This window comes from Methanosarcina baltica (assembly GCF_055394095.1).
In genome coordinates, this window is sequence record NZ_AP042463.1 from 1,902,864 (window position 1) to 1,960,534 (window position 57,671).

Annotated in this window: 44 protein-coding genes and 2 tRNA genes (1 of these 46 only partly in view); 16 read left to right on the forward strand and 30 right to left on the reverse strand. The window is 47.9% G+C overall.

Going from position 1 to position 57,671, the window contains the following annotated elements:
- Positions 1–115: 115 nt before the first annotated feature.
- From ACZ5QV_RS08255 to mtaC, 6 genes are all read right to left on the reverse strand, one after another.
- A complete protein-coding gene (locus tag ACZ5QV_RS08255; RefSeq protein WP_464599371.1) occupies positions 116–2,056 on the reverse strand; it encodes a hydantoinase/oxoprolinase N-terminal domain-containing protein in 1,941 nt (646 codons plus the stop codon).
- 487 nt (positions 2,057–2,543) lie between these two features.
- Positions 2,544–4,568: a hydantoinase/oxoprolinase N-terminal domain-containing protein gene (locus ACZ5QV_RS08260; protein ID WP_464599372.1), complete on the reverse strand. Its 2,025-nt coding sequence runs from the start codon at positions 4,566–4,568 to the stop codon at positions 2,544–2,546.
- A 127-nt stretch (positions 4,569–4,695) separates the two neighbouring features.
- Positions 4,696–5,799: a cation diffusion facilitator family transporter gene (locus ACZ5QV_RS08265; protein ID WP_464599373.1), complete on the reverse strand. Its 1,104-nt coding sequence runs from the start codon at positions 5,797–5,799 to the stop codon at positions 4,696–4,698.
- 447 nt (positions 5,800–6,246) lie between these two features.
- Complete coding sequence (locus tag ACZ5QV_RS08270; RefSeq protein WP_464599374.1) at positions 6,247–6,831, reverse strand: acetate uptake transporter; 585 nt, start codon at positions 6,829–6,831, stop codon at positions 6,247–6,249.
- Positions 6,832–6,884: 53 nt separating this feature from the next.
- Entirely contained in the window at positions 6,885–8,270 is a 1,386-nt protein-coding gene (gene mtaB, locus ACZ5QV_RS08275) for a methanol--corrinoid protein co-methyltransferase MtaB (RefSeq protein WP_464599375.1), read from the reverse strand.
- 13 nt (positions 8,271–8,283) lie between these two features.
- Positions 8,284–9,060, reverse strand: a complete 777-nt coding sequence (gene mtaC, locus ACZ5QV_RS08280) for a methanol--corrinoid protein MtaC (RefSeq protein ID WP_464599376.1) — start codon at positions 9,058–9,060, stop codon at positions 8,284–8,286.
- Positions 9,061–10,156: 1,096 nt separating this feature from the next.
- Here mtaC and ACZ5QV_RS08285 point away from each other — a divergent pair.
- A complete protein-coding gene (locus ACZ5QV_RS08285) occupies positions 10,157–10,318 on the forward strand; it encodes a hypothetical protein (RefSeq protein ID WP_464599377.1) in 162 nt (53 codons plus the stop codon).
- Positions 10,319–10,481: 163 nt separating this feature from the next.
- Here the strand turns inward: ACZ5QV_RS08285 and ACZ5QV_RS08290 are convergent, their stop codons facing one another.
- The 4 genes from ACZ5QV_RS08290 to mtaA all read right to left on the reverse strand — a co-directional run bounded on the left by ACZ5QV_RS08290 (position 10,482) and on the right by mtaA (position 15,347).
- Positions 10,482–10,736, reverse strand: coding sequence for a hypothetical protein (locus ACZ5QV_RS08290; RefSeq protein WP_464599378.1), 255 nt, complete (start codon positions 10,734–10,736; stop codon positions 10,482–10,484).
- A 263-nt stretch (positions 10,737–10,999) separates the two neighbouring features.
- Positions 11,000–12,166, reverse strand: coding sequence for a GTP-binding protein (locus ACZ5QV_RS08295; protein WP_464599379.1), 1,167 nt, complete (start codon positions 12,164–12,166; stop codon positions 11,000–11,002).
- A gap of 179 nt (positions 12,167–12,345) precedes the next feature.
- Entirely contained in the window at positions 12,346–13,965 is a 1,620-nt protein-coding gene (locus tag ACZ5QV_RS08300; protein ID WP_464599380.1) for a methylamine methyltransferase corrinoid protein reductive activase, read from the reverse strand.
- Between the two features lie 362 nt (positions 13,966–14,327).
- Positions 14,328–15,347 (reverse strand): methylcobamide:CoM methyltransferase MtaA, encoded by a 1,020-nt coding sequence (gene mtaA / locus ACZ5QV_RS08305; protein WP_464599381.1) that lies wholly within the window; start codon positions 15,345–15,347, stop codon positions 14,328–14,330.
- 1,558 nt (positions 15,348–16,905) lie between these two features.
- Here mtaA and ACZ5QV_RS08310 point away from each other — a divergent pair.
- Positions 16,906–17,271, forward strand: a complete 366-nt coding sequence (locus tag ACZ5QV_RS08310) for a response regulator (RefSeq protein WP_464602069.1) — start codon at positions 16,906–16,908, stop codon at positions 17,269–17,271.
- Positions 17,272–17,490: 219 nt separating this feature from the next.
- On the opposite strand, the gene ACZ5QV_RS08315 is transcribed toward ACZ5QV_RS08310, so the two are convergent.
- Positions 17,491–18,273: a helix-turn-helix transcriptional regulator gene (locus ACZ5QV_RS08315; RefSeq protein ID WP_464599382.1), complete on the reverse strand. Its 783-nt coding sequence runs from the start codon at positions 18,271–18,273 to the stop codon at positions 17,491–17,493.
- Positions 18,274–18,636: 363 nt separating this feature from the next.
- Here ACZ5QV_RS08315 and ACZ5QV_RS08320 point away from each other — a divergent pair, with 363 nt between their 5' ends.
- Positions 18,637–20,568: a formylglycine-generating enzyme family protein gene (locus ACZ5QV_RS08320; RefSeq protein WP_464599383.1), complete on the forward strand. Its 1,932-nt coding sequence runs from the start codon at positions 18,637–18,639 to the stop codon at positions 20,566–20,568.
- A 127-nt stretch (positions 20,569–20,695) separates the two neighbouring features.
- Here ACZ5QV_RS08320 and ACZ5QV_RS08325 read toward each other — a convergent pair whose 3' ends face one another.
- From ACZ5QV_RS08325 to ACZ5QV_RS08335, 3 genes are all read right to left on the reverse strand, one after another.
- Entirely contained in the window at positions 20,696–21,301 is a 606-nt protein-coding gene (locus tag ACZ5QV_RS08325) for a hypothetical protein (protein ID WP_464599384.1), read from the reverse strand.
- Positions 21,302–21,440: 139 nt separating this feature from the next.
- On the reverse strand, positions 21,441–21,641 hold the full coding sequence (locus ACZ5QV_RS08330; protein ID WP_464599385.1) for a hypothetical protein: 201 nt from the start codon (positions 21,639–21,641) through the stop codon (positions 21,441–21,443).
- 420 nt (positions 21,642–22,061) lie between these two features.
- Positions 22,062–22,613 (reverse strand): pyruvoyl-dependent arginine decarboxylase, encoded by a 552-nt coding sequence (locus ACZ5QV_RS08335; RefSeq protein WP_464599386.1) that lies wholly within the window; start codon positions 22,611–22,613, stop codon positions 22,062–22,064.
- Between the two features lie 77 nt (positions 22,614–22,690).
- Between ACZ5QV_RS08335 and ACZ5QV_RS08340 the strand changes: the two genes are divergently transcribed.
- Both ACZ5QV_RS08340 and ACZ5QV_RS08345 read left to right on the forward strand, forming a co-directional pair.
- Positions 22,691–23,263, forward strand: a complete 573-nt coding sequence (locus ACZ5QV_RS08340) for a hypothetical protein (protein ID WP_464599387.1) — start codon at positions 22,691–22,693, stop codon at positions 23,261–23,263.
- A gap of 36 nt (positions 23,264–23,299) precedes the next feature.
- Entirely contained in the window at positions 23,300–25,747 is a 2,448-nt protein-coding gene (locus ACZ5QV_RS08345; RefSeq protein WP_464599388.1) for a plasma-membrane proton-efflux P-type ATPase, read from the forward strand.
- 276 nt (positions 25,748–26,023) lie between these two features.
- On the opposite strand, the gene ACZ5QV_RS08350 is transcribed toward ACZ5QV_RS08345, so the two are convergent.
- Positions 26,024–26,836 carry an SAM hydrolase/SAM-dependent halogenase family protein gene (locus ACZ5QV_RS08350; protein WP_464599389.1) on the reverse strand — a complete coding sequence of 271 codons (813 nt, stop codon included), beginning with the start codon at positions 26,834–26,836 and terminating at the stop codon, positions 26,024–26,026.
- Positions 26,837–26,838: 2 nt separating this feature from the next.
- Entirely contained in the window at positions 26,839–27,306 is a 468-nt protein-coding gene (locus ACZ5QV_RS08355) for a methylated-DNA--[protein]-cysteine S-methyltransferase (RefSeq protein ID WP_464602070.1), read from the reverse strand.
- A gap of 174 nt (positions 27,307–27,480) precedes the next feature.
- Between ACZ5QV_RS08355 and ACZ5QV_RS08360 the strand changes: the two genes are divergently transcribed.
- Complete coding sequence (locus ACZ5QV_RS08360) at positions 27,481–28,260, forward strand: LolA family protein (protein ID WP_464599390.1); 780 nt, start codon at positions 27,481–27,483, stop codon at positions 28,258–28,260.
- 198 nt (positions 28,261–28,458) lie between these two features.
- Here the strand turns inward: ACZ5QV_RS08360 and thiC are convergent, their stop codons facing one another.
- The 12 genes from thiC to ACZ5QV_RS08420 all read right to left on the reverse strand — a co-directional run bounded on the left by thiC (position 28,459) and on the right by ACZ5QV_RS08420 (position 44,057).
- Complete coding sequence (gene thiC / locus ACZ5QV_RS08365) at positions 28,459–29,745, reverse strand: phosphomethylpyrimidine synthase ThiC (protein WP_464599391.1); 1,287 nt, start codon at positions 29,743–29,745, stop codon at positions 28,459–28,461.
- Between the two features lie 435 nt (positions 29,746–30,180).
- Positions 30,181–31,095: an S-layer glycoprotein N-glycosyltransferase AglJ gene (gene aglJ, locus ACZ5QV_RS08370; protein WP_464599392.1), complete on the reverse strand. Its 915-nt coding sequence runs from the start codon at positions 31,093–31,095 to the stop codon at positions 30,181–30,183.
- Positions 31,096–31,338: 243 nt separating this feature from the next.
- Positions 31,339–31,890 carry a TATA-box-binding protein gene (locus ACZ5QV_RS08375; protein ID WP_464602071.1) on the reverse strand — a complete coding sequence of 184 codons (552 nt, stop codon included), beginning with the start codon at positions 31,888–31,890 and terminating at the stop codon, positions 31,339–31,341.
- A gap of 280 nt (positions 31,891–32,170) precedes the next feature.
- The gene (gene scpB, locus ACZ5QV_RS08380) at positions 32,171–33,292 is read right to left on the reverse strand and encodes an SMC-Scp complex subunit ScpB (RefSeq protein WP_464599393.1); all 1,122 of its coding nucleotides are present in this window, start codon (positions 33,290–33,292) and stop codon (positions 32,171–32,173) included.
- Positions 33,293–33,700: 408 nt separating this feature from the next.
- Positions 33,701–34,735 carry a segregation/condensation protein A gene (locus tag ACZ5QV_RS08385; protein WP_464599394.1) on the reverse strand — a complete coding sequence of 345 codons (1,035 nt, stop codon included), beginning with the start codon at positions 34,733–34,735 and terminating at the stop codon, positions 33,701–33,703.
- Positions 34,732–38,256 (reverse strand): chromosome segregation protein SMC, encoded by a 3,525-nt coding sequence (gene smc, locus ACZ5QV_RS08390; RefSeq protein WP_464599395.1) that lies wholly within the window; start codon positions 38,254–38,256, stop codon positions 34,732–34,734. The genes ACZ5QV_RS08385 and smc overlap by 4 nt, the downstream gene beginning before the upstream one ends.
- 52 nt (positions 38,257–38,308) lie before the next feature.
- Entirely contained in the window at positions 38,309–39,289 is a 981-nt protein-coding gene (locus ACZ5QV_RS08395; RefSeq protein WP_464599396.1) for a hypothetical protein, read from the reverse strand.
- Between the two features lie 472 nt (positions 39,290–39,761).
- A complete protein-coding gene (locus ACZ5QV_RS08400; protein WP_464599397.1) occupies positions 39,762–39,962 on the reverse strand; it encodes a hypothetical protein in 201 nt (66 codons plus the stop codon).
- A 352-nt stretch (positions 39,963–40,314) separates the two neighbouring features.
- Positions 40,315–42,303, reverse strand: a complete 1,989-nt coding sequence (gene feoB / locus ACZ5QV_RS08405) for a ferrous iron transport protein B (RefSeq protein WP_464599398.1) — start codon at positions 42,301–42,303, stop codon at positions 40,315–40,317.
- A 40-nt stretch (positions 42,304–42,343) separates the two neighbouring features.
- The gene (locus ACZ5QV_RS08410; protein WP_464599399.1) at positions 42,344–42,997 is read right to left on the reverse strand and encodes a metal-dependent transcriptional regulator; all 654 of its coding nucleotides are present in this window, start codon (positions 42,995–42,997) and stop codon (positions 42,344–42,346) included.
- 300 nt (positions 42,998–43,297) lie between these two features.
- On the reverse strand, positions 43,298–43,753 hold the full coding sequence (locus ACZ5QV_RS08415) for an N-acetyltransferase (protein ID WP_464599400.1): 456 nt from the start codon (positions 43,751–43,753) through the stop codon (positions 43,298–43,300).
- Between the two features lie 226 nt (positions 43,754–43,979).
- A tRNA-Arg gene (locus tag ACZ5QV_RS08420) sits at positions 43,980–44,057 on the reverse strand.
- A 325-nt stretch (positions 44,058–44,382) separates the two neighbouring features.
- Here ACZ5QV_RS08420 and ACZ5QV_RS08425 point away from each other — a divergent pair.
- From ACZ5QV_RS08425 to ACZ5QV_RS08455, 7 genes are all read left to right on the forward strand, one after another.
- Positions 44,383–44,937 (forward strand): biotin transporter BioY, encoded by a 555-nt coding sequence (locus tag ACZ5QV_RS08425; RefSeq protein WP_464599401.1) that lies wholly within the window; start codon positions 44,383–44,385, stop codon positions 44,935–44,937.
- Positions 44,938–45,059: 122 nt separating this feature from the next.
- Entirely contained in the window at positions 45,060–45,920 is an 861-nt protein-coding gene (locus ACZ5QV_RS08430) for an energy-coupling factor transporter ATPase (protein WP_464599402.1), read from the forward strand.
- Positions 45,896–46,822: an ATP-binding cassette domain-containing protein gene (locus tag ACZ5QV_RS08435; RefSeq protein ID WP_464599403.1), complete on the forward strand. Its 927-nt coding sequence runs from the start codon at positions 45,896–45,898 to the stop codon at positions 46,820–46,822. Before ACZ5QV_RS08430 ends, ACZ5QV_RS08435 begins: the two co-directional genes overlap by 25 nt.
- The gene (locus ACZ5QV_RS08440) at positions 46,815–47,588 is read left to right on the forward strand and encodes an energy-coupling factor transporter transmembrane component T family protein (RefSeq protein ID WP_464599404.1); all 774 of its coding nucleotides are present in this window, start codon (positions 46,815–46,817) and stop codon (positions 47,586–47,588) included. Before ACZ5QV_RS08435 ends, ACZ5QV_RS08440 begins: the two co-directional genes overlap by 8 nt.
- A 133-nt stretch (positions 47,589–47,721) precedes the next feature.
- Positions 47,722–48,063 (forward strand): ArsR/SmtB family transcription factor, encoded by a 342-nt coding sequence (locus ACZ5QV_RS08445; protein WP_464599405.1) that lies wholly within the window; start codon positions 47,722–47,724, stop codon positions 48,061–48,063.
- A 2-nt stretch (positions 48,064–48,065) separates the two neighbouring features.
- Positions 48,066–49,295, forward strand: coding sequence for an SO_0444 family Cu/Zn efflux transporter (locus ACZ5QV_RS08450; protein ID WP_464599406.1), 1,230 nt, complete (start codon positions 48,066–48,068; stop codon positions 49,293–49,295).
- 106 nt (positions 49,296–49,401) lie between these two features.
- Positions 49,402–50,097 carry a PspC domain-containing protein gene (locus tag ACZ5QV_RS08455; RefSeq protein ID WP_464599407.1) on the forward strand — a complete coding sequence of 232 codons (696 nt, stop codon included), beginning with the start codon at positions 49,402–49,404 and terminating at the stop codon, positions 50,095–50,097.
- 684 nt (positions 50,098–50,781) lie between these two features.
- Here the strand turns inward: ACZ5QV_RS08455 and ACZ5QV_RS08460 are convergent.
- Positions 50,782–50,859, reverse strand: a tRNA-Arg gene (locus ACZ5QV_RS08460).
- Positions 50,860–51,243: 384 nt separating this feature from the next.
- On the opposite strand from ACZ5QV_RS08460, the gene ilvE reads away from it, so the two are divergent.
- The 3 genes from ilvE to ACZ5QV_RS08475 all read left to right on the forward strand — a co-directional run bounded on the left by ilvE (position 51,244) and on the right by ACZ5QV_RS08475 (position 55,899).
- Entirely contained in the window at positions 51,244–52,122 is an 879-nt protein-coding gene (gene ilvE / locus ACZ5QV_RS08465) for a branched-chain-amino-acid transaminase (protein WP_464599408.1), read from the forward strand.
- A gap of 267 nt (positions 52,123–52,389) precedes the next feature.
- Entirely contained in the window at positions 52,390–54,405 is a 2,016-nt protein-coding gene (locus ACZ5QV_RS08470) for a molybdopterin biosynthesis protein (RefSeq protein WP_464599409.1), read from the forward strand.
- A gap of 399 nt (positions 54,406–54,804) precedes the next feature.
- A complete protein-coding gene (locus ACZ5QV_RS08475; RefSeq protein WP_464599410.1) occupies positions 54,805–55,899 on the forward strand; it encodes an OBG GTPase family GTP-binding protein in 1,095 nt (364 codons plus the stop codon).
- Positions 55,900–55,974: 75 nt separating this feature from the next.
- Here ACZ5QV_RS08475 and ACZ5QV_RS08480 read toward each other — a convergent pair whose 3' ends face one another.
- Positions 55,975–57,671 carry the 3' portion of a methyltransferase domain-containing protein gene (locus ACZ5QV_RS08480; protein ID WP_464599411.1) on the reverse strand. It continues 451 nt past the right edge of the window, so 1,697 of the gene's 2,148 nt are visible here — the last part of the coding sequence; its start codon lies beyond the right edge, outside the window — the gene reads right to left on this strand; it ends in the stop codon at positions 55,975–55,977.

The following is a 57,671-nucleotide window of genomic DNA, read 5'->3' on the forward strand; positions in this document are numbered from 1 at the left end:
CCAACGTAGTCAATTAAGACTTAGGCTGGTCAACCAAGGCTTGCCGAAACAAGCCTCCCACTTTAGTGGGGGGTTATTGACTTCCTTTTTTTAAGAGTTCCGGCAAATTCCCTTATTATTTTAAAGCCTCCTCTTCCGGATAATCCGGGACACAGACCCCAACCAGGGTCAGTTTTGTCTCCATCGGGATGTGTTTCCAGTCAGGGGGGGTGAGGTATTCGATACTGCTTTTGACCTTTATCGCGTCGTCCGGGAGGCCAAAACTCTTCAGTGCTCCCATAACCAGTTCCCTTCCTATTTTGTGGGCATATTCCATGGCAACCCTGTAATCTTCAAACTTCTTCCTGCCTGCCGGGAAAAATACCAGAAAGTTCCGGTCCGGGTTTTCCATGGACTCGGGCCTGATCAGGATCTCTACCCGTTTGATCCCTTTGCTCATAAGGGCCCCCACGGCATTGCCCACACTGGCGTATTCGGGAACCACGATCTTAGCATCGATCATTCCTTTTATTTCGTAATAGTAAGCTTTTACCGGCCCCCCTAAGAGGACAATCGGGATATCAACCTTATACTGGACGGGGATTTTTCCCTCAAGCATCTTTTTTATGCCGTCCTGGCCCCTGCCTTCCAGAATAAAGGACATAAGGCTGTAAACAATGTTTTTGGCAACCTCATGTTTCACATGGCTACAGAACTTCCGGGCATCGAAGTGGGTGAAGCGGGCAAGCTTATTGGCTCCTATAAGGGAAGCCTCAGCGTCCCATTCCTTATAGTCCCCAAGAACGTGCAGGGCATCGGTGGGAGTAAATCCTATGTTCTGAATTGCCCTTTTCTGTATAAGTGAGTCCAGAGTTGCAGGAGAGGGAATCCTCTTTAATTTTTTCAGGATTTCCTGTATGGACAGGGGCTCGTCTTCCAGAACGTCCAGCAGTTTTTCCTCGTTTTCATTTGAGTCAATGGGAGTCTGCCCTGTTTTTACAAAGAAAACGGTGGGCTGGATGTACTCACTCAGCATGGTCCTCAGGGGCACAGGGTTCTTTTTTAGCTTTTCCTTGAAGGTGTGGTATTTTACCGCAGCTATACAGAGGGGCATAACCCTTCTTGGGCCCATATGTATGGTCTTTTTGAACCAGATATGGCTGTCCCCGCCCGTTGCCGTGGTTTCCATTTTGATTGCCTTTACCCGGGTTTGCCAGTTCCCGACAACGGCACCTTTTTCACAGAGTTCGGGTTTTCCATTCCTTATTATGGCCACGTCAGTACTCGTCCCTCCCACATCAATCACAGCACAGGTATCATATCCTGAAAGGTGGGAGGCTCCCACAAGACTTGCTGCGGGCCCGGAAAAAATGGTCTCAATGGGCCGCAGCTTCGCTCCTTTTATGTCGATCACGGAGCCGTCACACTTTAACATAAGGATCTTTGCATCGAGCTCCCTTTTCTTAAGCTCGGAGACTACTGAATGGATGAACTGATAGGTTATGGGAATCAACTGAGCGTTGAGAATTGCGGTGACCGCCCTTTCCCCGGCCCCGAGTTCCTGGGATAGTTCATGCCCGCAGACAACAGGGCAACCTGTGAGTTTAATAAGTGTCTTTTTAACCTGAAGTTCATGCTCCGGGTTCCGGGTGCTGAAGTATGAAGACACGGCAAATGCGGAAACTTTCTTTTTCAGGGAAAGAGCAAACTGTTCTACCGCATTGATGTCCAGATTTTCGAGTTCTTCTCCGGTACTGTCATGTCCTCCGCTTACCGTAGCTATGTACTCTGCGGGCAAATCTTTAGGGACGGTACAGGGGCCGACAAAGATCAGACCTACGGGGTATCCTGTTCTTTCCAGAATGGTATTTGTTGACAGGGTGGTGGACACGGACACCAGTTTTACTTTTTTAAGATAATCCGGATTCAGTTTATCTATTGCGTTTTTGATTCCGGTCATCAGGTCCGGATAGGTGGTAAGCGCTTTGCTTAAGTCAAGAATCTTGCTATCCGAATCCCTTAATATCACGACGTCGGTATAGGTCCCACCTGCATCAATCCCCAGACTATATTGCATATTAAAACAGCCTCTTTTTTCAGTTACGATTAAGGGATGTTATTTTTCGGTGAATTCTAAGTAAATTCTAAGTAAATTCTAAGTAAATTCTAAGTAAATTCTAAGTAAATTCTAAGTAAATTCTAAGTAAATTCTAAGTAAATTTCTAATCAGGTTGAATTTTCCTGATTTCGATTTTTTGATTTCAATTTGTTTTTCCGGTTGATTCTGTTTTCTGAAAGATATGAGCCTTTTTTGATTCGATTGTTACGAGGATTCGGTATTTGAATGTCCGGGCATTCTTTCTTTTTCTCTTCCCTGGCAAAATACTTTGCAAAACCTGGCCGTTTCTCCGGTTTCGATTCCGAAACCCGCATTTACTGCAAGGGCTCGGAACGTGGGAAACCAATGCTCGTAGTTAAATTAATGTTTTTTAGAATGGTAATGGTGACTTCTTTGATATTATATACTTCTGGTATTATAATATTTCCTATTTGTTTGTCCTTTATCAGACCCTTTTTCTTACTGTGGAATGTTTGGGAGTTCCCACCCCTACAAACACGAGTTTTGTTTCCATAGGTGGCCCGTTCCAGCCTTTTGGAGCCAGGTTTTTCCGGCTCATTTCCACATTCAGGTTTTCATTGTTAAGTCCGGCACAGGTCATGTATTCCATGACCTGTTTCCTGCCCAGGTTTTCCGCATATTCGAGGGCTTCTCCATGCACATCGAATTTCTTTCTTCCGGCCGGGGAAAAGACTATGAATTCGGGTTTCATTTCCCGGTGCAGGGTATTTTCGATTATCTCGCTTTCGGAAAACTTCGCTCCACCCTGTTCTTTCTTTTCCTCATTTTCCCTGGTTTTAGGGACCACTTTTGTTTTAATCAGGATCTCTACTCTTTTGATGCCCTTTCCTACAAGTGCTCCCACGGCGTTGCCCACTTCTGCATACTCCGGGACCAGGAACTCCGCGTCAATTAACCTTTCCAGGCTTTCTTTGTAGGCCCGGGCAGGTCCGCCCAAAAGGACAACCGGCAGTTCCACCCCGAATTTTGTAAAGTGCCCCCCCGCAAGGACCTTTTCTATCTCGGACCGGGACATTCCCTCCACCAGATAAGCTACAAGGTCAAGGGCCATGTTCCCTGCGACCCGCTGCTTCACTCCGGCACTTAACTCTACAGGGTCCTGTTTCAGGAATTTTCCCAGAATGGATGCTCCTGTAAGAGCGGCCTCGGTGTCCCATTCATCATACTCTCCGAGGACGTGCAGGGCGTCGGTGGGGGTGAAACCTATTGCCTGGATAAGTCGTTTCTGGACCAGGGAATCAAGAGCAATCGAAGAAGGACGTTTTTTCAGTTTTTCCAGAAGGTCTCCAAAAGAGACCGGCTCTTCTTTTATATACCTGTAAATTAACTTTTCCTGTTTATTCAGTTCGATGGGCTCAAACCCCGTCCGCACGAAAAACTTCGTGGCCTGGACACTTTCGGAAAGGTAGCTCCTGGAGACCCGGGATTTCTTCAGTTTTTCAAGGAATCCGGGGTAGAGGGCGGATGCTCTGCAAAGAGGAATAACCCTTTTCGGGCCCACATTGAACCTGTCGTTTTTGACCCAGACGTGGCTGTCTCCGCCTGTAGCGGAGGTCTCCATGCGAATCGCCCTTACTCTGGTCTGCCAGCCGCCCACAACCGCACCTGCGTTGCTGAGTTCGGGAATCCCGGCCTGCATCATGGATACGTCCGTGCTCGTCCCACCGATATCGATTACGGCACAGGTCTCGCGCTTGCTCAGGTGGGAGGCTCCGACCAGGCTTGCGGCGGGGCCGGAAAAGATAGTCTCGATCGGTTTTTCAAGAGCTTCTTCAATTCCCACGACCGAGCCATCACACTTTAACATGAGCAGATTTGCCTCAATACCCCGGCTTTTACATTCTTCGGTTATGGAGCCTGCGAATTTATGGGTAATAGGAATTAACTGAGCGTTTAAAAAAGCGGTGATTGCCCTTTCAAAGGCCCCGAGGTCCTGGGAGAGTTCATGCCCACAGACCACAGGATGTCCGGTAAGTTCGATTACGGCCTGCTTTACCGCAAGTTCATGTTCCGGATTTCTGGTACTGAAATAAGAAGAGACCGCAAAAGCCGAAACCCTGTCTTTTGCTTTCAGAGCAAAAGCTTTGACTGATTCAAGGTCCAGGGGTTTGAGTTCTTCTCCATTACTATCATGCCCGCCTTCAACCGTAACCCAGTACTTTGTGGGCAGGTCTCCTGAGGTGTCATAGTCTCCAACAAGGATCAGACCCACAGGAAAACCTGTGTTTTCCAGGATGGTGTTTGTCGAAAGAGTGGTGGATAGGGATACGAGTTTTACGGCTTTGAGCAGGGTTTTATCAAGCTTATCAATTGCGTTTTTCATTCCATCCAGAGGGTCAGGGTAGGTTGTCAGGGCCTTGCTGGCCGCAAGCACTTCTCCGTCCGAGTCCCTTATGATTACGGCGTCCGTGTAGGTGCCGCCTGCGTCTATGCCCAAACTGTACTGCATTTTTGAAAAAACCTCTCTGTATAATTATTCAATTGTATCTATTCTCATTATTTATTTATTTATTTATTTATTTATTTATTTATTTATTTATTTATTTATTCTCATTTTAATATACTGCTATTTATAATCACATTTTCCATTTTAATACTTCAGTTAAACCATTTGAAGACGACTTTTCCTCAGAAAGGGATTTCTGGTAATCCGGGTTTTTCTCTTTTCCGGTAATTCCTGAACCGTTAACCTTTGAGTTCTTAAGTCCTGAGATGCTAATCTCCGGATTGTCGAATCCAGGATTCTTAATTCCTGGAATGGGTGGTAGTTCTGAAACGGGTGGTAGTCCTGAAACGGGTTCGGCTTTTATGAGGATGTAACTTTCTTCTCCAAAGGCTTCTTTAAGGCGTTTTTCCACATGTTCTGAGATCCTGTCCGCTTCCCGGATGTTCAGGATACCGTCCACTTTAATACAGGCCTCAACTGAGATACTGCTTCCGATTTTTCGGGTCTTAAGCCCGTGTAATTTTATAACTCCTTTCGTAGCTATGATTATTTTTTCGATGGTTCTGTTACTTTCTTCATCAAGAGAGGCTTCAATCAGTTCATTGAGGCTTCTATAAAATATTTTTGATGCAGTCTCGAAGATGACAAAGCTTAAGACCATCGCCATAAGCGGGTCTGCTGAAACCCATTTCCCGCCAAACAGGATCGCGATTCCTATCCCAAGTGCTGCACAGCCCGAGGAAAGGGCGTCCGTCCTGTGGTGCCAGGCGTTTGCAAGCAAAGCGTCACTTTTGAGTTCCAGAGCGGCTTTTCGGGTATAGCGGTAGAGGGCCTCTTTCGAGACGATTGAAAGGATGGCTGCAAAGAGGGCAATTTCTCCGGGGGGCTTCAGGGCCTGCCCGTTCAGCATTAGCATTAGCCTTCCTCCCCCCCAGGATAGGGTCTGGACTCCAGCTACAAAAAGTACCAGGGCCACAAAGACCGTGCACAGGGTCTCTACTTTTCCATGGCCGTAGTTATGGGTCCTATCTTCCGGTTTGCTGGCAATCCGAAAACCCAGTATCACCACAAAATCAGTGATGAAATCGGAAAAAGAATGAATGGCATCTGCAAGCATCGCCGCACTGTTCCCGAAGATCCCTGCGAATAACTTGAAAGCCGTAAGAACCAGATTTAAGATCAGTCCTGTGTATGTCGTGCGGGTGGCTCTTTTTAAGCGCTCGTCCGGTTTCATTGCAGGTGCTCCAGCGTCCGAAAGTTACCTTTGGTTTTTGAGGGCTCAGTGCGGTTTCAGATTAAGGGATTTCAGATCTTAAGGAATCACCGTGGAAGGGCCCAGGGAAGTTTCCAGCTGGATCAATGCCAGATGCCTGAATTATTTTTTCTTGAAAAGGGGATAATTCGGGTTTTGGAAGTCAATGGCAAAAACTTCCAAAAACCCGTGATTTTTGGAGGAAACATATCAAAGATTCTCAAAGAATCTGGAATCAGATAATTTGAGTAAATCGGATAATTTGAGTAAATCGGATAATTTGAGTAAATTGGATAATTTGAGTAAAATTAGATAATTTGAATAAAGCGGATAATTTGAAAACACAGGGATTATGCCTGTGTTTTCGTTTTTCGTTTTTTAGGATTTTGGAATTTATTTTTTTTGGTTTTTGTTGGGTTCCGATTAATCTCAGAGTGGAACAACTGTTTTGCCGTGGATTTCATTCAATATCATTGAAAGGGCGGTATAGAGGGCTCCGAGGCCCATAATAAGTCCTACAAACCCGGCCACTGTAAGCAGCCCTGCGCTTCCGGTTACGTTTACAACGGCCAGAAGCATAAAGAGGGTACACAATGTAGCAAATACGAATTGAATCGCCCTGACTCCGATTTTCATTGTGACCACTAGCAAAACAAAGGTGTATATACCCCATGTGAAGAGGTATGCCGCCATAGCATTTGCAGATGGAGTCTCAACCAGTCCCATCGCAGGCATTACAATAAGTCCTGCAAGGGAGAACCAGAAAAGTCCGAATGCTGAAAATGCTGTGCCTCCAAAAATATCGCCTTTTTTCCAGGCCATGACTCCTGCAAAGACCTGAGCGAACCCGCCCAGAAAAATTGCCATGGAGACAATCATGGAACCCACGGGATATACTCCTATGTAGCTCAGGCTCAACAAGATCGCTGACAGGCCGAGGCCTGTAAACCCGAGAGGGGCTGGATTTGCGGTCTTGTCGAGAATTTCGGTAGTTACTCCGTTTTCCTGTGTCATGTTTTATCGTATCCCCGGGGTGTTTAAAAATCAAAAAAAAGAAGTTGGGGGGTTTAAAGCCCGTAGTTTTCCGGACGGAAAACAGCAATTTCTTCTTTGAACCTGGTCAAGCAGTCGCTCATGAACTGGTCACTGTCGTCTGGGAGGGCTGCAAGGTCTGCCTGGACCTTTGCAAGGGCTTTGGACTCGAACCTTGTGAGTTTGAGCTTGCCTTCGGCGATACCTTCGTCGAGGATCGTGCAGCATTCGACTGCAGCGTTCTTGCTACGGAGGTAGTTGTCTGTTCCGTCTTTGACGATTGCCTGTCCGACTCTGTAAGCGTTGTCGTAGGCGAGGACATAGCCCTGGGGGTCTCTGTACTTGTCAGAGAGTACAAAGAGGTCTCTCAGGTCCTTTTCCTTGCCTGTCTTCAGGGCAACGTTCATGAGGGAACAGTCATAGGCCAGGGATTCTCCCCAGCACTGGACACTGGTTCCACCGAATTCTCCATGGTACTCAACGGATTCGTTGGACCACATGTCACAGCACTGCATGATCAGGTTTCCCATGACATCGGAGTGAGCACATGTGGAGGTCTTACCTTCTTGAGCCATTGGCATTCCGGTAATGGCCTTGATGACCGGGTTTTCGTATCCGCAGTCCTTACCTGGACCGGTTGCTCCGGCTTCGTATGCACAGAGGGACCTGGGTGCGGAAATTGCTCTTGCGACGACTGCAATGGTGTGGGACAGGTTCTTGTCCAGAAGTCCGCCTCCGATGAACATTGCGGTGTTTGCCTGGGCACAGTCGGTGTCTCCACTTGCGATAACATTGTTCTTCTTGGCGATGTCAGAGATGCCGGTCCAGACCATTTCCATGTCCATGGAACCAAGCACACCGATTCCGAAGAGGATACCTGCGGTGTCGTTTCTCAGGATAGAATAATCGAAGACTTCCTTACCACCCATACTCTCAAGTGCCAGGAGGTCTGCTCCGTTCTGGGCAATCTGCTCGAAGGATTCCATAAGGAGGTCGTACTTGTCTCCTCTGAGTTTCAGGAAGTCACGCTCTTCACGGATATCTCCAGGGGTGTGACGGAGTGCACACTTGATGCCGTATTCATCGTGGTACTCTTCCATAATGGTCTTCTGGGCGTGGGCAACTTCGCCTCCCCAGGAGGGGTTGTTGGTCATCTGTTCGACGTGTTCGGTTTCGAGCACGACGGAAGGGGCACCGATCTGGACCATTCTCTGCATTGAGTCAGTGGTGATCCTCTCGTATTCCTTTATGAGTTTTTCTTTGGATTTGCCTGCCTGGGGCCTGGGGGCATAGTTGATTTCAGGAGTTACGTATCCTGCTCCGATCTCAAGGCCCAGTCCTGCTTTCACAGGGAATTTTGCTTTACCGAATACAAGTTCGTCTGCACTGGCGTAAGCCATTGAAGTGTATTTTTGTACCATTTTTGCTCCCTCCTTAATGTTTGTGGAATTCCTCTCTTAATTTCCCAATTTCATCCCCGTTTGCAAGGATGAATTCGGCAATCTTGGGGGCATCTGCGGCTTCTTCTCCGTATATTCCAAGGTCATATTGGGATACGAAGTCCTGGTTAACTGCTCCGCCACCACAGGCGAATGGTACCTTGATACCTTTCTCGAGAAGCTTATCGTTGACTTCCTTGAAGGCATACATGGTGGTGGTCATGAGTGCAGTTCCTGTGACCATTATTGGTTTTCCTTTCTCGACAGCCTCGATGACTTCATCAACTGGGCAGTCTCTTCCGAGGTCGATTACATCGAAGCCATTTGCTCTTAAGAGGGCAGCAACAATGTTCTTACCGATGTCGTGGACATCGCCTTCTGCGACGTGGCAGACGACTGTTCCCTTGGGTTCGGGTATTTCGTCAGTCTGGTTTTTACAGTATTCAATTCCATCAAGCATGGCGTCCGCGGACATCATGACATTGGGGAGGAAAATGACACCTTCATCGTAGAGCTGGGATACAACACCCATTCCCACCATAAGGGCATCATTGATAAGGGCAATAGGATTTTTGCCGGCTGCGATTGCGGCTTTGACTCCGTCAATTACGTCGTCTTCTTCTCCCTCATAGATTGCCTTTGCAATAGGGTAGATCAGTTCATCTTTAGGATAAAGCTCTTCTGCGGCTTCATCGGGAGTCATCTCCTTTTCGAGGGAGACGTTGTAGCGAATTAATATGCCATCGATATCTTCCTGTTTCAGTTCCAACATATTTTAACCTCCATTTTACAAAACACAAAACAGATATCCTGTTTTTCGGATATCCTCCGAAATGCGACAATGGGACGAATTCAATGTTTGAGATTTCGTCTTCTCATTGCGAGGGGTATTTTAACCACTGCCATTTTTGATTCCGGTACTTTTCGTGTGACCAGGGCAATGGTGTATATACAGGGGGCTCCCATCCCCGTGGGGATGTCGTTTTTAGACCGCGAGTTTACAGTTCAGGTTTGCCGTTTTCCCGGATGGGTTTTCATCTCATACACAAGGGATTGGATCTGACCTGTTTTCCTGTAACCCGGCTGTCGTCGGGGCCGCTTCCCTCATTCTTGGGAGTTGACAGAACGCCACCTGAAAACTCCTGGATATTCGGGGATGCATTTGCAAAAATAAGTTTGATTTGATGAAATATACCTTAACCGATGCTAATTTTTCAGGCACTATAATTTTATTATATCCCTGGCAAATTTCCAGTTACCTGTTTTTATAAAAAAGAGTGTTTTTTTTAGAGGGCGTGATCTAATCAATAAGGCTAAAAATTATTACTCGATTGTTTCCCTTATGGGTTCCAATTGTTAGCCATTTGAATTTTTATAAAATGTTTTCCGCTTAAATTTAGACCCATATCAAGTATATCTGTTTTTTTATGGGGACCATCCGGCGAAATAAACCTGACTTTGAAGGCTTATCTCCTGGTGCGTTAAAGTAAATATGATATTTCTTCGGAAATTTTCCCTTTTTCCGACCAGCCAGATAATTTCTCAAAAACTTCCTAAATGTGAAAAGGCGTTTTGCAAGTTTCGGGCCGATTTTATTTTTCTGTTTATGTGGGGGAGTGGCTCCGGCCTTTTTTTAACCCGTTTCAGGTTTTTGTGAACATCTGCGTTACGGATTTTATTAAGGCATTGCTCGGAAACGACATTTATAAATTAATTTATATATCTAAGATGTTATTTATCATCGGGGTCTGCTTTCTTAGAGTTAGTGATATCAAAACGACATCCCATTTTTTCAAAAGTTAATTTTTTTATCCGGCAACCTGCGTCATTTTTAACCTATATTAAGGTTTTGCCCCGTGCTCCCGTGAATGGACTTCTGGGTTAATGAGTCCCCCCTCAGGAGGGCAGTTTGTCGGACAGCTTCCGGACTGCCCGAGCTTTCAGGCTATCTCCTGCGGCTCGGGGGAGGATCTGCCGCAGTCCCTCCTTCAGAAAGTGACCGGTTGAAAACGGCTCCCGGACTGTTGTGATTACATGCAAGTCCTGGAAAATACCCTTTTTCTGTGATATCGCTTTTTCTGTGATATCGCTTTTTCTGTGATATCGAGCGAAACCCGGGAGATCAAAAATCGATTCATTAAAAAAGTTCGTTGCATTGAGTTCATTTTCAAAAATCTGCTGTCTCATCAAGTTTCATATGTTACGGAATGGTGAAAATATAACTTCATGTTTTATTTTGGGAGTTGCTTCATACTCATACATGTTGTGTTTTTGTGTAAGGGGGTGTTTGGTGTGTGCATTCAAACCACGGAAGACACGGAAAAACACGGAAAAAGAATGCAGGAAGACGGCAATGAAGGTTGCTCTGGCGTTTTTTAGTCCGCTTTCAAGGATCCAGAGTTGTTTTTGAATCAAATTATATAAATATCCAAAGTACTCACCGGCCATCAGGCCGGTTTCCGTGTCTTTCTGTGCTTTTCCGTGGTTAAGAAATGGTAAACAAAAATACTTGATAATATATTTGACTCATTCCTTAATCCTCACAAAAACAGATATGGTCTTGAATTGAAACTGATCTTGACCACAAAAATAGGGAAGAGCCAAATACCATTCAGCTTGCAGAAAATGAGCAAAGTAGAGGAGAATGAAGAAAAATAGAGAAAAGTAATGAAAAAGTTAAGTAATAACCATAAGAATTTCTAGCTCAAAACTTACTCTTTTTTTTGTTCACGATTTTCATGTTCATGTTTTTCATGTTTATGGTGTTCGTGTTTGTGTTCGACCTTTCGGATATTGATGTTTCGCTTGCTGAAGACTTCCTGCACGGAACTGTTTACAGCGTCGACAAGCATTTCTTTCTTGACATTTGAGACTGCGGAGAGGACCTTGAGAACCGGCACTGCCCCGGGCTTTGATTTGATGATTTCTTCCTGGGGGTCTTCGGAGTAGATGGTGACGCTTTGCTTTACGGTTTCGGTCCCGTTGTCCAGAAAGAGTTTGATGTGGCCGATGAACTCCGGGTTGAGGACCAGGACCTTTCCCTTTATGGTGCCCATAAGTTCGGACGTGAGCTCACCTGTAAGTTCTGTACTGATTCCTTCCTTTTCCACCGTAAATTCCGTAGCGTAGCTCCCGACACCGGAGGACTCTATGGAACTTTCAGGTTTTGCTGGAGGGATCAATGCTTCTGTTTCCCCGGCTTTTGCTTTCTCTGTTTCAGGGGTCTTCTCTTCTCTTACTTTTTCTTCGGTTGCTGACTCTGGTTTTTCCTCCGCAAGTTCGGGGAGCAACATTTTCATCAGGTTTTCGAACCTTTCGTCCATATCTCTTCCTGAAAGCTGGATTACCGTGGCTTTCGGGTTAAGCTGCTGTACGGAAGCTTCCAGGATAGGAATTCGGATCTTTTCGACCAGGTCTACCTTGTTGACCCCCAGGATCTCGGCGTCTATGATCTGCCTCATGGCAAAATTTTTTACCTCTTTCATAAGATGCTTGAAGCGGCTCCCGTCTATCAGGGTTACGAGAGGGGAAACACTTAAGCAATCCTCCAGGTCCATAAGTTTGATATCTTCTTTTATGACGTTAGGAAAAGCAATTCCTGTTGGTTCTATTAGCAGGATGTCGGGTTTGTATTCCTTTGCGAGAAGGGTCACTGTTGTCTTGAGACTCACTTTAAGAGTGCAGCAAATACAGCCATTGGTTATCTCCTTGCTGTCGAAACCGTATTTATCGATCACATCCCCATCGATTCCGATCTCTCCTATCTCGTTGACAATAATTGCAACTTTCTTCCCGAGATTGGCACAGTATTTCCCCATATTGATAATGGTGGTGGTTTTCCCGCTACCGAGAAAGCCCCCCACTACGATTACTTGCATTTTTTTCCTCCATTTACCATTTTTTAAGATATGAAATGCTCTGTTTTTTCCAGTATTGTTTTTTCTTCCAATGAGCTTTTTTTGTGGGCTTAGAGTGGGAAATATTCCCACCTGCCAGCCTCCGGTTGTCGAGGTTGGGGGGGAGTGGTCCCCCTTCTTTTCGCCGGGAAAAGTTAAACTCAGTTCTCAGAAACTTCCAGGTTTTCCCACTTAAACAGGTCTCCGGGACAGGCGTGCAGACAGCGCTGACAGTTGGCCCCGTCACAAAGGTCTGTTCTGATCCGGGCGACCTTTGCTTCTTCCATGGAAAGGGCTCCGTTCGGGCAAGCTTCAACACATTTATGACACTCATCACAATCCTCAATAAACATGCTCAGGCATGTCCCGACCTTTTCAAGCACTTGCAGGCCTTCTTTTCCAAGTTCCGGGATATCCCGTTCGACCCTGCGGTCAATCTTAAGGATAGAGGAAGGTTCATCGATCTGGGGAAGTTTTTTCTTTTTCAGGAACTTCTTGAGCATCTTGAACGCCATGCCCTCGTTCCAGTAGGCAAGTTCAAGCATGTAAGCTTCCTTGAAAGCTTCAGAGGTTGCAAACATAACGTGGGTTCCCACAATTTCCTTTGCTATTTCCTGCAGTTCCCAGAGCCTCTCTTCCGAAAGCAAAATCTCCCGCGCAACAATCAGAGAGGTGTTTCCTATCTGGGTAACATAACCGATGTTATAGGGAATCATCCCGATCTGGTGGGCTTTTGCGGCGTCCATGTAAGTCCCGGCAGCCCCGGACATATGGGCGACCCTGAGGTCTTCCATCTCTATTCCAGCTTCGGCGCAGAGGGTAATGTGTCCGGCCCGGATGGCCCCAATGGCCCTTCCGGCTTCCATGAGGTCTTTTTCCGTGAACTTTAGTCCGTCCTGAAGGTGAATTTCCTTATCAGGGGTCAGGATTTTCGGGAGGGTTATCAGCTTGTTTCTCATCCCGGCCTCGATAAGGGCGATAACTCCGGTCCCTGTGATGCCTTTTGCGTGGATTTCTTCCTTTTCAATCACGTCTCCGGTTTTCGGGTTAACGAGATCTCCTTTGACGATCGTCATTTCCTGATCGAGCACATAGCAGCGCAGTTTCTCCCCTTCGAACTCCACGTCACAGATGGTCAGAGGGGACGCAATGGACCCGCATTCGATTTCCTGACCTTCGAGCGCAGGCCCCGCGGCAGCTGATCCCGTATAGATTACGCCGTTTGCCTTCAGAGCCATCTCGGCATTTGTCCCGTAGTCCGTTGCAATCGAAATCTCATCTTTTTCAAGCATTCCCGACTCAACGATCAGGGCAAGGGCATCGGCTCCCACTTCGTGCTTGATTGCGGGAGGCACAAGGAGCTGGCAGTTTTCGTATTCCTCAAAACCCCGGATTTCCAACAGAGGGATAATTCGCGCGTTTCTGTCCTGTTCCTCAATATGGTACTTCTGCTTTTTTCGCTCGCCTGCGTAGGCCAGGTCCTCTATGGGGATTTGCTGGAAAATGGAAAGCTGTATGGGGTTTCCGCAGATTGCCATTTTTTCCATTTCCCCGGCTGAAACTCCGAGTTCCTTGAAGATATTTTTCACCGCGGCCACGACCAGGTCGTGAGCCTTTTCAAGTCCGTAGTTTATAGCAAAGTCCAGGTGGTCCATTACGTTCGCGCCTGGAAGGGGGTTTCTAAGTGTGATTACAGTTTTCCGGATCTCTCCGTTTTCAAGGTCAATTTTCTGGGCCCGAAAGCCACTGGTCCCAAAATCGATTGCAACTCCTGTTCTCATATTTTAACCTCCTTTAGAAACAGCCAGTGAAATATTTTCTTCTATGAGTCCTTATTTTTTTTAAATTAATTTTAAATTTATTTTGAATATAATGAGTCTTGGCGCAGGTAAGCAGCCACACATAATTTGAAGTTATTAATTATTGGTCGATTTGAACTTATTAATTATTGGTCCGGGTAATCAGTCTCATATAACTGGCCTTATATGAGTTCTGCCTGATCGTTCAAATTCAAAGAGGGTTCCCTACCCGAAAAGAAATACAAAATATAAATGGCAAAAAAGCCGGGGCAGAGATCTTGTAGGTCTGTAGGGCCTGCCCCGTTTTGCCTTAAAAAAAATAAAAAAATGTTTTTGTTGCCTTTTCAGGCGTAGTATTCGTTTCTTGCTTCGACCATTGCCTTGATGTTCTCGAGGGGGGTCATGGGAGCAATTCCACAGCCTGGAGCAAGCACGTCAATGCCTGCTTCAAGGGCTACCTTTGACTCTGCCTTGATCTTGTCAACAGGGCCGGGGAGGAGGGTGAAAGGACTGGAAACGTTTCCGACGAGCCTTGCTCTGTCTCCGAGGACTTCCTTTGCTGCTTTTACGTTGCCGATTTTCTCTTCAACGCTGAGTCCTTCGAAACCGCAGTTGGCCATGTAGTCCAGGATCAAGTTAACGTTTCCACAAATATGGAGGACAGTTATGGAGTCCACATTTTCAGAGAACTTCTGAAGCCTTGGCTGGAGGAACTCCTTGAAGCAGTTCGGGCTCATGAGGTCAGGGGAGGCCACGGGGTCGGCAATGGAAATGACATCTGCGCCTGCTTTGACCATTGCGTTTGCGTAAACGATTGTAGCTTCGGTTGCGAAGTCCAGGATCTGCTCGAACATATCAGGTTTCTTGATGGACCACTTCATGAAGGACTTCACACTGCAAAGATCGGAGGCGAGGGTGACCGGGCCTTCCATTCCGCCGATGATGGGTACGTCCGGGCCGACCTTTTCCCTTATGATTTTGATTGCTTCGAGTACCACAGGAATCCTGCCGGTTTCAATAAGAGCTTCGGGCATTGCGATACCGTCCAGGCTCTTTGGGTAGGGATGCTCGGTGACGGAAGGCTGTCTGTTCTTAGTTCCCATGTTGATTTCACAGTTCATGGCTTCTGCAAGCACTGTCAGACAATAAGGGACCCTGACAGCTTCAAGCCCGCTGAGCTCGTGGTTTGCAATTGCAAGCTTTGCCATAAGTTCGGCGTCGGAGTGAGACTCGGGCCAGGCCGCATCCACTACATCCATGAGTTCCACAATTCCTGTCTGGGTAACGGAGCAAACAGGGACTTTGTCAACAGCTTCGCCTTTAAGTGCGGCTAAGAGCCTCGTTTTCATAGTAAAATCGCTCATAATTGGTCTTCCTTTTTAGTAATAAATTTTGAATAATTTGATTTTGCAATCCCGGGTTTTGCTGTAAAATGTTTCAAGGCAGGAAGCCAAAACATTTCTAAAATCGTAGGATTTTAAATCAGGAATGGGGGTGCTTCATATTCCCCGTTTCAGGGGGCTTTTCAAAGCTGGGATATGTCGCTATGATAGCGTTTTTCAGGTGCAGCACCCTCATTGTTATAGGTGTAACCTTTGTTAATAAGATATAAAACCTAATTGACAGAAATTTTTTTTTGCTCTGTATTAGATAAATTGTATCAAAATTTTTGAAGCAAAAACCGGCTTTTTGGGGCTGCTTCAAGTACTTCAAAATTCTATTTTTCTCCCGGCACGGGCAGGTTCGATTTCTGATGACACGCGGGCACTTTTTCCAAAAGTAGATAAGTCCTTTTGATTCAATTAATTATCTTTACATATATCATCAGTTAAATATTTATACACCTTTCTTATCTTTGTTTCAACCCCTTTCTTCCAATCCCCGAGTCTAAAACTTGAATCAATGCTTGACCCCGAAGGTTTTGATCTGTTAAAGGCATACGGAGGACAGAAGACCGGGATAAGCTCTTTTCCAAGCTGCCCGATGTTCTCATGATGCCAGATGTGAACTACCTCACGCTAAAGAAGCTGTCTGCCAATTCAATTTCAAGACAAAAACAGGTGACAAAGAAGGAATATAAATCCTTTAAATCGAAAAAGAAGGGACTAGGGGGTTACTGATCGTAATTGTCGGACATCCTGTAAACCTTGGGGCTTTCTGCTGCGTTCCTGTAAGCGGATTTGATGTAAGTTACAGAGACATTTATCTCAGACAGCAGAAGACTCCTTCCTCGATGTTTCTAATTGAAAATTTGACAACAACATCAATAGCAACAAAAATGAATCACTAAATTAATACTGAAAAAGAAATTATAAATATAGGCTAAATCTGGTATATGTCTGGAAGGTAAATTAGAAACTCCTGTTAAACCTATGGTTTAACACGACAGCCGAAGGTTGGCAGGTAGGGGTAGTTCACTATCTATACTCACACAGGTTTGGTTTTCAGAATTATGTTGGGGTGTTGTCTTGCATTTTGATACAAAAATTCCGAATTGTGTTTTTGTTGGTGGAAGTGTCTTGTGTGTACATTCAAACCACGGAACACACGGAACACACGGAAAAAGAATCCCGGAAGACACAAATTAAGGTTGTTCTGGCGTTTTTTAGTCTGCTTGAGCTCGCAAAGCGAGCGAAACGGACCTCGTGCTCCCGAAGCGAAACTCGGGTGCCGAAGCGAAACTCGGGTGCCGAAGCGAAACTCGGGTATTTAAAGTCCTGGCATACTCATCGGCCATCAGGCCGGTTTCCGTGTATTCCATGTGTTCCGTGGTTGAAAGTCCTATTGATAGTGATTCTTGACAAAAAACTTCAAAATTCCGAATTTTAAAACTGAATGAGTATATAATGAAGAAGGGGACTTTCGGGAGAACCGAACTCATTAACAGGATCAAAAAATTTTCACTAATAAGAGGTCATAATGATGAAAGATATTCTAATAGTCGAAGACAATCCCATGAACATGGAACTTATTCTGGATCTGCTGGAATTTTACGGGCACAACGTAACCGGAGCAGAAGATGGGATACAGGCTCTTGAACGCCTTGAGGATAAGATATTCGACCTCATTCTTCTGGACATGCAGCTCCCTAAAATGGATGGACTTGTGGTGCTTGAAAGGATTAAAGCCAATCCGGTTACCGCAGACATCCCGGTGATTGCGGTCACGGCTCATGCAATGAAGGGAAGCGAAGAACATTTCATAGAAAAAGGATGCGTGGATTATATCTCAAAGCCTATCGATATCCACAGGTTCCGAAGCCTTATTGAAAAGTATCTGGGGGCCTGAGGCATCATATTCGGGAGATTTAAGTGATCGGGGTCAATCACCTTTTCCCAAAGCCTTCTCTCGAAGGCTCAGGTTTTTGAGGCGGGGGGCGTGGTCCCTTCCCTGCTGAGATGAATCTCGTGGATTCGGAGTGTAGTGTCCGGGAAAATATTCTGGTAAATATTCTGTAAAAAATCCCGACACTAATTCTGGAGCGTTTCTAAAAGTTCTTCCACCAGTTTAGCTTTTCTTCAATGACCTGGCTGTATTTTTGTAGTGTGTGAAGAGGTCTTCACACCATTTTAAAGCACTTTCGTCGAAACTCATAAGGTGCTGGTGGTCGAATTTTCCTTTTTTATCGAAGAGGACGAGAGAACAGAAGCGGTCAGTTACGACGTTTGTAAGGGTTATGTTTTCATCTGAAACGTAAACCTGCACGTTCTTTGCTTCAAGGAGTTCTTCCAGCTGCTCGCTGAAATCTTCCTCTATCCTTTTAAAAACCGGCTCTGTCAGGATAATCTCTATTTCGGCTTCTTTTCTGGCAATTTCGGTGTAGAGGGAGAAATAAAGGGGGTGGAAATATGAGAAAAATGTCATTATCCGGCCTGATTGCAGCAGGTTTTCCTTGAAGTCTTCCGGGACTTCGAAAAGCCTGTTGAGGTCCGGTTCAAGCAGAAAATAGTTGCCCAGCTCTTCGATTCTGTTAATAAGATCTTCAGGGATGGCATCCAGGTCGTGGCTTATCCAGTAATCGTAGTTTTCTTCAAAGACCCTGATGGTATTGAGCAAAGGTTCCATTTTTTCGACCACGATTTCCCCCATGTCCGTGAGTTTGTAATAATCCCCGTCCTGTATAATTAAGCGGCCTTCCTTGAGTTTTTTAATCTGGGGCATTATAGAGGTCGAGCTAACGTTAAGGGCCGTTTTGATTTCATCGCTGGTCCTGGGCTCTTCCGTCAGGAGGAGGAGAACATTTGTTCTTTTCTCCGAAAGGAATGCCAGATCAATTATTGAGGTTTTCATTTTTACCACTCGTAGAAGGTGTTTTTCTTCTCTAAAGTTCCGACCTGCAGTAATTGGAAGGTGGGGAGAAATGGGTTTTAATTTTCATAGCCTAGATTAATGTTGTGATTCTTGTATTTAAATGAATACCGTTTTTCTTTATACAGTTTTCCTTTAAATTTCGGTTTTGAGGTAAATTGTTAATCAGATCCAGTGGAAAAGTACAGGTTGGCGTTCAATCTATCTGAAAACAGGCATCTTATTTATTGTTTCCAATAATTGTCACCTACTCCCTTATAGTAATCGTCCTCCATACCCCGCCTCCTAATAAAATAAAACAATTTATATAGGTTCAGTGGGTAAAAAAACAGGCGGTGTATAGAAGTGACGGATCTTGAAGTAAAACGTGGTTATGTAGTTCTTCCCGACAACAGGGTGAAGTTCGGGATCCGCGTGATTAACACCGAAGATTTCGCGATTTCTGAAGTTGAAGTTATCCTTGATTACAGTCGTTCTCTTTTTGAACTCGAAGGAAACATGGTGGAGGCCCTCGATACAATTCCCCCATCTATCCCTCGAACCGCGGTATTTTTACTAAAACCTCTCGGCTGTGTCCACAAAGAAGAAATCGGAGCAACCGTCCGCTACAGGGACCATAAATGGGAAAAGCATACCCTTGATGTGCGTTCCAAAGAAGTCCACTGCGTCTGTCCTTTCCTGAAAGAAAAGTCGATTACCAGGTTCGATTTCCTGAAATTCTCAGATGAGGGTTATTCCGCCGAACAGGGCGTTAATTTTGAAAACATTTCTCTTGAAAAACTTATTGAATTCCTTTCCCATACCTGTAAAAACAGGCTGTACAAAGTTGACGAATTTTCAATCGAAAACGGAAAAGTCCTTTACCTTGCAGGTGATTCCCTCGGAGAAAAAGCATACTACCTGCTCACGGTCGTTGTCATAGAGCGAGAGGAAACAGTTCAGGTCCTCCTCCACGCAAGCTCGGACAAGGCCTTCGGACTCCAGGGCTTTTTAAACGAGATCCTCGAAAATCTCCGTCACCTCGTGCAAAGTGTCAGGGCCGCAAGGGAAATAGGCTACATCAAAAACGAGCAGGTCATCAATATCATAGATTCAGTAGTGCAGCATACGAATTTTACAGGGGGAACTGATTCCCCGTCGGTTAATATTCAGGATAGTGTTGTGCAGCGAACTAATTTTGTTTCTCCTGAAGGGCAAAACAGGGAAAAAGCCAGTGAAGAAGATCTCCGCAAACAACAGGAAGATGAACGTCTGAGGAAGGATGCGGAAGAAAACCTGCGGAAACAGCAAGAAAAAGAGGAACGCCTGAAAAAGGAAAAGGAAGAGCAGGAAAAGAAAGAGCAGGAAAAGAAAGAGCAGGAAAAGAAAGAGCAGGAAAAGAAAGAGCAGGAAAAGAAAGAGCAGGAAAAAGCCATAAAAGAAAAAGCACCCGAGACCCTTAAAATCCCTTCGGCTGACCAAACATTCCCAAATCCACTAAAAGAGAAAGGTGCTTCGCCAAGGAAAATGATATTGATTTTTGGGTCAATTATCTGTCTTCTGGCATTTATTGGATGGGCAATGACAGATGAACTTCCTGAAACTTATACAAACTCCATAGGCATTAAATTTGTCCTTATTCCCGAAGGTGAGTTTATGATGGGCTCCCCGGAAGATGAAGAAGGTCACTGGACGGATGAAGGCCCGGTTCATAAAGTAACGATTAAAGAGCCTTTTTATCTCGGAAAATACGAGGTTACTCAGGAACAGTGGCGTGAAGTGATGGGAAACAACCCCTCATATTACAAAGGTGATAATCTCCCTGTGGAACAGGTTTCCTGGAACGATGCCCAAAAATTTATAAAAAAGCTCAACGAGATGGAAGGAAGCGATAAGTATCGTTTGCCCTCGGAAGCTGAGTGGGAATATGCAGATCGGGCCGGGACAGGTACAAGCTACTTCTTTGGGGAAAATTCCTCGGAACTGGAGGAATATGCCTGGTACGGGGAAGGCTGGGATTCAGGCAGTACGCATCCGGTGGGTCTGAAGAAGCCCAATTCCTGGGGCCTTTATGATAATGGAAATGTCTGGGAGTGGACGCAGGACGAGTATCATGAAAGTTACGAGTTTGCTCCTTCGGATGGAAGGGTCTGGGAAAATGCTAACGCTTCTTTGCGGGTCTTCCGGGGCGGTAGCTGGTTCAGTCAGTCTCGTGACTGCCGTTCGGCGGCTCGTTACAGGCTCGGCCCCGACGTTTATTCCCTCGACCTGGGTTTCCGCCTGCTGAGGAACCCGTAACAACTTCCTATTTTATCACTTTAAAATTGAGGTTGTGGGGCAATGTGTAATTGAATCGAGCCATCGCACCTTCCGTGTTTTCCAACTTTTCTTTCCAATTTTTTTCAACCACCTAAATAATTCTCGTTCAGATTATGAAAACAGCGGCGTCGTAGTCTTCCAGGCTCAGAGATCTATCGTCTTGGGGTTCTACATAGCGAATTCCTTTATCGCTCCGGTAGATTCCCCAGGCATGGCATTGACCGGAGAGAGTGATGCCGACGCACATCCCGAAGGCGGATTGGGGGTTTATGAGTTTCTCGGAGGCGACCAGATAGAGGCTGATGTTGTCGCAGTCCTGTTCCTCTGACCAGGGGATGGTGTCCACTGTGTTAACTTTGAGGAAGCGGTCAATGTAGGCCTGGGAGGGGACCGTGTACATTGTGTCCAGCAGACAGATGTAGGCTCTGGGGGAAAGCATCCGGAGTTCGCTTTCAAGCTGAGCTTTTGTGAGGGTTTCCACGGGAGTAAACGGTTCTATATCGGTGACCATTTCGTTGGTCTCATAGAGGTTTTTCTTGCTCATGTACCTGCTCAGGATAGCCATGAAGTTACTGAATGTGGGCTCGTTTCCTTTCAATTGACCACCTTTTTGTGTCACTGATTGTTTTTTTACATATTGTGTCCTGAAATTAATCTGAGCTGATACTTTATCAACTTTTTCATTCACTTTTTCATCCACTTTTCCCGTCATCCCGTAAACCGGATTCGAATGTTTTTTCCGGATGCAGCCGGTTTTTTCGCCCCTACGGTCCTGTTCCGGGAAGGGTCCAGGCCCGGCCCCCTTTCTTTTTCCCCAATGCTAAGGAATGGTAAAAATATAACTTCAGATTTTATTTTGGGAATTGCTTCATACTCATACATGTTGTGTTTTTGTGTGAGGAGGTGTTTGGTGTGTGCAGGCCTGGCCCCCTTTCTTTTTCCCCAATGCTAAGGAATGGTAAAAATATAACTTCAGATTTTATTTTGGGAATTGCTTCATACTCATACATGTTGTGTTTTTGTGTGAGGAGGTGTTTGGTGTGTGCATTCAAACCACGGAACACACGGAACACACGGAAAAAAGAATGCAGGAAGACGACAATTACGGTTTTTCTGGCATTTTTTAGTCATCTTTCAAGAATCCAATTATATAAAGATCCAGGTTACTCACCGGCCGCAGGCCGGGCTTTTCGTGACTGAAATGGAAAAAAATGATCTCAAACGCACAGACAAAATTTTTAATGAATGTCTCTTTGGGTCCGGCAAAAGGGAATGTGGTTAAGTGATGTGTTTTCTTTCGTTCGGACCTCTGCGATTTTTAGCGTGTACTCCATCTTCATTTTCATCTTGAAAAGCCCGGCCTCCTTTGTCGGCCGTTGAGAGCGCCGGGACTTAAAATCGATTCGGCAAAAACGCCCTGGTTCTCTAAAAACCTGATTTTCCTTCCCCGGTTCCACAAAAAAGAATTCCATTCACTCTACAAAAACGACCGCTGCAACCACTGTGGTCCATTTCCCATCTTCGGCCCCGTATGCTGTCTGGCAGGCATAGCCCGCTTCTATGAGCTGCTCGCCTGCCCTGTACACTTTTCCATTTTCTGTTTTTTTCTCATCCCGAGCCTCAACCTCAAACTCCTTGTCGTGGGCCGTTGCGAGCATGGTGCCCGCAAGGCAGGCCGCACATTCCCCTGCTACTTCCTCTTCTTCTCCGAAAGAATGGTGCTCCGAGACGTAGCCGTAGTTATTTTCCCCTGCAAGGACAGCCGTCCCGACAGCCGCGCAGAGCAGCTCACCGGGTTTTTTAGTCTGGTTCCTGGCCAGGATGCAGTGGACGATTTGTCCGGGTTTCAAAAGTTTCAGGCCTTCTTCTCTGGAAACGATTTTGCAACCGGGAGGCAGGATGCTGGTGACCGGGCTCAGGTTGAACTTTTCAATTCCCGCATTTCTCAGGGCCAGCTCAAAGGATACCAGCTTTTTTTCGTGTACACCCTTTCCATTTATCAGAAAGGCTTTTCTGGGTATCATTAATGATTTATATTCCGTCAATAGAATTAAATCAAATCGTTTGAATTATTTAATGGGTAAGGCAGCGCTTCAGGGAAATGGTTTCAGTGGTAAAGGTCGAGTCGTTCTACAGTAAAGCCGGGGACCGGATAATAATCGAAATAGAGGTCCGGAATATCTGGAAGATCTATAATTCTTTTGACCCATCTCCCTTTCCCGAAAAGGAACTTGACGATTCCGCAGAGCAGTATATTTTTGATGCCGTTGAGGAACTGCCGTTTAAAAAGCCACTTGAGATGATCTTTCACCTCCCTTCCCGCGACTGCCCTCCCGAGGTTGAGTCCTCCCTGGCGGAGGCCGTAAAAAATCACTTCGTATATAAAACGGCCTTCGAAAAAATGGAAATGAAGAGGCTTTTAACGCGTGGAAGGTGGGACCTTTTGATCGGCACCTTTTTCCTGACCTCCTGCATGGTCCTGGTACAACTTCTTTCCTCCTTCGAACAGACCCTTACAATCTCCCTTTTTTCAGAGGGTCTTTTTATTATAGGCTGGGTCGCCATGTGGCAGCCTGTTAACACTTTTCTCTATGAATGGTGGCCCATCCGAAAGCGAAGAAGAATTTATGAAAAGATTGTCAACATGGATATTTTTGTCAGGAAGGTTGATTGAATTCTTATTTTCCTGAATAATTTGGGGGTCATTTTGATGAATCAAAACATAATGAGTACGGATGAGTCAAAGGAAGCATCTGTAGCTGAACTCCTGGAGAAACTCTCTTCGAGTGAAAGAGGGCTTACTGATTCAGAGGCAAAAGAACGGCTTCATTTATATGGGCCTAATGAAATCACGGAAAAGAAAACCATTGCTATTGTCAAGTTTTTAGGCTACTTTTGGGGACCTATTCCCTGGATGATCGAGGTTGCAGCAGTCCTGTCGGCAATCCTGCATCGGTGGGATGACTTCGCCATTATCCTTGCACTGCTGATGTTAAATGTAACGTTGGGCTTCGGGCAGGAACACAAAGCTGATAATGCTATTGAATTATTGAAACAAAAACTGGCCCTGAAAGCAAGGGTACTCCGCGACAACAAATGGCTTGAAGTATCCGCTGGTGAAATAGTTCCCGGAGATGTAATTCGCCTCCTCCTGGGGGATATTTTCCCTGCAGATGTCAAACTCATGAATGGAGATTACCTGCTGATAGACGAATCCGCATTAACCGGAGAATCTCTCCCTGTGGAAAAGCATGTGTCCGATGTTGCATACTCCGGCTCCGTTATCCGGCAGGGGGAAATGGATGCCCTGGTAGTTGCAACCGGTATGAACACCTTCTTTGGCAGGACTGCAAGGCTGGTAGAAGAGGCTAAAACCCAGAGCCATTTCCAGAAGGCTGTCATCAAGATAGGGGATTACCTTATTGTTTTTGCCCTTGCGCTTGTAACCCTTACATTTTTTGTGGTGCTCTTCCGTCATGAAAGTCTGCTTGAATTTTTCCAGTTTGCACTGGTACTGATTGTAGCGGCAATCCCTGCAGCTTTGCCTGCTGTCCTTTCAGTAAACATGGCAGTAGGTGCAATTACTCTGGCCAAAGATGGAGCGATCGTCAGTAAACTTGCCGCTGTTGAGGAACTGGCCGGAATGGATATCCTGTGTTCGGATAAGACCGGGACCATTACCAAAAACGAGCTTGTTCTGACTGAAATAAATCCTTTCAATGATTTTTCCGAAAGCGATGTGCTTCTTTTTGCCAGCCTGGCTTCAAGGGAAGAGGACCGGGACCCGATTGATGATGCAATTTTCGTCAGGACAAAATCCTTACAGGGTTTTACCGGGCTGACCGAAAGGTACAGGGTACTTTCATTCAAGCCGTTTGATCCTATTTCAAAAAGGACAGAAGCCACAATAGAGGACACTGCTGGCAACAGGTTCCTGGTAACAAAGGGGGCACCTCAGGCAATTTCGGCTCTCATGGACAGTAAAGTTATAGCCGGGCCCCAGGTTGATGAATCTATTAATGAGTTTGCTTTCAAAGGATACCGGGCCCTGGGAGTTGGAAAAACCGATGCTCAGGGGAGCTGGTATTTTGCAGGGTTCATTGCCCTCTATGACCCGCCCCGTGAAGATTCCTCAGAAACAATCAGGGCTGCACAGTCGATGGGCGTGAATGTAAAAATGATTACCGGAGATCATATTGCTATTGCAAAGGAGATTTCCAGGCAGGTAAACTTAAAGTCGGATATCTTGCTTGCAACGTCCTTTCTGGATATGCCTGACAGGAAAGCAGAGGATATAGTCGAAAATGCAGATGGTTTTGCCCAGGTTTTCCCGGAGCATAAGTACCATATAGTGGAATTACTGCAGCGCAGGGGTCACATCATAGGCATGACGGGCGACGGAGTCAATGATGCGCCAGCCCTGAAAAAGGCCGATGCGGGTATTGCTGTTGCCGGGGCTACGGATGCAGCCAAATCCGCTGCTGACATCGTGCTGACAAAACCCGGGCTTTCTATCATTATCAATGCGATCAAAGAGAGCCGTAAGATCTTCCAGCGGATGAACAATTATGCCCTGTACCGTATTACTGAGACAATCAGGGTGTTGCTTTTCATAACACTTTCAATCCTGGTATTCAAGTTCTATCCCGTTACTTCCCTGATGATAGTTTTGCTGGCGCTTCTAAATGATGCCCCAATAATGACTATTGCTTATGATAATGTCAAATACTCCGATCTGCCCGAAAAATGGGACATGCGGACTTTGCTGAGTATGGCTACCGTACTTGGAGTTGTTGGAGTCATCAGTTCATTTGGAATCCTTTACATAGGCCTGCATATTTTTCAGCTGGTTCCTGAAGTCCTCCAGTCTTTCATATACCTGAAGCTTTCCGTAGCAGGTCACTTAACAATGTTTGTGGCAAGGACAAAAGGCCACTTCTGGTCTGTAAAACCGGCAAAACCCTTATTCACAGCGATAGTCGTTACACAAATAATTGCCACGCTCATTACCGTGTATGGGTTCTTGCTTCCTGCAATGGGCTGGAAACTTGCATTTTTTATATGGGGATATGCATTGGTTGCCTTTGTTATAACTGATTTTATCAAAGTCCGTGTCTACGGCTTACTGAACCACACAGGAATAAAGTTTCATAGGTAATGTCGGTTGTGATTTCTTCAGAGTTTTCCGGAGACCCTGACTATCTCCCTTTTTTCCGAGGGCCTTTTTATTATAGGCTGGGTCGCCATGTGGCAGCCTGTTAACACCTTTCTCTATGAATGGTGGCCCATCCGAAAGCGAAGAAGAATTTATGAGAAGATTTCCAACATGGATATTTTTGTCAGGAAGGTTTCCTGAAGGGGGAGAGGGCTATCCGGAAAGCGTGGGGAAGTTAACTGATAAAAAGAAAATATCGAATCCATATCCCAAAAAACTTTAGCTCAGACCCTTAATTTCCACCTGAACTCCGTTTTTGAGCCCCAGTTCCAGAGCTGCATCCCCCCGGTTTACCGCAAACTCCAGGAAACCGTGGCTGCCGATCAGGGCGAGTGGCTCTCCCGGCCGGGCCAGGCCGTAGGTCTGCACAAAGGGAAGTAACCGGCCATTGACTTCGAGTTCGGCCCCGAAAGCGCAGAGTTCCAGGACCAGCTCTCCGGGGATGTTCGTAATAACGTTTCCGAAACTGTCAATGAAGAGCACCTCCCCGAAAATAACCTTCCCGTCGATTCCGAAGTTCCCGAAATCAAGGTCCGTGAAATCGGAAATTTTCGGGCCGACTTTCTCAATCGGGAAACCTTTTGAGAGCCGGGCCCCCACAGGTGCGAAGACATCCCGGCCGTGGAAGGTGTTCGAGATGCCGGTCAGCATCAGGGCCCGATTTGTGATTTCATAAACCTCCATTAAGCCGGCCCCAATGCGGCGGGCTGCGGGAATCAGGAGGCCGTTATCGGGGCCGACAAAGAAATGTTCTTTTCCGGAACTTCCTGCTTTTATTGCGAGGGGCCGGCGGGAAGTCCCAACTCCCGGATCAACGACAGCCACATGAACCGTCTGAGGTGGAAAATAGGGGGCCAGGAAGTAGAGGGCAAAGGCCCCTTCCCGGATGCCAGCCCGGGGGACGGAGTGGGTAATATCAACAATTCGGGCTTCCGGGTTCAGGCCGAAGATTACGGCTTTCATAGCAGCGGGGTAGAGGGGTGGGTCCCCAAAATCAGTTGTAAGGGTTATGACAGGCATGATGCTCTGCATCTTTAATTAGCCTCAAGCTTTAATAAGAATTCTTTTACATCCAGGCCCGCAGCATAACCGGTAAGTTTCCCGTCGGCCCCGATTACCCTGTGGCAGGGAACAATTATTGCAATCGGGTTCCTGGAATTCGCAAGCCCGACGGCCCGAGAAGCTTTCGGATTTCCTATGCTTTTTGCAATCTGCCCGTATGTCCGGGTTTCTCCGCAGGGAATTTTACTCAGGGCAACCCAGACGCTTTTCTGAAATTCGCTGCCTTCGGGGGCCATTTTGACATCGAAGGCTTTGAGTTTCCCTGCAAAATAGGCTTCGAGCTGGCCTGAAATATCCTTGAAAAAATTCCTGTTTTCTTCCCAGGCCTCCTGGACCCTGAGAGGTTTTTTGCCTTTCTGGATATTGAGGAATTTTAAGCCGCTTTCATCACCTGCCAGGAGTAGGGGGCCAAGCGGGGATTCTATAATGTGGTAATACATGGGCATTTTCCTTCTGTTTGATATGAACCTGTTTTTTATAACGTTTTTCCTGCTTCTCATATATATCTGAGAATCTTCCGAACAGTTTGAAGGTCTGGACAGAAGAATCATATATAAAAAAATATATATGTTTGACAGATGCATAAAAAATGGGAAAAATTGGAGGAAAGAGATATGACAAACAAAAAAGTTCTGGCTGTCTTGGCCCTTTTATTTCTGGCCCTTTTTGCCTCAGGCTCAGGCTGCACTGAAAAAACCCCCAGCGTAGAGGAGATAAAAGAAGAGATCCGGCAAAAAGAGACCAATATTGAAGATTATTCTTTTACTATACGTCTTGATTTAAATATAGACGGCGAGACCCTGGAACAGGAATTTGACATAATGAGCAAGGAAGATATGTACCGGATCGTTACAAAAAAACCGGGAGAAGACGCTGAAAAGGTGGAGGTTTCGGACGGGGAATACATGTGGACCTACTATCCCTGGGCAAACACCGCCACCAAGATGAAACTTCCCGAAAAGGTCGAGACTGAAGAAAATGGGTCGGAAGAAAATCTGGACGGCGGATTAATTGAAGGGATCTTAAACAGCGGAAACGTGAGCGTGCTTGGAACTGAGGAAATCAGGGGAAGAACCGCATACCTGCTGGAGATTAGGCCGGAAGAAGAAAGGGATGAAGAGGAAAAAACCGAACCGGAATTTACGAAAATATGGATAGATAAAGAAACGGGCATCCTCCTCGGGTATGAGTACTATACTGAAGACATGAAAGGGAAAATGGAATGCCTCAACCTGAAAGTCAACACGGGCATTTCTGATTCCGAATTTGGACTTGAAGTCCCGGAAGGGACGGAAGTAAAAACCAGGGAATTCGGAAAGGATTATCCCCCTGAAAACCTAACTCCTCCTGGCGGGGAAAAAGCTGTTGCTACCGCTTTCATCTTCGGTTTTTGAAAGCCAAACTGATGAAGGTTGCGGAGTACATACAGGAAAAAGTTTAAAAAATGTACAAAAAATACAATTATAATAAGATGAACAGAAGTAGAAACAAACGTTAAGAACTAAAAAAAGTGAGAAACGAAAAAATTAACGAGAAAAAAAAGAAAAGTAAAGAAGTAAAGCCCTAAGGCCTTACTTATCCTTTCAACTTACTTATTTTGCAAGATTGTAGTTCTGGTTGACGATCTTCAGAGCACAGTAGTTACCGCACATGGTACATGCGTCGGTGTCTTCGGGTGACCTTTCGTTCCTGATTGCTCTTGCGTGTTCGGGGTCGAGGGCGAGAGAGTACATCTTTTCCCAGTCGAGTTCCCTTCTGGCACGGCCCATTGCAAGGTCCCATTCTTTTGCTCTTTCTGGGTACTTGACCATGTCTCCGATGTGAGCTGCGATCTTGGAGGTCTTTACTCCGGTGACGACATCTTCGAGGTTAGGGAGAGCAAGGTGTTCTGCGGGGGTCACGTAGCAGAGGAAGTCACAGCCCTTTGAGGCAGCAAGAGATGCACCGATTGCGGTTACAATGTGATCGTATCCTGGGGCGATGTCGGTTGCGAGAGGTCCGAGCATGTAGAAGGGCATGTGGCCACTCATTTCCTTCATGACCTTGACGTTGGTCTCGATCTGGTCAAGAGGGATGTGACCTGGGCCTTCAATAATGACCTGAAGACCTGCATCATGGCCTCTCTGGCCGAGTTCGGTGTTGATAATCAGTTCCTGAATCTGGGCCCTGTCGGTTGCGTCGTGGACTGCTCCTGCACGCATTCCGTTTCCGGTGGAGAGGACGACTTCGTGTTCCTTGAGGATCTCAACAAGGTAGTCGAAGTTTTCATAAAGGGGGTTTTCCTTTTCGTTGTGGAGCATCCAGGCACTCATGAAGGCACCGCCACGGGAGCAGAGACCGCCGTATCTGCCGTGGGCTTTGAGCCTGTCGAGGGTGATGTTATTAACCCCGGTGTGGATTGCCATGAAGTTGGTTCCGAGCTTTGCCTGTTCCTCAGTGGCCTTAAAGAGGTCATCTTCGGTCATGTGCACGATGGAACCGTGTTTTCTTGCGGCTTCAATGAAACCCTGATAAAGAGGCACTGAACCCACAGAAAGGGAAACGCTGTCGATGACCTGTTTCCTGATGCCGAGGAAGTCTCCGCCGGTCCCGAGCTCCATGAGGGTGTCTGCTCCGGCCTGTTCGGCTGCGATTGCTTTCTTAACTTCCATTGCCGGGTCCATGATGTCAGAGGATACTCCGATAGAGGCATTTACCTTTGTCAGGAGCCCTTCACCGATACCACAAAGCTTGACGTCTCTGTAAGGAGAGGTGGGGATTACAATTCTTCCGGCTGCGATTCCGCGGCGGATGAATTCAGGGTCAAGTCCTTCGGCCTTGGCGACGATCTTCATTTCTTCAGTGATTGTACCGTTTTTGGCATCTTCTACAATTGTCATCTTTATAACCTCAATAAATGATTATTCGTAAGGGGTAAAATCGTATGAATCCTAAAGGCACATAATTATATATAACATTTTTTAAAAAATTAAATTTAACCCAGATCAAGTAAACTTGACTTCGATACATACAATTATCGATAATATAAAGCTTCCTGAGAAAATAATTTTTTTATACAAATTAAAAAAGGAATAAAACGAGGGAAGAGGGAAGAAGGTAATACCAATAAAGGAAAAAATGGAGGGGAAAATCAAAAAAAGTGAAAGGAAAAGACCTCATCAGGAAAAAAAGCCAGAAAAAAGGTAATAATAGCAGAAATACTAATTATCCGTCTCTTAAAATAAATATGGTGTGATAAAAAGCAGGATTAAAAAAGGGGGGAAAGCCGGGAAAGCCAGGAAAAAAAAAGAAATAAAAAGAAAGCAAACATGTTTTTATTTGTTTTTGGACTGGGCCTGAATCAAGCGGATTGTTTGCTTGTGCAGAGACACTATAAGGTCACTGAGCATCCCAAAAATAAACATCTGGAGCCCAAAGATAAGCAGGAGGGCCGTAAGGACGGTCATTGGGACCCTGGTAATTCCCAGGAACCATTGCCACACCACAAAAGCCCCGCTTATGATGCCTGCCAGGATAAAGAAAGAGCCTATGATCCCGAAATAAAATATGGGATTGTGCATCTTCGCAAGCCTGTAGATCGTGATTCCTATCCTGAACCCGTCTTTTAAGGGATTCAGTTTTGTAATCCCTTTTTCACTTCTGGGCAGGTAACTTATTGGAAATTCAAGTACCCTCTGGTTTTTGAGAACACATTCCACCGAAATTTCGGTTTCGATTTCAAACCCTGTTTTATTAAGTTCCAGTTCCTGAATACTTTCCCTGGTAAACGCCCGGTACCCGGAAAGTATGTCCTTCTGCTGCACCCCATATGCGAGGTCAAAAAGTTTGTTTATCAGGTGATTGCCCAGGAGGTTGAGTTTCGTAAACGCCCCTTTTTCAAAACGGACAAGCCTGTTTCCCACCACATGATCAGCTTTGCCTTCAAGTACGGGGGCAAGCAGGGTATGAGCATCCCTGGCAAGTTCTGTACCGTCTCCATCGACCAGCACGATATACGGGCTTTCGAGCAGTTCAAAGACCTGAATCAGGGCCTGGCCCTTTCCTTTCCCACTTTGCAGGACGACGCGCGCCCCTTCGGCTTCCGCAATTTCCCGGGTCTTATCCGTGCTGTGCCCATCGATTACCAGGATATTGGAAAAGCCTTCAGCCTTGAAATCTTTAATGACCAGACCGATGGTGGCCCCTTCGTTCAGAGTGGGGATCAAAATACAAACATCTGAATTATTCAAGCTACACACATACCTGTTTTCTGGACCTATTAATCTAAATATTAAAAAAATCCGTTTTAGGATTTTTTTTAGGATATTATTACTGGCCGCCAGACCGGCTGGTCTTCAACCATCTCAAGGACCTGATCTTAAAAGATCTGAGTCCTCAAGGAGGAAAGTTTAGCACTTGCCCGGTTATATATCCCTGGCTATTTTTTAGAGATGGTGAACCTGTTCCGAAAGAAGGGGGTTTTGAAGCTCGGTTTAAAGAAGACCCATGTTGTCGAGCTGCTGCCGGACCACTTCCACACCCTGCTCACAATCGCTGGGGGACTTGCCGCCTGTGACCACGAGTTTGCCGGAACTGAAAATCAGGACAACGACCTTTGGCACATCAATCCTGTACACAAGGCCCGGGAACTGTTCAGGTTCGTATTCGATATTCTCAAGCCCAAGTCCGATTGCTATGGCATTGAGGTTAAGGATGGTGTGCAGGTCCGCAGACGCTACTATGTTCTGCACGGTTATCTGGGGGTTTTCAATGGTTTCGATCCCGAGGCCGTTCAGTTTCTTTGCCATGTTTCCGATGACTGTGTGCACATCAGCAACATTCTTTGCACCGGTGCAGACAACTTTCCCGGAGGTAAAGACAAGGAACGCAGCCTTTGGGTCAGTGACCCTGTAGACGAGCCCGGGGAACTTCTGTTTGTTATACTCGGCCCCTTCGAATTCTGACTCGATAACGATCAGGTCAAATGCTTCAGCAAGTTTAGTGGATGCGACCACGTTTTCGATTTTGATACTTGATTCGCTAATACTTGATTCGCTCATAAGTCAACCCTCAGTATATAAAACAAGATAAAACAAGAATGTATTCTCAAACGTATATATAAAGATACAGTTAATTGACCCCCATCCTATATAAATGCTTTATATAGGGCATATATACCCTATAGAAAAGCTTAAATGAGGGGCGCAAGAAAATATGCATAAATTAAAACTGTGCCGGTAGCCCACATTTTAACTAACTTCCTCAATATTTTCCTCAATATTTTCCTCAACGGTTTCCTTAATCCCTTAGCTCTAATCTCTTTCCTCAATCCGTCTCCTCAATCCGTTTCAGCCCTTCAAGAATCGCGTCGTATTTTGAACAGACCCTTTCCAGAAGGCCCCCTTCCACATTCCGATGTGTGGGTACCAGGATTTCTGCCCCCTCCCCGATCTTTTCCCCTTTTTTTGAAGTCCCGTAATCAGGAGCGATCAGGACCCCGTCTGCTGAAAAGCCGAGATTCATGTCGTTTAAGATCCTTGAGACCATATCAGTTGCGGGTTTAACCTTCTGTTCGATAAGGAGAGCTGCGGAAACATATTTTTCCCGGGTCTCCTTCAGGTGCCTGAGGCTCTCCTCGACTTTCCCTGAGTCCACCTCGACCGCAAGTTCTTCGGCTACTGCGGTCACGGCCTCGCTCAGGTCCTCGAAAGTTGTGGAATGAACTTCCAGAATTTCCCCGTCACAGTACTGCCTGACCCTTTCAAGATAGCCTGCCGTTACAACCAGGACTTCCACCTCAAGGAGCCTGGTAAGTTCTTCCCCTGTGGGAGAATAGGGGTTCAGGACCAGGTAGTCCTTAATCCCGCACATTTCCATGAGAGACTCGTACATCGGGCTCACAGCGACCGTCTTTTTTCCGATCCAGCTCTCAATGTTGCTCTGTCCGGCCTGTTTTTTCAAAAGCTCGATGATTTTTTCCTTAATGGCCACAGGGTCATTGTGCTTTAGTCCGAAATAGTCCGCAAAAAGGGAAGTCGTGGAAAGGACCCTCGTCCGCCCCTCGGGCCTGGAGTCCACAAACCCCCGCTCGATAAGCTCCTTTATATGCTCATAGACTCCGCCCCCTCTCATCTCGACAAGTCTGGTCTGAAGCAGGGGCTGGTGGTAGGCGATCATCGAAAGGGTCCGGAGCTTTGGGGCGGAAAGTTCCCCCGGAGCCACCCCCTGTACAAGTTGAGAATAATCCGGTTTTACCTGCATGACATAGCGCTCCCCAAGGTCCAGGATTTCCAGGCCCGATTCCCTTCCGGCATAGGTTTCGATCAGGCCCTCAACTGTTTTAAGGACGGTATTTCTGGATTTGCCCGTGATTTTCACAAGCCTATCAAGGCTAACGGCCCTGCCCGCAGCAAAAAGCGCGGCTTCTATAATTTCAAGTTCACTCATAAAACTCACATCCTGAAAATAGGGGGAAATATAGTCCTGCACCAAAATTTTATAACTAATTCATAACGAAGATTTAAACCACGGAAGACACGGAAATGCTATAAATAATCTATTACGAAGATTTAAACCACGGAACACACGGAACACACGGAAGAAAGAACGAAGAAGATATGCTATTTACGGTTGTTCTGGCGTTTTTTAGCCCAGACCTCCTAAATAAGGATTATAGTCCGCTTGAGCGAGCGCAGCGAACGAAACGGACCCCGTGCTCCCGAAGCGGAACTCGGGTGCCGAAGCGGAACTCGGGAAGTGCAACTCGGGAAGTGCAACTCGGGAAGTGCAACTCGGGAAGTGCAACTCGGGAAGTGCAACTCGGGAAGTGCAACTCGGGCCCCTCAAAAAAGCAGATTATTCCGAGCCCGCCCCTACAAAGCTCACAGGTTCAGACGGAAGGGGAAGCAGGGTGGACTTTCCGGGATCCAGACCTGAGTTTTCGGAAACAGAGGTTTCGGGTGCAGGGGTTTCGGATTCGGATTCGGATTTTGGAAGTTTCTGCTCCCCGGTTGGAAAAGCTGTTTTCCCGGAGGCGATGCCGGACTCTTTCCCGGGATAAATATAAAGTTCCTCAAAGAGCTCCTGCTGGCAGAGCCAGATCTTTTTGTTTGAGGCAAGAAAGAGCAGGGAAATGTAATCCATGACCCTGTCCGAACTGCCTTCCAGGAAACGGGAAAAGGTGACGTAAGATGTTCCCTCGTCCCTGAAAAGCCCGGCAAGCTTTTCCCAGGCGAGGTCCACCCGTTCGACAATGGCCTCTTCATGAGCGATTCCCAGGACGTTTCCCTTGAAAGGAACCATCTTTTTATCCGGGACTTTGTCCTCATTTTTTTTCTTTTCCCTTTTTCTGGAAAGCGCCTTTTCGGCCTTTTTGAGTTCGGAGATCAGTTCGTTCAGGGTGACCGGCCTGGTCGCTTTGCGGCGCATCGGCAGTTTTGGGACCGGGAACTCATCGGGTTCCGGAAGCTCCGAATCCTCGAAAAAATCAAAGTCATCCTCCTCTTCTACCTCTTCCCGGAGGATGCCATTGGATTTCATGCGGAGCAGGATTGCGGAGTAGAGAAGCGTCCTGCTCGAAATCCGCAGGTCCAGTTGCTTGAGTTCCTCTATTCGCCCGAGGAAACTGTCCGTTAATTTCACAATATCGATATCCCAGGGGTCGATTTTCTCATTTTTCACAAGTTCGACAAGAATCCCGAGGGGTTCACTGGTATCAAATTCCGAAAGCTTGAGTCCGGCCGGGTCAACCCTGAGTTCGGAAAGCGTGGAAAAGAGGCCAAAAGTGTCCGGGTCCTGAACATTTTCCAAATCTTGAAAAGATTCAGATTCCTGAACATTTTCCTGGGAGTCCCCGGCCTCGCCCCCGGCACTTTCTGAAAACTTACTCAATTTAACATAACCCCCGTAATGCTGGTAATATTGTTTTCCTGCATTGTGACCCCTATGGTCCTTGCGGCCGCCTGGATCATGGGTTTTCTCAGGGAAACCACGATAAACTGGACCTTTGCGCCCGCCTGCATAACCCTTTTTGAGACCCTTTCAACGTTCCAGCCGTCCAGGAACATATCGATTTCGTCAAAGGCATAGAAGGGGGCAGGCCGGTACTGCTGGATCGCAAAAAGGAAGGCAAGGGCCGTAAGGCTCTTTTCTCCTCCCGACATGGCCTCGATGCGCTGGAGGGTCTTTTCCCTGGGTTGGGCCCGCAGCGTCATACCTCCCGCAAAGGGATCTTCCTGGTTTTCCAGAAGCAGTTCCCCATGCCCTTCGGAAAGCTCGTGGAAGATCTCCCCGAAATTAGAGTTGATTGCGGAATAGGCCTTCATAAACGTCTCTTTTTTAAGCTCTTCGTACTGCCCGATTCTTTCCAGGAGCTGTTCCCTTTCGGAAAAGAGGGTGTCTCGTCGGCCCTGGAGGTCCGAGAACCGGAGTTCTACCTCATTGTACTCGTCGATTGCCCGCATATTCACGGGCTCAAGCCGCCTGAGAGCTTCCTCGATTGCCCGGATGCGAGTGGCCACGGTCTCGTAGGAGGGGACCTCCTCACTTTCCTCGATCCCTCTCTTCAAAACCTCTTCGGAAAGCTGTTTTTTCTGGTCAAGAAGGGCCGCCCTAGTTGCGGAAAGGGTCAGAAGCTGCTGCTGCGCTGTTTCCACAACGGCCCGTGCAGCCCCGGTTTTCTGTTTAAGGGAAGCGTGTTTGGCCTGGACCCGGCTCCTTTCCTCCTGAAGTTCCAGAAGCTCGTCGGAAAGTTCAACTTCCCGCTTCTGTTTTGCTTCAAGCCTGTCCTCGGCCTCCTCGATTTTAGCCACCAGAGCAGCCACCTTTTCCCTGTGCCCGGCCTTTTTCTCCTCAACTTCCTTTATAAGGGCCCTGGCTTCGGTAATTTTTTCTTCAGCGTAATTTTTCTCAAGCCAGAGGGCGTTCAGGTTGGCCTCAGCATCCCGGACCCGCCCGTCAAGCCTCCTTATTTCCTCATCCACAGATTCGGCCTTTTTATTGAACTCGGGAAGAGGCGAGTCCGCTAATTTTACCTCAAGCCCGGCAATCTCCTCCTCAAGCCTGCCCAGGCCTTCCTGCTTTTCCCCTTTTTCCACAGTTACCCGGTCCATCTCCTGCCGGAGAGCTGTCCTTGCTTCTTCAAGTTCCCGAAGTTCGGCCTGTTTTGCTTCAAACAGGTCCGAAAGCTTTGCATCCCTGCCCGCAATCTCGGCGATCTGGAGTTCCTTGCGGGAGATTTCCTCCTCACAGTCCCGGACCCTCCGATTTGTCTCGTAAAGGCTGTTTTCAATACTGTCCTGCTTCTCGATTGCGGTGGTCCGGCTGGCATCTAAGGTCCGGATTTCTTCAGCGAGCTTGAGGAGTTTGTCCTTTTCGGAAGCCGCAAAGGAAAGGCCCGATTTCGAGGAAAAGGAGCCTCCGACCATTGCCCCGCTTTTTTCCAGGACCTCCCCTTCAAGGGTGACCATCCGGAAACGCCCGATAAGCCGCCTGGCACTGGCCAGAGAATCCAGGACAAGGGTGTCTCTGAAGACGTACCAGAAAGCAGATTCGAATTGGGAGTCAAAGTCGATCAGGTTGATTGCATAGCCTATAACCCCGTTTTCGTAACTTAAAGGCTCAAGCCGGCCCGCCCGATTCATTTTGTTCAGGGGGAGAAAGGTAGCTCTGCCCCCTTTACGTCTCTTGAGGTAATCGATGGCTCCGGCCGCGTCGGTGTCGCTGTCCACGACCAGGCCCTGCATCCTGCTTCCGGCCGCGACCTCAAGGGCCCTTGCGTAGCGCTGGTCGGCCTTTCCGAGCTGGGCTATGGTTCCGTGAACCCCAAAAAGTTCGTTATGTGTAGCCGCCTTAAGGATCTGGTCCACGGCTTTCGAGTAGCTCCCGCTGTTTTCTGCGGCCCTGACCCTGGCTTCGGCAAGGGCGTAGTCCTGCTGGAGCCTGTGCAGCCTGTCCTCAAGCTGCCTGATATCTTCTTTTACCCGGAAATGACTGCTCTCTATATCGTCCCGGTCCCGGATGAGGGCATCGAGTTTTTCAGACAGCTTCTCGATATCGTAACGGACCGAACGGCTATCGCTGCCCGAGGTCTCGACGGCCTCTTTCGCGTCCCTTATTTCATTTTCAATGTCCCGGGCGTCTGAGGATTTTCTTCTGAGGGAATCAAGCAGACGATCCTCGTTTCTTATAAGCTCGTTCTTTTCGTTTTTAACCTCTTCGAGCCTGGCCTTTACGGCCGAAAGCTCGTCCCGGGATTTCGCAAAGCGGGCGTCCACATCGGCAATCCTGCTCTGGAGCAGCATTCTCTCAGTCTTTTTCTCGGCATGTTCGACGGAAAAGCTTCCTTTCCTGAGGGCCTCTGCCTCGATCCTGCCCTGAAGGTCCCGGACTTTTCCCTTGGTGGAGTCAATCTCCACAAAGGCTTTCCTGCGCCGGGCGTCGGCCTCGTCGATTTCCCCATCAGCAAGCTCGATGCTGTCCACGGCGCGCGAGATTTCCCCTTTAAGCTCTTCGATTTCCTTTTTCACCCGGAGCTGCTCGTCTTCTCCCTTTTTCCGGATCTCAAGGGATAGGGTCTCAAGGGCTTCATCCAGGGCTTCAAGGGCCTGGTTTCGCTCCTTCTGAATTTCCTTTACTTTTTCAAGGTGGCCCTCTTTTCCGGCAAGTTCCTTTTCCACGTTCCCGAGTTCGGTCCTGGCGTCCTTTAAGCGGGAGAGGAGGACGTAACCCTCGAATTTTACCCGCTCGGCTTTGAGGTCCTGGTATTTCAGGGCCTGGTTCCGTTCCCCTGCCAGTTTTTTGAGCTGGAGTTTTACCTCGTCAAGGATGATGTCCACCCTCTCGACCTGCTGCCTGACGACCTCGAGTTCGTCCAGAGCCTTTTGCCTGTGCTCGTCGAACTCCGCGACCCCCGCGATTTCGTCAATGATTTTTCTCCGTTCCGTGGCCGTCATCGAGATTATCCGGGTAACGTCGCCCTGCATCACCACGTTGTAGCCTTCAGGGGTCACTCCGGCCTTTGCGAGATGAGCGTGGATTTCTCCGAGGTTTACGGCTTTCCCGTTAAAGTAAAAATAGCTATAGTACCCGCTTTTGGTCCGCCGGACTTTCCGGGAGACTTCGATTTCGTCAAGCTCCTGGGGGAACTTGCGGTCGGTATTATCGAAACGGATGGTGACCTGGGCAAAACCGGGTTTTTTGTCTGAGGCTCCGTTGTATATGAGGTCGGTAAGTTTTTCGGCGCGGAGCGTCCTGGAACTGGATAGTCCGAGTGCAAAAAGGATTCCGTCTATGATATTGGACTTTCCACTCCCGTTTGGACCTGAAATTGTGGTAAAGTCGTTGTAAAAGGAAATCTTTACTTTTTTTCCGAAGGACTTGAAATTAACAAACTCAATTTCTTTTATGTACACAGGAGGCCTCTGCAATTTTACGTTTTGTCCGAAATGACTTGCTTTCTACTCCTTATTGGGTATTAAGTATTTTTCTCTGGCAGGTAATAATTTCAACGTCTTCGTCATCTCTCAGAACCACGGTCTCGTTCACTTTTGCCGGCCTTGAAGACTGCTCTGCGACAATAAACTCACATTTACGGTTTTCAGCCCTTCCCGAATTTCCTTTCGGAATCTGCCTGGCCTTAAGTTCCCCGCTTTCTGCAATGATGTATTCGCATTTTGTCGCAGGCTTTTCGACAACCCCACTTTTCGGAAACTCGTCTTCTATTTTCAGTTTCACTTTTGTAGAGCTGCCCGGCAGAGGGGCAGAGACCTCCCTTACCTCGACACGCTCCCGGCCTGGAATAGTCCTTTTCTTTAAACCGGCCCCTTGTTTTCTGGAAAGGGGGGGGAAGGAAAGTGAGTCGTCGAGAGGAGGAGGCCGGACCGCAGGAACTTTATTTTCCAGCATTTCCAGTTTCCCGGAAAGCTGCTTGAGCTGTTCTCCAAGCTTCTTAATAACGATTTTCTGGTCAAGCAATTCCCTGAGAAGTCCGTCCTGGAGAATTTTCATTTCCTTTAACTTTTGCTCGGCCCCTGAAGGCCCCCTCAGTTCCATGCGCAGTTCGTTAAGAATAGAAGTTTTGAGGGACATGGAATTGGAAAGAGTACTCTCTCCTATCAGTTCAGCCCTGGTTTCAGAAAGAATTGAGTCTTTCAAAACCCGGGAATTCAAAGAATTCTGATTCAAAGCCCTGGTTTCAGAAAGAATTGAGTCTTTCAAAGCCCGGGAATTCAAAGAATTCTGGTTCAAAGCCTCTGGATTTAAAGCCTGTAGATTCAAAGAATGTGACTTCAAAGACTTCTGAGTTGGATTATCTCTCATTTCAGCCCTGAGCTCTTTTAAAACCGAAGCTTTTATTGATTCATGAAGAGTTTCAAGTTCCTCATAACTTATTGACAAACGCCTTTGAGGTGGGTTATCGTGCAGGTCCCTCTGTCCAGATTTCATAAAATTCCCCATACAGTAAATTAAGATCCCAGGTTTCCATTTTATATGAGTGTCGGCTTTGTATTGTGAATATCACTGTCTAAATATTATTATACGAGATCGTAAATAAAATATATAAATACATTAGAGATTTCTATACATAAATAAAGATCGATAATACCTTAACCCAGCAACGACATTGTAATTAAACATTCCAAGATACTCCCTTATATAACTTTCTAACAAATAATGTCAAAATAATTAAGAATTTGGTGGAAAATATATCATAACTTTATTATTATAATTGTGTATAAATGCCCGGTTCATAAAGTAGATTATGGAAGCATCCGTCCCGAAAAATATCATACATACTTACGGATAAGCCGGAAATTGTAAAAAATATAGCGCAAGATATGGGCAGAAACTACAGGTACTGAAAAGAAAACTATTTAATTAAAGGAAGAAAATGCTAAAAAAATGTAGGAAAAAGTATTTATAATTCAGTCTTAGCTACCGACTGGATGGGGTCTTCGTGGGTTTCTTCAAAATCAAATAATATAACGTCCTGAGACTGAAGCCCTGGCATGGTGCATTCCATACAAAGAGCCCCTTCATCAACAATAGAACCGTGTGTCCCCGTACTCTCCAGGAAAAAATCCACTTCTTCCTGTTCGGGTTCACGAAAGTGAGCCATCTCGAAAATATCCATAATAACGCTAAGCACATTTTGGTGTAGCTGGTGGGTAATTCGGGTCATTAAAAAATAAAGGCATTATATAAGTATATATAAGTTTCGGTTGAACTGGAAAATAATCGTAAAATAGGAGAAGAATGTATTAATATATATATATTGTGTTTTAGCACTACGAAGGGAGCTGGCGGGCAAACGGAGAAGCAAAGGGGAGCCTCCAAATTTTCACTGGATATCCGCCGGAAATCCGGAAAAAAGAAAAAAATAAAGGAATAAAAGGAGATGGGAGGGAGGAAAAGGCCTCCTTAAAAAAGCCTTCAAAGTAAAAAATATCAAAAGTAAAAAACGAACGGGATTAAAGGAGGAAAGGTCCTCCGAAAATCCGTATCAGTACCCCCACAACAAGGGCAAGAACTACGGTAAAGATGACTATAAGGGAGGTATCTTTTCCCCCGAGTTCATGCTTAAGGACCGCAATTGTTGCCACGCAGGGCACGTAGATGGTGGTGATGACCGCAAACTCGTACATCTGAAGCGGGGTGAGTACGGCTGCAAAGTTGGCGGTGCCCGCAAGGACTGCCAGGATCTGGAGAGCCATCTCTTTTCTCAGGATCCCGAAGACCAGGGCCGTTGCCGCAAAGGCCGGAAGGCCCAGGAGGCCCACGGAAATGGGCTCGACCAGAGCCTGGAACAGGTCAAGCAGCCCGAGAGCATCTGCAATTCCCAGAAAAGCACTGCCCACGATAAGCAGGGGGAAAGCAATATAGACAAACTCCCGGCTTTTTAACCAGGTTTTCTGAAGGATGGACCCGAGTTTCGGCCTCCGCAAAGGAGCCATTTCCATGATAAAACCGCTGCGCTTTCCGGGCATGGTTTTTCCGAGGATCCAACCGGTCGCGGCGATTATGATCAACTGCAAAACGTAGATTGAAACCGCAGGCCAGAACCCCACATACACCCCCACGAGCCCGAGGATGATAACGGTCCGGGCCGAGCAGGGGATAAGGGAAATCAGGACTGAAGCTATCCGTTTTTCCCGCTTTGTACCGAGGGCGTGGATCGACATGATAGCAGGCACGTTGCAACCAAAGCCCAGGACCAGGGGAATTACCGCCCTGCCGTGCAGTCCCAGCTTGTGGGTCAGGTTGTCCAGAAGGAAAGCTGCCCTCGTAAGGTAGCCGGAGTCCTCGAATACAGAGAGGATGATGTAAAAGACCGTGATATAGGGGATGGCTATGGCGGCCCCGGCCTCCACTCCTCGAAGGGAGTAGATTATGATATTGCGAAGGATAGGGTTCATGCCAGAGGTCATTGCCTCCACGGGTACGATCAGGCAAGGCTCGAAAAAATCGTCCACTATCAGGCCTTCAAGATAACCTCCTATCCTGAAGACCGCAAGGAAGGTCAGGAGCAGAGCGGAAATCAAAACCGCTATTCCAAAGCGCTGGGAGGTCAAAATATCGTCCACCCTGTCTTTAAAGGTCTTCTCCGGCTCAAAAATGGTAAGTACACTGTCAACGAGCTGGCCAGCTTCCCCGAAAAGGTCTCTTGCAACGGTATCCGGAACTGAAACGGAATGCTGGAGTTCCAGGTGCTGCCTGAGCCTTCGGCCTGCGGAAAGCAGGGTTTTTGCCTCGGCCTCCGCACAGCAGAGCCCTACAAGCCCTGCATCATTTAAAAGAGCCCCAATTTTCGCATAAAAAGGAAGCTCGGGAAAAGTCGAATCGAGCTCTGAAAGGGCCTCTCCTATCCATTCGGTGTAGCGGACCCTGCGGTGCTTCTGCACCTTTTCTTTTTCCTTTTCCTCAAGGGCAACGAGTACCACATCGTCCAGGCCTTCCCCTTTTGTGGCAACCGTTGGAACAACCGGAATTCCTAGCAGTTCCGAGAGTTTGCCGACATCTACATGAATCCCCATTTCCTCGGCAAGATCTACCTGGTTCAGAGCGATTACCATGGGGATGTCAAGCTCCAGCAGCTGGAGGGTAAAGAAGAGGTTGCGTTCAAGCCGGCTTGCGTCCAGGATATTGATCACAACGTCCGGGCGTTCAAGGAGGAGAAATTCCCGGGTAACTTTTTCGTCTTCCCCTGCAGCTCCAAGCGAATATATGCCGGGAAGGTCCACAAGCTCGATAGTCCGGTCCCTTGCCTTCGCGCTCCCTCTTATGAGTTCAACGGTCGTCCCGGGGTAATTCGAGACCTCGACTCCAACCCCTGTGAGCCTTGTAAAAAAGGCACTTTTGCCCACACTCGGGTTGCCTATGAATGCAAGGGTCAGGTCGTATCCCGGCCAATTCCCTGAACCCTTTTGGGCACTTGCTGATGAAGTAGTAATGGTAATCACATCTCCCAAAAAATATATAAATTGTGAAGCATGACCTGAATCACTGAAGCGTTACAAAGATCTTCTTTGCAACTTCCCTTCCAAGGGCCACTTCCGACCCGACCACGTTGATCGAAATACTTCCCTGTTTTTGCTTGCGTTTGATCTCAAGCACTCCTCCGGGCAGGACCCCGAGTGAGTTCAGACGCTTTTTCGTATTCTTTGAAAGGGTAACCCGAAAAATGGTCCCACAGGCCCCTTCCTCCATTTCATCAAGAGGGATCAGGGGTTCGGAGGGACCTATTTCACACCTATCAGGATTGATGGGATGCCCGTCTGGACAGTAGTCAGGCTTTCCGAGAAACTCGTAAAGCTTTTCAAGCACTGAATCCGAAACCGCGTGTTCCAGCTCACAGGCTTCCCTGTGGGCAACCTTCCGGTCAAAATCTAGGATGTCAGTCAGGAAGGTCTCAAGCACCTGATGCTTGCGCTTGAGCTTGAGGGCCATTTCAGCTCCCTCGTCAGTAAATTTCACTCCTTTGTATGGAATATACTCAACGAGCCCCTGAGCCGAGAGTTTCTTGACCATCTCCGTGACGCTCGGGGGAGAAACATTGAGCTCTTCTGCTATCTGCGTGGTCTTTGCAGGCCCCCGGTTTTTCATGATTAAATAAAGGATGGTTTCAAGGTATTCTTCGACTCGTTCAGCGTACATGAGATCAGCTCATAACATAAAAAATAAAATAAATAGGATTCTCTGAGAATTAGGCACCCCTAAATAAATAGGTTTTGGTTTTCATAAAATTATGACTAAAATTGGCCCGGAGGCCCGAAGGAAAAATAGAAAAAGGGGGGAAAAAAGGACAGTGGTAGTAAAAAGGGAGCAGAGGGAAAAAAAGTAAGGGACCATGAAAGTGAAAAACGAACAGAGGAAAGAGAAGAAAGACTCCGGGAAGATGATAAAATAATAGACAAAAATCCGGGATGGGGAGGGGGCCCCCGGACTGGAACAAATTCAGGTACGAAGCGGTTTTATGAGAGCGATCTCATCACAGTCCGGAAACTTCGGGCAGTTCACACAGCCAGCCCACACCTTTTTTGGAAGGAGGTTTTTGTCCACAATTTCAAAGCCCAGTCTTTTGAAAAAGTCTGGGACATAGGTAAGGGTAAAGACCTCCTTCATGTTGAGCTCTTCCGCCTCTTCAAGGCAGGCCTGCGCAAATTTCGTGCCGATTCCCTGCCTGGTGAATCCCGGCTTTACGGCAAAGGCCCGAATCTCCGCCACGTCTTCCCAGAATATGTGAAGTGCACAGCAACCCACTACCTGGCCGTCGATTTCACAGACGAAAAAGTCCCTTATGCTTTCATAGAGCTCACTGAGGGAACGGGCAAGCATAAGCTCCTCCCTCGCATAGTTGTAGATAATATGCTTCATTTCAACAACGTCATCTACCCTGGCTTTCCTGATCACGACTTTACATCCTCGTTTAAATGAAATAAATCAAATTGAAAAAGATAATCCGGGAACTGAAAGGTCCAATTCGAAACCAGAAGAAAAAGATTTTCCTGAAAACATTTTTCCTGATTTTTATACCTCTGGCTCTGCACTTTTCTGGCTCTTCATAAAATAAGCTTAATTGACAATTTTTTGTTCTATTTTACGGCAAAAAAAGCTTCCTGACAAAATAAGATAGATATGGCGGGCGCGAAGGGATTTGAACCCCCGATTTACAGCTTAGGAGGCTGCCGCCCTATCCAGGCTAGGCCACGCGCCCACAGTGTTTTTGCATAGAAACACAGAAAAACAATTGTAAAGAGATAATTCTCCCTGAACTTCTGTATTTCAGGCGAGTAGTCTAATAACAGACCTATCATGTATATCTAATTTTTGCTCAGAAAATATACAATTCCCGGTTTTCGGGCAGGACGGAAAAGAAAATCGGGCCGTCATGCCGAACCTGGTGGTAAAATAAATAATGATGATGGGAAGGAAAAACTTTAAATTAAATGTTAACCCTCCGGGGAAAATAGGTTAACAATGGGCGATTCAGCAGCAATAATTCAAAAAGAAAGAGTAAAACTAAAAAAGAAGTGAAAATAATGACAGTGAAAAATGGACAGCCTTATGGGACAGAGAGTTCAGAACTCAAAAAAATGGTCTTTGCGTCTCTCTTTGCCGCCATGATCGCGGCAGGGGCGTACATTAAAATTCCTCTTCCCTTTTCCCCGGTCCCGGTAACAATGCAGGTCCTCTTTGTCTTCCTTGCAGGGGCCATCCTCAAAAGCAAATGGGGCACTCTTTCCGTTCTCGTCTACACCCTGCTCGGAATTGCTGGCCTGCCCGTTTTTGCGGGAGGGGCCTCCGGGATAGGAGTGCTCTTCGGGCCCACAGGCGGGTATATCACGGGCTTTGTGCTTGCGGCCTTTATCATCGGCTTCCTGAGTGAAAAAAGTGGAAAATCCGGCTTTTTTTCAAATGCCCTTTTCATGGGAATCGGGCTTGTCGTAATCTACGCCTTCGGGCTTACCCAGCTTTCCCTGCTTGCAAAGTTCGACCCCTGGCAAGCCGTAAGCCTGGGCATGTTACCCTTCCTGCCGGGAGACCTCCTGAAACTTGTGGCGGCGGCCTATATAGCTTCCCGCTACAGGATCTGAGACCGGAGTAGAAGGGGAAACAGAAAGGAGAGAAGGGGAAACAGAAAGCAGAGAAGGAAAAACAGACGGAAAAACCGAAGGAAATAATAGAAGAAGGAAGAAATGGGTGGGGTTTTCGGAATATGATAAGGATAGAGAACCTGACTTACCGCTTTCCGGACGGAACGGAAGGCCTGAGAAACATAACTCTCAGGATAAAAAAAGGAGAAATTGTGGCTCTCCTGGGTAGGAACGGCTCGGGTAAGTCAACTCTGCTGCGCCACTTAAACGGGCTTTTACGGCCTTCGGAAGGTAAGGTCTTTGTAAATGGCCAGGACAGCACGGACAGCTCGAAGCTTCTGGTAATCAGGCAGGTTGTGGGTATGGTTTTCCAGAACCCTGCAACCCAGTTTGTGGGAACCACCCTTGAGGAAGACGTGGCTTTTGGACCTGAGAACCTGGCCCTACCTCCAGCGAAGATCCGGGAAAGGGTGGACTGGGCCCTGGCCGAGGTGGGACTTGAGGCCTATAAAAACAGAGCTCCGAAAGCCCTGAGCGGAGGCCAGCAGCAGTGTGCAGCAATTGCCTCCGTGCTTGCAATGAAGCCCGAATGCCTCGTATTCGATGAGGTAACCTCCATGCTGGACCCGGATTCGAGAGCCCTGGTCCTGCAGACCATCGAAAAACTCAGGGAAAAAGGCCGGACAATCGTGTACGTGACCCACAGGCCCGAAGAGGTCCTGGCCGCAAACAGGGTAATTGTAATGGACGGGGGAAAAATCATGCTAGAGGGAAAACCGGAAGAGGTTTTTAATCCGGTGATGTGGGAGGGGGCCCCCGGCTCCGGCTCAGGTTCCGGCCTTGAGGCGTTTGGCCTGAGACTACCCCCGATAGTGGAACTTTTGAACGGGTTGAAAGCCGAAGGTTTTTTCCCGGACTGGTCAAAACTCACGTCAAACGAGAGCCTCGCGGAGGAAATATGGGCATTACTGTCGAAAAACTGAGCTATACCTATCCCGGAAACCGAAAGGTAAAGCCTGCTCTCGAAAATATCTCCTTTGAGCTTGAGGCCGGAGAGTTTACTGTTATTGCAGGCCCCGCGGGTTCGGGAAAGACCACGCTCATCAAACACTTTAACGGCATTTTGCGCCTTCAAACGGGAAAGGTTAGCGTGGACGGGCTCGATGCCGGGGAAAAAGTTGTTCGAAAAAAAGTGGGGATGCTTTTCCAGCATTCCAGAGACCAGCTCTTTTCGGAGACCGTCTACCGGGAAATTGCTTTTGGCCCCTCGAATTTCGGGATTAAGGGAAAAGAACTTGAAGCCCGGGTCCGCGAAACTCTTGAACTCGTACACCTGGACCCCAGGCTCCTTGAGAGGTCTCCCTTTTCCCTAAGTGGAGGCGAGATGCGAAAGGTTGCCCTAGCCGGAGTCCTGGCCCTCAGGCCCGCCTACCTTGTCCTGGACGAACCCACGGCCGGCCTGGACCCAGAGTCCCGGGAAAGTTTTCGGGAAGACCTGAGGAAAATCCGAAAAATGGGCGTGGGGATCGTGGTGGTTACTCACGATCTGGACGAATTTTTGCCCCTTGCGGAAAAGGTCGTCCTCCTGAAGGAGGGAAAACTTGCCTTTGCAGGCAGTCCGGAAGCCTACCTGCGGGCAGGGCACTCCCCGGCCCCCCAGCTCACGGAAGTCCTGAGGATCCTGAAACGGAAAGTGAGTGGGAGTGAAATTGAGGGTGTGATTGGAAAAGAGAGCGGAAGAACCTTGTTTAGGGAAAACGTATACAGGGCCGACGAAGCCCTTGAGGAAATCCTGAAACTCAGAGCCACCCTGAATAAAGAGAAAGGCGGCAGATGGGACAGCGATAGAGAAAAAAACGGCAGGGAGACCAGCTCGGATGTATGAGACGGCTTTTAATTATGTGCCTGGAGACTCCCTTCTGCACAGGCTGGACCCGAGGACAAAACTGGCAGGAGTGATGCTTTTTAGCATTTTGCTTTTCCGGGAGGAAAGTCTTATCGGAATGGGGGGCTTTGCGGCCCTTTTCTTCCTGTTTGCCCTGGGCTCGAAACTGAGGATAGGGCTCCTGCTGCGCTCGGTCAGGCCTCTTGCTTTTTTCATCATATTCATCTTCTGCATGCAGCTTTTCATGACCGAAGGAAAACCTCTTTTTTCGATCTCAATATTCCACCCGACCCAGGAAGGCCTTAAACTCGGAAGTCTCCTTGCCCTGCGTTTCAGCCTGCTCCTGTTCTATACCGCTCTTCTGACAGCGAGCACCCTTCCAAGCCAGATAACAAACGGAATTGAAAGGCTGCTGCGGCCTCTCCCCCTGAATTTCCTGGGAGTCTCCTCCTTTGACCTGGCCAGCATGATGAGCCTCTCCATTCGTTTTCTCCCAACCTTCCTGGAAAACGCGGTCGCAATCCGGGCTGCCCAGCTCTCCAGAGGTCTGGATTTCAGGCACGGTTTTTTCCGGGGGACTGCCGCCATTGTTATCCCTCTGATCAAAAAGTCCCTGCGCTCGGCCGAGGAGGTGGCGCTGGCTATGGAAAGCAGGTGCTATCAGGGGACGTACCGGACTTCTCTCCACGAACTTAAATTCGGAAAAGCTGATTGGGCCGCCCTTTTTGCCCTTGCGGGCTTTTTCACGCTTGCTCTCCTGACCTGAAAAGTGGGGACTTAAATTCCCTGCCTGAAATTCCTGACCTGAAACGGCGGACCCGAATTCGAGGCCTGCCTTCAAACCCTGTTTCCACAGTTTTTCGGAATATATTAATACATGAACACCTGTTCATACGTTCATGGATGAAAAATGTGAAAGAGTAAATCCCGGCAGCTTGGAAGAGCTGCTGGAGGGCCTCCCGGCAGAGGAGAGCATCTCAAAGATGGCGGCGGTCTTTCAGGCCCTCCAGTCGGACACCCGCCTGAAAATCCTGCTTTTACTTGACAAAAAAGAAATGTGCGTCTGTGAGCTTGAACAGGCCCTGGAGGTTACGCAGTCTGCAATCTCGCACAGCCTGCGTACCCTCAGGCAGCTCGACTTGGTAAGGGTCAGGCGGGAGGGAAAGTTCACGGTCTGCTATATTGCGGACGAGCATGTGCGCCTGCTGATCGAACTCTGCCTTGAACACGTGGAGGAGTAAAAATGGCCGAATTTGTCACCGCGGCCCCGGGCCTGCTGGCAGGCCTCATGCAGGCGACCTGGGAGATTTTCACGGAAGCCGCCCCCTACCTGGTCTTCGGCTTCGGGGTGGCGGGGCTTTTAAACGTGCTCGTCCCGGACCAGAAAATCGTTGAATACCTGGGAACTTCCGCGGGAAAAGTGAAGTCCGTCATAAACGCCTCGCTTGCGGGTCTTCCCCTTCCGCTCTGCTCCTGCGGGGTAATTCCGGCTGCAATCTCCCTCCGAAAAAGAGGGGCATCCAGAGGAGCCACGCTTTCTTTCTTGATCTCCACCCCCCAGACCGGGGTTGATTCCATTGCAATCACCTATGCTCTCCTCGACCCCCTGATGACGGTCTTCCGGCCTATCGCAACCCTTGTGACCGCCGTTCTTGCGGGGCTTGCGGATAACTTGCTGCTGGGAGAAGAGGACAGGAAAACGGAGGACGGGAAAACGGAAGAAGAGAAAAGCAAAACCCGCCCTCTCGGACAGATCCCTCTGAATGTTTCTTCCCTCCCCCTTGCAGGACAGGGCGCATCCAGTACCGGACCCTGTTCCTGCGGCTGTGGACACGGGAAAAAAGAAGAAAGTGGAGAAAACAGAGGCAGTAGGGGGGACGGATGCGGGGATAAAGCCGGGGAGAAAACCACGATTGGACGGATCATGGAAGGCCTGAAATACGCCTACATCGACCTCCTGGGGGACATCTCAAAATGGGTCCTTATAGGCATCCTGATAGCGGGCCTGATCTCTTACGCTGTCCCCGAGTCCCTTATTCAGGACCATCTGAGCGGGGGAATAGGGTCCATGCTGCTCATGCTTGTCGTGGGAATCCCGCTTTACATCTGTGCGACCGCCTCGACTCCGCTTGCCGCGGCCCTGGTGGCAAAGGGCATGAGTCCGGGGACAGCTTTTGTCTTTCTGCTCGCAGGCCCCGCAACCAATGCCGCGACCATTACCCTTGTTGCCCGCTTCCTCGGGAAACGTTCGGCGGTCCTCTATCTTGCGGTAATCTCCCTCTGCGCCCTTGGGTCCGGGCTCTTTCTGGACTATATCTACCTGAAAATGGGGATCAGCGCAAGTGCCACCATCGGGAGCGCGGCCCAGGTCCTACCCGAAAGTGTAAAAACCCTTTTTGCGCTGCTGCTTCTTCCCCTCATGCTCTACGGGATTTACCGGCACGAACGGGAAGGTGCGAAGTGTTCCCATTGAAGAAGCTCTGAATGAAACAGAGAGAAAATATGAAAAAAATTTAAAATAAATGATGAAGAGAGGACGATCACTTAAAGATAAATTAACAGAAAGGGAAATTAACAGTATGCAAGAAAAAAGCGATCCATCGGAAAAAAAAGAGGGAGATGGAGAGGAAACTTTCCCGGACACCGGGCCCGAAAACGAAGAAGAAAGCAAGAAGAAAACTGGAGCAGGAGAGGAAACAGTGGAAGAGGAACCTGAAACCGGGACGGGAAAAAAGACTGGAGATGAGGCCGAAACAGGGACGGGAGCTGAAACCGAAGCTAAAACCGGCACGGAAGAGAATGAAGGAGAAAAAAGCGGAAAGCAGGAGGAAGAAATCCCTATCTTCTCCATGGAGCGCCGCCTTACGAAGAGCCGTAAAAATAAAATCCTTGAAGGGGTTTGCGGAGGAATAGGCGAATACTTCGATATTGACCCCACGATTGTAAGGCTTGCCTTTGTGGTCCTGACATTTTTTAGCGGGATTGGAATTGTCATATACATCGTTCTCGCCGTAATTATGCCCCAGGGAGAAGATGTGGAAATGGCCCAGAATATGAGCGGTTTTGAGGGAAGAAGGGAAAGGAACGAAGGAACAGGCCGGGAAGTGAAATCTAAACGGATGCGGCTGCTCGGGGCAGCTCTCCTGATAATCGGGATCTTCCTTTTCCTCGACAGATTCCACGTATTTGAAATGTTCTGGTGGGTTAACAAATTCTTCTGGCCGGTAGTCTTTACCGCAACAGGGGCCTGGCTGTTCCTCAGGAACAGGAAGTAAAACCTGCTGCCTTTTTTAGCTCCCTCTTAGCACTCTCTACGATTGCTTTTTCGGGACTCCTCTTTTCCCTTTTTTTAACCTTAGGAATGGTGAAAATATAACTTCAGGTTTTATTTCAGGAGTTGCTTCATACTCATACATGTTATGTTTTTGTGTGAAGGGGTGTTTGGTGTGTGCATTCAAACCACGGAACACACGGAACACACGGAAAATATTTTAGTCTGCTTGAGCGAGTGAAACGAGTGAAACAGACTTCTTGCTGTTGCACTTGCAGTGCAACTCCCAGTAAATCTTTGATTTACTGCGATCCCGAAGCGGAACTCGGGCATGGAATACACAGAAAAAGAATGTCTTAAGACGACAATTAAGGTTTTTCCGGCATTTTTTAGTCATCTTTAAAGAATCCAGGGTATTTTTTGAATCCTATTGCATAAAGATCCAACTTACTCACCGGCCGCAGGCCGGTTTCCGTGTTTTCCGTGGTTAATAAATGGTAAACAAAAATACTTGATATTATATTTGACCCATTCCTTAACGGAAAGCAAAGCTCAGCACCTGTACTACCGTTTTTTTCTAAAATTTCCCTGAAAAATGAGCTTTGGAAAACCCAAAAAGGATGATATTTGGAAAAGATGATATTCGTAAAAGATAATTCTCAGAAAAGATGATTCGGAAAAAGGAGTATGGCGGGCCCGAAGGGATTCGAACCCTCGACGTCCGGGTTAGAAGCCCGGCGCTATATCCTGGCTAAGCCACGAGCCCACATTACACTTCTCGCACATTGCGATAATGAAGCTGTTCGAGGTAAATGATTTACCTACGAGAGTACGAAATAACCGTTCTAAGATAAAAGCCTTTTGTATGGGAACGAATAAACCCGGATGAAATTCAAAATATTTATGTTTAAGCGGAATTGTAATATATATTCAGTATGTATCCGGAAACGTCCAAAAGTTTTACAGAAAATACCCATACTCATCCTGTAACCGGGTTTTTGAAGCGGTTTTTGAGCCTCTGGACAAATCATAAGTTATATTAAAAAGAAGCTCAAAGGGACATATTTAAATATTTCGGAAATTTTCGATTCATAAAATAAGGCGCACAGAATCTTACCTATTATAAAGAATAAGAGAAGATGGTTTGTACATGAGTGAATTCCAGATCTACATAAATGGTGAATACTTCCCCCAGTCCGAGGCAAAGGTTTCAGTTTACGACCACGGTTTCCTCTACGGTGATGGGGTGTTTGAAGGTATCAGGGCATACAACGGCAGGGTCTTCAAGTTAAAGGAGCACGTTGACAGGCTCTATGATTCCGCAAAGGCAATCGCAATGGACATCCCCCTTTCCAAAGAGGAGATGAGTGAAGCCATCCTTGAGACTTTACGCAGGAACAACTTACGGGACGCCTACATCCGCCCTATCGTTTCCAGAGGCAACGGAGACCTCGGACTTGACCCCCGCAAGTGTGAAAGGCCCACCATCATCGTGATCGCTCAGGGCTGGGGCGCAATGTACGGGGACCTCTACGAAGTTGGCCTGACCGGAGTCAGCGTCGCCGTCCGGAGAAATGCCCCTGATGCCCTTTCCCCGAATATCAAGTCCCTGAACTACCTCAACAACATCCTCGCAAAAATCGAGGCCAACGAGAAAGGTGGAGACGAGGCCATTTTCCTTGACCAGAACGGTTTCCTGTCCGAAGGGTCCGGAGACAATATCTTCATTGTTAAGAACGAAAAAATCTATACTCCCTACACCATCAACAACCTCAAAGGCATCACCCGGGCCACGGCCATTGAACTCCTTGGGGAAATGGGTTACGGAGTTGTCGAAACAAACCTGGGGCTCTTTGACCTCTACACTGCCGACGAACTCATTGTTACCGGGACCGCAGCCGAGGGCGCTCCCCTGGTTAAAGTAGACGGCAGGATCATCGGGACCGGAAAGCCTGGCCCCATCACAAAGAAGCTCATCCAGGCCTTCACCGAAATCACCCAGAACAGCGGGACCCCCATCTACGAATAAACGAGCAGGTCTGAGAAACCGGTCTAAAAACAATTCTGAAAAACGATCTGAAAAACGAATGCGGGACTGCTATCCCGCACCCCTTTTTTTTATGACATCTCACCATATCCGGCAAGCCATATTTTATTGATTTTCAGATTCCTGCTCCCTCACCGACCACGAAGCGGACGGCCTTTTTTAAAATTTTTTAAAAATCCGGAACCGGGAAAACGATATTAAGCTTAAAAAATCATCTTGAATGCCAGAAAGAAACTTGGACCAGGTAATATGGAAAATAAAATGGAGCGCAAAGAATTCAGGGAACTCGTCCAGGTAGAAGAGGCGAGAAGAATAATAAACGGGCTTCCGGCAACGCCCTCATGGAAAACAACAGGGCTTGAAAACGCCCTCGGAAAAGTGCTTGCGGAAGACATCATAACGGAAATAAACGTCCCTCCTTTTTCCAGGGCCATCATGGACGGGTACGCCGTAAAGGCCGAAAATACCTACGCCTGCAGCGAAACCAATCCGGCAGGCCTCAGACTCATAGGAGAAATTGCAGCTGGTTCCGGGAAAAAGTACACGGTCCTGGCCGGGGAAACCGTGGAAATCGCGACCGGAGCCCCCATTCCAGACGGGGCCAATGCGGTCGTAAAAGTCGAAGACACGGCGCTTGGTTCCGAAAGTGATTCCAAACGTGGTTCAGAAAACGGGCAGGTGCTCATCTATCATCCCGTGGCCATTGGGGAAAACATAATGAAAGCGGGGTCCGACATCCTGAAAGGAGAAAGGGTGCTTCGGAAGGGCAGAAAACTCGGGACCCGGGAAATAGGGGTGCTGGCCTCAATAGGAAAGAAGGAGGTTCCGATTCTTGAGTTTTCGGTGGGAATAATCTCCACGGGAGACGAACTGGTCCGGCCCGGAGGAAAACTTTCTTTCGGACAGATCTACGATGCAAACTCCTATACCCTTCAGGCAGGAATTGAGGAATGCGGGGGAAAAGCCCGGCTTTACGGGATTGTGGGAGACAACGAAGTGGCCATGAAAAAGCTGCTGGAGGCTGCGGCCACCGAATGTTCTCTTATCCTTACCTCGGGCAGCACCTCTGCGGGAGCCGGGGACGTTATGTATCGGCTTATCGGGGAAATGGGAGAGATGCTTGCCCACGGGATCAATATCAAGCCCGGAAAACCTGTTGTTATCGGGTTTATACAGGGAGTGCCGATTATCGGGCTTCCCGGAAACCCGACTTCGTCCCTCATGATCTTCAACGAGTTTGTAGCCCCATACCTCAGAAAAGCCCTGGGGGCCGAAAGTGAACTTAAAATGATAGAAAGCGGAATTATGGGCACGAACTTCCGCTCCGAAGGCCGGCAGCAGCTTTTGCCGGTGGGCCTGGTCCGGGGAAAAGTGTATCCTGCGGACAGGGGTTCAGGAGCGATCACCTCCCTTGCGGGCGCGGATGGCTTTATAGAAATTCCTCCGGAAACCGAATTTATCGAGGCCGGAACCCCAGTTGAGGTGACCCTTTTCGGAGCCGTGCAAAGGCCCGACCTCCTGATAAGCGGAGGGTGTTGCCCGGGCCTGGACCTGCTCGAAGACCTGAGCGGGCTTTCCCTGAGGGTGCTTTCCACGGGCTCAAGCGGGGGCTTTTCTTCCGTCTCGGCCGGGACTGCCGACCTTGCGGGGGTTAACATGCCGTCTCTGGTTGGAGGAAATGAGGGGAAAGGAAGTGAGGAAAAAAGAGAAGTTGAAAAAAGAGAAGTTGAAAAAGAAATCCTCTATAATATCCCCACAATTGAGGGCATGAACCTGTCTGGAGTCGTGCTTGTGAAAGGGTACCGGCGGGAACAGGGCCTGATCGTGTCCCATGATAGTGAAATTTCGGGGCTTGAGGACCTTTCCGGAAAGCGGCTTATCAACAGGAACCGGGGTTCGGGGACAAGGACTCTTCTGGACCTGAAACTAGCCAAACTTGCCGCTGAAAAGGGCCTGAGCCGCAGGGAATTCACGGATTCTATTAAGGGGTACAGCTCGGGGGCAAAATCCGAGTTGGCAATCTGTGATCCTGTTAAGGAGGGTAAAGCCGACGCAGGAGTCGGGACCCGGGCCTGTGCTGAAAATGCGGGGTTGAAATTCCTAAAATTTGCGGAAGAAGACTACGATTTCCTGATCCGGAAGGAAGTCATCGATACGCCGGAAGGTCTAAAATTTCTGGAGGCTCTTTCCTCGAAAGAGTTTGTGGCCGGGTTACCGGGGGGGATGAGGGTTTATGAAAGGACCGGGGAAAGAATCGAGTTTTAAAAAGGATTTCAGGGAGGAAGCAGGTGAAAAAACAGGCCCCGGGTAAAAAAATCCTGGGGCTTCCTTCATTTCCTTCATTTATTTCATCATCATAACTTCCCTGATTTCCTCTTTTTTGGGAATTGCCTGGCCTTTCAGAAGGTATAAATACTATTATATTTATTAAGTAATATAAGTGAGTTGAAAATCCATGATCTGTTAAAAATTCCATAGCTATATATATTTCATGAAACTATCTGCATAAAAAATCCAGATTAACGAATCTGTTTTGACAAAAAGACATCAGGAAGTTTAGATCCACATATTTTATCCAATATTATCCTGATTATTCAGAATTGTCCGGAATTATTCTACTTACCCCTTATTCACAATATTTTTCACTTAATCGGCAGGTTCCAGATGAGCAGCATACAGGAGCAATTACAGGAAATCGAAGACGAAATCCGAAAGACCCAGTACAACAAAGCCACGTCCCATCACATAGGCAGGCTGAAAGCCAAAATGGCTCGCATACGGGACGAAATTGAGAAAAAGGCTTCTGCAAAAGGCGGTGGGGAAGGGTATTCGGTCAAGAAGTCCGGAGACGGGACCGTGACCCTTGTGGGTTTTCCGTCGGTGGGTAAATCTACTCTCTTAAACCAGGTTACCGGAGCCAAATCCGAAGTGGCAGCTTATGCTTTCACGACGCTTACTGTGGTTCCCGGCGTGCTTGAATATAAAGGCGCAATTATCCAGTTTCTGGACGTGCCCGGGCTTGTGAAAGGAGCGGCATCCGGTCGGGGGCGCGGCAAAGAGGTCATTGCGGTTATCAGGAACTCTGACATGGTCGTTTTCCTGCTCGACGTTTTTCAGCCCAAGCACTACGATGTATTGATGGATGAACTCTACCAGGCCGGGATAAGGGTCGACCAGGTCCCTCCTGATGTCGTAGTCAAGAAAAGGGACAGGGGCGGAGTCGAGATTAATTCGACAGTCGAGCTTGACCTGGACGAGGAAACTATCAAGGCCGTTCTGGACGAGTACAAGATCCACAATGCCCATGTCCTTATCAGGGAAAATATCACAGTTGACCAGTTGATCGACGTCGTCATCGGGAACAGGAGCTACGTCAGTTCCCTGATTGCCGTGAACAAGGTGGACCTGGCCTACCCCGAGTTAATCAATGAATGTAAGAAAATGTACCCGGGTGCGATTTACATGTCCGCTCACCTGGGGATTAACATCGAGACCTTTAAAGAATCAATTTACGACCGCCTGGGCTTCATCCGGGTTTACTTAAAGCCTCAGGGCCAGGCCGCCGATATGGAAGAGCCCATGATCGTTATGGACGGCACGACCATAGGTGACATCTGTGATCGCCTGCACCGTGATTTCCGCAGGAAGTTCCGTTACGCCCAGGTCTGGGGACCTTCGGCAAAACACCCCGGGCAGCGGCTCGGATTGGATCACTATCTGGAAGACGAGGATATTGTGACCGTTATTATCCAAAAATAATAAAATAAAAAAGAATTTACAGCCTTTTGAAGGCTGTAACTTTATCTGCTTTTTTTACCGAATTTATTTCGGGGTTCAGGTTACCCGGACCTCTCCCCCGGAATTTCCGGAAAAGGCCTGAAACTCAACTGTTTCTTTTTTGATTTCTGATTCCCCTGAAAGAGCTTCGGGCCACAACCTTTTTTCCGCAGCTTCCAGTATGGCTTTGAGCATCTCGGGATAGGTCATCCCGTCGTAGGCGGCCATTTTCGCAAGGTGCCCGTCCCAGCACCAGCCAGGGTTCGGGTTTGCTTCGAGCAGGCGGGGCCGGCCTTCGGAGTCCAGTCTCCAGTCAAAGCGGGCATAGTCCCTGCATTCAAGTCTGGAAAAGAGGGCAAGGGAATGCCTGATAATTTCTTTTTCGGTTTCCCCGGCTAGCCCTGCGGGAACAGACCGGATCTTCCAGTAAGGGGAATCAGGCAGCCATTTTGCCTCGTAGCCGCAGAGCCTCGGGAGGGTCTCGGGAACTTCAGAATAGTCCTCTTCCGTGATGGGAAGTACGGTGCAGGAGGAGGAATTGCCTATGACTCCGACACTTACGTCCTTGCCCGGGAGAAACTCTTCCACAAGCAGAGACCCCTCGGGCCCCATCTGCTCCCGGAGAGTCGCGAGGGCGGTGGCGAGTTCTTCTGCGGAATGGGCAACGCTCTTCTGTGTGATTCCGAAACTCGAGTCTCCTGAGTTGGGTTTCACGATTACGGGAAAACCGAAGGGGATGCAGGGAGCCGTGCCCCGGGAATTTTCTCCGGAGTTCAGGAAGAGGGCCCTTGCCACAGGTATTTCCATTTCCCTTGCCACTCCCCGGACCAGGGATTTGTCGTAGCAGAAGGCAAGACAGCGGGGGCCAGCTCCGGTATAGGGAATTTTAAGTTTGTCAAGGAGGGCCGGGACGTGGAGCTCTTTGAGGGGGTCGTTCTCAAAGCCCTCGTCGCAGAGGTTCAGGACGAGGTCAATTTCTCCGGCTCCGGCTTTCAGGTCCTCGATGAGGGTTTCGTGACAGTCCAGGTAGGTGAAATGCACCCCCGGTATTTCGGCAAGAGCGGCTTTGAGCCGGTCAATGGTTTCGAAGTCGTCCTCGTCAAAGACACAGTCAGGCCTCACCATGTCCCCTCTGCGGGGATCGCCCAGGAGCACGACAACGTTATCGATCCTTTTAGGAAGTGCTGACGAAGGCAGGGGTTTTTCGACCCGGGCCGAGACAAGGATTCTCCTGCCCATCATGCCCAGGTCCTGGTTTTTTTGGGATTCGGGCGAGTAGTCTCCGTGAAAAGCCGGCTCTTTGAAGCCTGCCGCCTGAAGAAGGGACGCAAGGCTTTTTTCGCTATAGAGCCGCTCGGCATAGAACTGGTCGGCCACTACCCCTTTTTTTACATGGCTGATGACCTCTCTGGAGATCAGGCGGGCTCCGTCTCTGGAAAGGGCACGTTCCCGGCAGACGAAATGCTTGCCGTCCACCCATTCCCAGGAACGGGGCTGGAAATTGCTTTTCAGGTAGTCCCCGTCCGCAACGTCCACAAGCAGGCGACCTCCGGGTTTGAGCACCCTGTGGATTTCTGTGAGGAGCTGCAGGTCCTGGCTTTCGGAATCGAAGTAGCCAAAACTGTTGCCAAGCAGCGTTACAGCGTCAAAGGAAGCGGGTTCGTAAGGCAGATTCCTTGCGTCTCCCTGTCTGAAGTTGACCGAAAGGCCCGCCTTACTGGCCCTGGCTCTGGCTTTCCGGAGAAGGTAGGCTG

Coding starts and splice junctions, on each gene's coding strand:
- mtaA (WP_464599381.1), bottom strand. CDS start 15,347: ATGAGCGATTTTACTATGAAAACGAGGCTCTTAGCCGCACTTAAAGGC.
- ACZ5QV_RS08310 (WP_464602069.1), top strand. CDS start 16,906: ATGAAAGATATTCTAATAGTCGAAGACAATCCCATGAACATGGAACTT.
- ACZ5QV_RS08455 (WP_464599407.1), top strand. CDS start 49,402: ATGCAAGAAAAAAGCGATCCATCGGAAAAAAAAGAGGGAGATGGAGAG.
- ACZ5QV_RS08450 (WP_464599406.1), top strand. CDS start 48,066: ATGGCCGAATTTGTCACCGCGGCCCCGGGCCTGCTGGCAGGCCTCATG.
- ACZ5QV_RS08445 (WP_464599405.1), top strand. CDS start 47,722: ATGGATGAAAAATGTGAAAGAGTAAATCCCGGCAGCTTGGAAGAGCTG.
- ACZ5QV_RS08360 (WP_464599390.1), top strand. CDS start 27,481: ATGACAAACAAAAAAGTTCTGGCTGTCTTGGCCCTTTTATTTCTGGCC.
- ACZ5QV_RS08425 (WP_464599401.1), top strand. CDS start 44,383: ATGACAGTGAAAAATGGACAGCCTTATGGGACAGAGAGTTCAGAACTC.
- ACZ5QV_RS08395 (WP_464599396.1), bottom strand. CDS start 39,289: ATGAAATCTGGACAGAGGGACCTGCACGATAACCCACCTCAAAGGCGT.
- ACZ5QV_RS08410 (WP_464599399.1), bottom strand. CDS start 42,997: ATGTACGCTGAACGAGTCGAAGAATACCTTGAAACCATCCTTTATTTA.
- ACZ5QV_RS08290 (WP_464599378.1), bottom strand. CDS start 10,736: ATGGCCGGTGAGTACTTTGGATATTTATATAATTTGATTCAAAAACAA.
- ACZ5QV_RS08400 (WP_464599397.1), bottom strand. CDS start 39,962: ATGGCTCACTTTCGTGAACCCGAACAGGAAGAAGTGGATTTTTTCCTG.
- ACZ5QV_RS08470 (WP_464599409.1), top strand. CDS start 52,390: ATGGAAAATAAAATGGAGCGCAAAGAATTCAGGGAACTCGTCCAGGTA.
- ACZ5QV_RS08435 (WP_464599403.1), top strand. CDS start 45,896: ATGGGCATTACTGTCGAAAAACTGAGCTATACCTATCCCGGAAACCGA.
- ACZ5QV_RS08345 (WP_464599388.1), top strand. CDS start 23,300: ATGAATCAAAACATAATGAGTACGGATGAGTCAAAGGAAGCATCTGTA.
- ACZ5QV_RS08265 (WP_464599373.1), bottom strand. CDS start 5,799: ATGAAACCGGACGAGCGCTTAAAAAGAGCCACCCGCACGACATACACA.
- mtaC (WP_464599376.1), bottom strand. CDS start 9,060: ATGTTGGAACTGAAACAGGAAGATATCGATGGCATATTAATTCGCTAC.
- ACZ5QV_RS08260 (WP_464599372.1), bottom strand. CDS start 4,568: ATGCAGTACAGTTTGGGCATAGACGCAGGCGGCACCTACACGGACGCC.
- ACZ5QV_RS08350 (WP_464599389.1), bottom strand. CDS start 26,836: ATGCAGAGCATCATGCCTGTCATAACCCTTACAACTGATTTTGGGGAC.
- ACZ5QV_RS08335 (WP_464599386.1), bottom strand. CDS start 22,613: ATGATACCCAGAAAAGCCTTTCTGATAAATGGAAAGGGTGTACACGAA.
- thiC (WP_464599391.1), bottom strand. CDS start 29,745: ATGACAATTGTAGAAGATGCCAAAAACGGTACAATCACTGAAGAAATG.
- ACZ5QV_RS08355 (WP_464602070.1), bottom strand. CDS start 27,306: ATGTATTACCACATTATAGAATCCCCGCTTGGCCCCCTACTCCTGGCA.
- ACZ5QV_RS08285 (WP_464599377.1), top strand. CDS start 10,157: ATGGACTTCTGGGTTAATGAGTCCCCCCTCAGGAGGGCAGTTTGTCGG.
- ACZ5QV_RS08300 (WP_464599380.1), bottom strand. CDS start 13,965: ATGAGAACAGGAGTTGCAATCGATTTTGGGACCAGTGGCTTTCGGGCC.
- ACZ5QV_RS08430 (WP_464599402.1), top strand. CDS start 45,060: ATGATAAGGATAGAGAACCTGACTTACCGCTTTCCGGACGGAACGGAA.
- scpB (WP_464599393.1), bottom strand. CDS start 33,292: ATGAGTGAACTTGAAATTATAGAAGCCGCGCTTTTTGCTGCGGGCAGG.
- ACZ5QV_RS08255 (WP_464599371.1), bottom strand. CDS start 2,056: ATGCAATATAGTCTGGGGATTGATGCAGGTGGGACCTATACCGACGTC.
- ACZ5QV_RS08315 (WP_464599382.1), bottom strand. CDS start 18,273: ATGAAAACCTCAATAATTGATCTGGCATTCCTTTCGGAGAAAAGAACA.
- ACZ5QV_RS08440 (WP_464599404.1), top strand. CDS start 46,815: ATGTATGAGACGGCTTTTAATTATGTGCCTGGAGACTCCCTTCTGCAC.
- ACZ5QV_RS08270 (WP_464599374.1), bottom strand. CDS start 6,831: ATGACACAGGAAAACGGAGTAACTACCGAAATTCTCGACAAGACCGCA.
- ACZ5QV_RS08340 (WP_464599387.1), top strand. CDS start 22,691: ATGGTTTCAGTGGTAAAGGTCGAGTCGTTCTACAGTAAAGCCGGGGAC.
- ACZ5QV_RS08325 (WP_464599384.1), bottom strand. CDS start 21,301: ATGACGGGAAAAGTGGATGAAAAAGTGAATGAAAAAGTTGATAAAGTA.
- ilvE (WP_464599408.1), top strand. CDS start 51,244: ATGAGTGAATTCCAGATCTACATAAATGGTGAATACTTCCCCCAGTCC.
- ACZ5QV_RS08295 (WP_464599379.1), bottom strand. CDS start 12,166: ATGCAAGTAATCGTAGTGGGGGGCTTTCTCGGTAGCGGGAAAACCACC.
- ACZ5QV_RS08475 (WP_464599410.1), top strand. CDS start 54,805: ATGAGCAGCATACAGGAGCAATTACAGGAAATCGAAGACGAAATCCGA.
- mtaB (WP_464599375.1), bottom strand. CDS start 8,270: ATGGTACAAAAATACACTTCAATGGCTTACGCCAGTGCAGACGAACTT.